A 57,671-nucleotide genomic window follows, 5' to 3' on the forward strand; every position below is an offset into this window, starting at 1 on the left:
CGGGCTGCAAGAATCCGGGCTGCAAGAATCCGCCGAACCGGGAAGCCTTGAGACCCTCAGAAATCTGCCCTCGCTGCTGAGTATGCTGATGTTTTTTATCTACACAGGAGTGGAACTGGGACTTGGACTGTGGAGTTTTACCCTTCTCACAGAGTCCCGGGCTGTGGACCCGGCGGTTGCGGGATTTATTACCGGCAGTTATTGGGCCATGTTTACCCTGGGCAGAATTCTCGGCGGATTGTACACCCGGAAACTCAGCACCGCCCTTCTACTTGTGAGTTCCATCTTGCTGGCAGGAGCAGGGGTGTTACTGCTCTGGCTGGATGTTTCCCCGGGAATGAGTGTGGCGGGTATAGGGATTACCGGTTTTGCCATTGCCCCGATTTTTCCCGGGCTGGTATCGGATACCCGAAAACGGGTGGGGCGGCGCTACGAAGCAAACACCATCGGGATGCAGATTGCCGCGGCGGGATTCGGGGGGGCAATTATGCCCTGGATTGCAGGCCTGGTTGCCGGCAACCTGGGGCTTGAAAGCATTCCCGCATACCTCTTTGCCTCCCTTGCGCTGTTGTTCGCCCTGTTTGTACTGACCCGTTTTCATCTTCACCGTGAGCCGGACGCCCGGGGGGAAACGGCGTGAACTGATTACTTCAGTGCTTCCGCGGCCTGGGTATCTCCCAGAGCCATGTAGAGTGCTGCAGCCCGCTTCCTGGCTTCTTCGGCCATCGGGCTCTCAGGGTAAAAGCGGAGCAGTTTGGCGTAGGCGGTGGCCGCATTCCTAATATCATCCTGGCCCGCCCATGCCCGGGCCATGGAGAACAGCACCAGATCTCCCTGCAGAGGTTTCTCTCCGCTTCCCAGATACCGGTTTGCCATGAGGAACATTTGGGAACGAAGTTCTGCATGCTCCAGTTCCGGGAGAAGGGATACCAGATCCGGGTAGCTGTAGCCCTCGTTTGCGGCCCTCCCTAGTTCTTCCCAAAGAAGTTCCCTGTCTTTTTCCCAGGCGAGAGCCTGACGGGAGGATAAAATATCCACAATAAGAGCGCCGATTTTCTGCTGCCACTGACTTTCTGTAACCGTATATGCACTGAGAAGCTGAAGAACCGCCCGTTCGCTTCTCCCTCTGCCGTATTCCATGACGCCATGATAGTAAAGCGCTTCCTGAAGATCTTCCTCGGGAAAATCGCCCCAACTGGAACTCATGGCAATTCTATGAAGCCGTGCTCTGAGATACTCCCGGACTGAGGTATCATCCTGCAGGAAGTAACTTCGCAGCTGCTCTATTTCATGTTCTCCCCTGCTTTCATGTTCCACCTTGAGTCCGTGGTGATAAATTACCCAGTTTTTTTCTTCAAGGGCCACGTGATATGCACCCAGCACATCAACACCCCATAAAACCATATTGAGAAATGCCCCGCTTCCGAATAAAAAGGCATTCACCTTCAAATTATCCCATTCCTCAGCGCTCAAATCCTGCCCATTCCAGACATCCCGGAAATCCTGCCACTGACGGATTACCCCTGCAGCCATCAGCCCGTACCCTAATGCCCGGCCTCCGGCCACTGCGGCTCCCGCATATGGCCGGTCCACACTGAAGAAGCCGTATCCCGGGGCAATCAGACTCATCCCCACAGTGAAAAAATCGATGTTCCGGTTTAATGAGCGGAACTCATTATAGGTCATGGTGGTGGGGATCCCCTGTTCCAGCTCCGGGGGAATGTCCCGGAAGATGAATGGCAGAAGATCCATCTGAGCATGGAGGGGAAGAATTCCTCCCACGAGAATAATGAGTACAATTACACTGATTTTTACTGCGAAACGGTTTCTGATCATACCTCCATTGTACCCCAACAGGAGCGGAGTGCAATATGTGAATGGGAGTGAATTTCCGGTTTTTCCCTTTACTTTTATCCTGAGCATAGTAATCTAACAATATGCCCTGAAGGGGGCGGGCTGCGGTACACACCCTGCATATGCATACTGCAGCTGTAGTAGTATGCAGTAAAAGTGCAGCCAAAGTAAGGAGGAATTATGCGACGTTCGTTCAGATGTGTTTTGGTCTTTGTTCTCATTGCAATGCTTACACTCAGCGCAACAACCGTGCTGTTTGCCGCCGGTGGAGCCGAAGAAGAAGGGCTCAAGGGGCCGGTCACAGTGGGTTCTAAAATTGATACCGAAGGGGCGCTTTTGGGGAATATGATTGTTGCCCTGCTGGAGGAAAACGGTTTTCAGGTCAACGATAGAACCCAAACCGGATCCACACCGGTGGTTCGGGAAGGTATTACCACCGGTGAGTTGGATATTTATCCGGAATACACCGGAAACGGTTTTTATCTGTTCAGCGGTGAGACGGAAGCCGATGTATGGAAAAATCCCGATACTGCATATGAAACGGTGAAACAACTGGACTATGAGGCTAACTCTATTGTTTGGCTTCAGCCTGCGCCTGCGAACAATACCTGGGCAATAGCCCTTCGGGAGGATCTGGCCCAGGCTGAAAACCTCTCCACCCTTGAGGATCTTGCCGAATATATCAACAACGGCGGAGAGTTCAAGATTGCCGGAAGTGAAGAGTTTATTTCCAGCGAAGCAGCCCTGCCCAGCTTCGAAGAAGGCTACGGCTTTTCCCTGGGCGAAGAACAGCTCTTGGTCTTTTCCAGCGGTAACACCGCCCTTACCGAACAGGCCGCAGCTGAAGGCACCGAAGGTGTGAACGCAGCCATGGCTTACGGAACCGACGGCCAGCTTGCCGCTCTGGGGCTGGTGGTTATGGAAGATACCCGTGGGGTTCAGCCGGTATATGAACCTGCACCAATTGTGAGGGAGGAAATCCTTCAGATGTACCCGGAAATTGAAGATATTCTCGAACCGGTGTTCCGCAGTCTGGATCTGAAAACTCTTCAGAGTCTGAACGCCCGGATTGCGGTAAACGGTGAAGATCCCCGTACAGTGGCAGAAGATTACCTGAGCACTAATGGCTTTCTCTAAACCGGACCAGCAATGAATGTCCGGGATCGGCAGCAATATAAATATTCAATACTGGCGGTGATTATTTTCACCGTCAGTTTTCTTTTCCCCTTTGCCGATATCCGGGAGAACCGGGTTGCCGGCAGCGTTCCGTTGTGGGCGGCGGATTTTCTGTTTCGCACCGGTCCCGGCGGTTTTCTCCTGCTGCTGGTTCCCCCTGGGCTGCTCATGCTGCGGATTATCGGGGGGAAGACCAAAGAAGTGAACCGGGAAGGGGCCTGGCTGGGGATTATCTCCGCTCTGCTGCCGGGCCTGAGCATCGTGGTCGCTTTTTGGGTGCTTTCGGGAATTCCCGGTGCCCACGAGGAATTTTTGGGTGAGTTTGGACGGGTGGGTCTGGGCTTCGGTTTTTACCTCTTCATCCTGGCGGGGATTATTCCGCTTCTTTCCGACCGTCCGCCCAAAGGGGGGGCATGGTTCGCTTTGGGGGTATTTCTTGTCAGCTCGCTGCTGCTATACCGCAGTTCGGCATTGGATGCTCTGGGTATCATCAAAGAAGCTTCCAACCAGCAGCGTCGCCTCCTGAAGGAAATCTGGAACCACATTAGTATTACCCTCACCAGCGTGGGAATCGCAGTAATTATCGGCGTACCCGGGGCGTTTTTTTCCTACCAGTTCAAGCGGATCAGGGATTCACTGTTTCCCGTACTGAACGTACTTCAGACCATTCCCAGTATTGCCCTATTCGGATTGATGATCGCGCCGCTGGCCGCCCTATCCCGAGCCGTTCCAATGCTCAGGCAGCTGGGGCTGCGGGGTATCGGCAATACACCGGCCATCATCGCATTGAGCATGTACGCCCTCTATCCGGTTCTCCGATACAGCTATACCGCGCTTTCGGAAGTGGATGGCAGGGTAATTGATGCCGCCAGAGGAATGGGGATGAACACCGCCCAGCTTTGGAGAATGGTGCGTCTTCCACTGGGCGTTCCGGTAATTCTCCACGGCATCCGGGTGGCTCTGATCCAGACCCTGGGCAATGCCACCCTGGCTAAATTGGTCGGGGGCGGCGGCTTGGGAGTGTTTGTTTTCGAAGGGCTGGGCCAGGCATCTTCCGATATGGTGCTTTTAGGGATGTTTCTCATTATTGCAATAACTCTGGTGGCGGATCAGCTGCTTTCCATTCTCATACGGCTGCTTACACCCAAAGCCTTACAAAAACAATACTCCGCACAAACGGGAGAACCCGAATGATAGATATTGAACAGTTCAGAAAATCAGTTCTCAATACGAAATCTGCAATCGAACTCACCGATGTGGGCGTGGATTACGGCAGTAAACAAGCCCTGAAGCGGATCTCCCTGAAGATTCCCCGCAACAGAGTAACGGTGCTTATCGGACCCAGCGGCTGCGGGAAATCCACCACCCTGAGAAGCATTAACGGCTTGGTTCCCGTATCCCGGGGAAGTATCAGTTATCCCGGCCTTGAATCGTCCCTGGATGATCTGGTAGAGCTGCGCAGAAACATGGGCTACGCCATTCAATCCGTGGGGCTCATACCCCATTTGACGGTGTGGGAAAATGTGAGTTTGGTCCCCAGACTGCTGGGCTGGGACAAGGCTCGACGTCGGGATCGCAGCAATGAACTTCTGAAACTGGTGAAGCTGGATCCGGATGAGTACATGGAAAAGTATCCCGCCCAGCTGTCCGGAGGAGAAGGCCAGCGGGTAGGAGTCGCCCGTGCTCTAGGTGCCGACCCCCATGTTCTGCTCATGGATGAACCTTTCGGTGCGGTGGACCCGTTGAACCGGGAAACCCTACAGGATGAATTCATCCGAATTCAGCGAAAACTGAAAAAGACGGTTATTTTCGTTACCCACGATTTGGAAGAGGCGGTGCGCCTTGCGGACTATTTGGTAATTATGAAGGATGGAGAAATCGTTCAGGCGGATCACCCCGAGGCAATTCTGGCCGAACCAGCGGATGAGTTTGTGGAACAGTTTCTGGGTCCAGACAGAGCCCTGAAGCGTCTTACCCTGTTCACCGCGGATCAGCTTTCACAGCCTCTCTACGAGCCCCGGGACGGCGAACCCCTTGCGGAGGGCCGCTGCACCTGGGAAACGGATCCAGACGGCATTCCAGTGGGTGTGAAGGCAATGGTACGGGGCAGGGAAGTCCGCCGAAGCATCGATCCGGGAAATCAGACCGTACGGGAATACTCGTCCCTGAAAGAATGCATGTCCCGTATTCTCAGCCTGGGTCTCCCGGCTGTTCCGGTGGTGGATGATGATCTGACTCTCAAGGCGGAGCTCAGGTATGAGCAAATTCAGGAAGTGAGTCTCCAATGAAGGAAGCATCAACGGGAAAACATGGTGGGGGCGGCCTTGGGGCCATTCGCGGCAATCTGCTCCGCACGGCCTTCATCTTACTGACACTGCTGTATATTCTTGCCCCGGGAATACAGGAAGGAATTCTCTCCCTGTTGTATCCCGGAGAAACACAGTTTCTCCATAGCAGGGTGAGTCTGGCCCGTATGACGCTCATTCATACAGGATTAACCCTGGGAGCAACGCTGTTATCGGTGGGGGTTGGGGTAGGCCTGGGGGTGGTGGTAACCCGGAGAGCGGGAAAGGATTTCCAGACCATGCTGAAACGGGTAAACGGGTTCATACAGACCTTCCCGCCGTCTGCTGTGATTATTCTCGCGTTCCCTTTTCTTGGATTCGGGTGGGAGCCCACCATGCTTGCCCTGTTTCTTTACTCCCTGTTTCCGGTGGTTGGAAATACCATTGTGGGATTTCAGAGCATCAGACCCGGGATCATCGATGCCGCCAGGGGAATGGGGATGAGCGAATTCCAGCGTCTGATGATTGTGGAAATGCCTCAGGCCCTGCCGTTAATTTTTACCGGCATTCGTCATGCGTTTATTCTGAATCTGGGGACGGCTGCAATCGGTGCGGTGATCGGTGCCGGAGGGCTCGGGACCATTATTATCAGCGGGTTAACCCTTCAAAACTCCGCGTTGGTCCTTTCCGGAACCATCGTAACCATAGCGCTGGCATTCAGTGGTGAAATGATCATCAACAAAGCCGAATCCCTCTTGTCCCGGGGTAAGATCCAAAAGGGGAGAATCTAAGCGGGCCGGCCCGGTCATACATCCGATCCAGTCATACATCCGGCCAGGGCAGGCATTGCTGCTGCGTCAAGATAAGCAAGTATAAGTGCGGGGCACCCACGGGGGCAGGTCAGGCTTACATTCGGGCACAAAAAAAGCCGTTCAGACCATTGGTCCGAACGGCTGCTTATTCGGTGGTGAACACCGAAGAATGCGGCTATTAGAGTTCCCGTACGGAAACTGCCCGGGGGCCTTTTTCGCTTTCTTCTACCTGAAACTCAACGGTTGCGCCCTCACGAAGAGTGCGGAATCCGTCTGCTACAATTCCAGTGTGATGTACGAAAATGTCATTTCCGCCTTCTCTGCTGATAAAACCGAAACCCTTTGTTTCGTTAAACCATTTTACGGTACCTTGTTCCATAAAATTGCTCCTTAAAAAAGTATTAATACTGCGATAGGACCACATGATATGCTGCTTGTTCATGTATGGCCGTGTTATCACATAAGGAACAACAGGGGGTCATAATGACATAAGTACAATCAATATCCTGATACCTACACTGCGTATCAAGGAAACAGTACTTCATGTTTACAGGGTTGTCAATCCAGAACATGAAAAAAGTGCCCTTTTTTTATGTTTTCTCGCAGGAAACATTGATTTTCGGCTTTCCAGCCATAAAAATACCAGTATGATCCAGCAACCAAGCCTCCTGTGCGTAGATGATGAAGAGCAAATACGAAAAGCCCTGAGACGGGAACTGGAATCCTGGCTGAACCGCCAGGGTTGGAACCTCCACTTGTGTTCAGGGGGTGAAGAAGCTCTTGAGTATCTCGCCGCCAACTCTCACACTGCAATTCTGATCAGCGATTTGAAAATGCCCAGGATGTCCGGAGCCACACTTGTGCAGATGGTGGCTGACCGGTATCCCGATGTGGTAACCATGCTGTTATCCGGATATTCGGATATTGAAGATATCAGTCACAGTATTCGGGCGGGAATTACCGCGTTTATTCAAAAACCCTGGGACAGCGCCGCCCTGAAAGCGGAAATCGGCCGGGCGATCACCCTGTACAACATAAAAAAGCAAAACCGTGAGTATAGAAATTATCTGGAAGATGAAATTCTGTGGACCAAACGGATTCAGAATATTCTTCTGGAAAACAGCGTGGATGAGGATATTCCGGAGCTGAAGTCTTTAACCTATCTTCCCATGAATTCCACCCGCTGCGGGGGGGACATGTACTGGGTCCGCCGCCTTGAAGATGACAAGTTCCTGGTGGCTCTGGCAGATGTTTCGGCCCAGGGGGTAAAAGGAACCTACTTCGCTGCCAGACTCAAGCAAATCGCCGATAGAATACAAAGCAGCAAGCCCAAGCTGCTTTTCAGTCCGGATCACTACCTCAGTGAGGTGAACAATCAGCTGTATGAAAAGCATCTAGAACTTCCGGATCTTCTGGTCACTATTCAGGTTCTGGTGATCGATACCCGCAGCTCAACCCTCCATTATGCCAATGCGGGGCATCTGCCGTTTTTCCATATCAGCGGGCAGGATATTCGCGCGGAGCATCTTACTTCTCCCGGGCTGGGATACAAGCCCGGGATTACCTACCGGGAACGGATTATCGGTATGAAGCCCGGGGACCGGATTATCATGGTAACCGATGGACTTTTGAAAGATAGAGACGGTTTAATGGCCGGAAATCCCCAGAGTCTTATTCAATCTGTACCCGATTCCCGCAGTGATGAGTGGGTGAATCTCTTTATTGAGACCGTGAAGGATGGCCGGGAACAGAGGCGTTTCTGGGATGATGTTACCATTATAGATATCGGTCTCTAATTTCTCACCCTCCCTTCTGTGCCGAAAGGCTCCGGCGTCGTCCGCCGCTCTTTTTCCACCCAAATCTGCCACAACAGTTTACGAATCTTCTGGTGCGTGCGGGGGGGGCGATATGTTGAGACGGTGGCGGGGCGATATGTATAGAGAGCAAATGAAATAACTGAATGCACATGCAGAAAATATTCGTGTACAAACATCTGGAAGGGAGTGCCGTATATATTATATGAATTGTACGCCATAAAAAAGTCGAAAAAAAACCTAATACATGCAAAATGAACCAGGACAGTTCACCAGCTCTGAAAAATAAACCGGTTTATCTACATACATGTAGGACATCCTACTTGAAATATTATTTAGGATACTATATATTAGGCCCCGATATATGGGGGGTACATGGTAGAATCATCTATAGTTGTTCGTGAGCCTGAGGCGACAGATGGCAGTCGAGTATATGACCTGGTTGCGGCCTCGCCGCCGCTGGATCAGAACTCTATGTATGCGAATCTTCTTCAATGCAGTCACTTCGTCGGTACATCCGCCGTGGCTGAATCGGGATCAAGACTGCTGGGGAGTCTCAGCGCGTATCTGATACCCGGCCGTGCCGATACCCTGTTTGTATGGCAGGTTGCGGTGCATGAAGATGCCCGGGGCATGGGCATGGCTTCCCGGATGATTGACCATATCCTATCCCGTGAATTGTGCTCTGGTGTACGGTTTATCGAAACTACTATCACTAAAGATAACAATGCATCGAGGAAATTATTCGCATCCATCGCCCGTCGGCGAGAATGCGAAATCACCGAAACAGAATTTTTCACCAAAGAACGTCATTTCGACGGAAGACATGATTCGGAGTTTCTTTTCCGGATCGGCCCTTTCGCGTAAAGCGGCGCTACATTTTAGGAGTTAATATGAAGATTTTTGACGAGATTGAATCGGAAGTTCAGTCATATGCCAGGTCGTTTCCCAGAGTATTCACCAAGGCTCAGGGAGAATATGTGTTCGACAATGAGGGAAAGCGGTATCTGGATTTTCTCGCCGGAGCCGGAACCCTGAACTACGGGCATAATAATCCTCTCTTTAAAAAAGAGCTGATGGAGTACATTCAGCAGGATGGAATTACCCATGGATTGGATCTCCATACCAAAGCCAAGGGCGAATTTATGGAAGCGTTCAACGAAATTATCCTGAAGCCCAGAGGTCTTGAATACATTCTTCAGTTTCCCGGGCCCACCGGCACCAATGCGGTGGAAGCTGCTTTAAAGCTGGCAAGAAACGTTACTGGACGGGAAAATATTATCTCCTTTACCAACGGATTCCATGGTGTGAGTCTGGGTTCATTGGCTACCACGGGGAATTCTCATCATCGGGGTGCCGCCGGGGTAAGTCTGAACGGCAGCTCACGGCTTCCCTATGACCGGTATCTCGGGGACGATATTGATACCACCCACTATCTGGACAAGGTCCTTTCCGATTCCAGCAGCGGTATAGATCTACCCGCGGCGGTAATTGTGGAGACCGTTCAGGGTGAGGGCGGAATTAACGCTGCAAGCGCCGAATGGCTGAGAAATCTGGAACTGGTATGCCGCAAGCATGATGTTCTTTTAATTGTGGATGATATTCAGTCGGGCTGCGGACGCACCGGCGATTACTTCAGTTTTGAAGATTCGGGCATCAAGCCGGATATTGTAACCCTCTCCAAGTCCCTGGGCGGATTCGGTCTTCCCTTTGCGATGGTGATGATCCGTCCCGATCTGGATCAGTGGAAGCCCGGAGAGCATAACGGTACCTTCCGGGGTAACAACCACGCGTTTGTAACCGCCAAAGCAGCAATTGAACACTACTGGAAAGACGATGCCTTCAGTAAAGAAATCAAACGCAAGGGGGATTATGTTGCCCAGCGTCTGGATGCAATTGTGGAAAAATACGGAGAAGGCAATTTTACATCCAAGGGACGGGGAATGTTCCGGGGGATTAATTGCATTAACGGTGAAATTGCCGGGAAAATTACCCACAAGGCGTTCAAGAAGGGTCTCATTATCGAAACCAGCGGTGCCGACGACCAGGTGGTGAAATTTCTCTGTCCCCTGGTAATTTCCGATGAAAATCTGAAAAAAGGTTTGGATATTGTTGAGGAAGCTGTGAAACAGGTATGCGCGGCTGAAGACAGCATTCCCGAAGAAACAGATTACTTTGATGATGAGAGGGCTATTTCATGATTGTACGGAATCTAAAAGAAGCGGAAGCTGGGGACAGGCGAATTGTATCTCCCGATGGCAACTGGGAAAGCACCCGAATGCTCCTGAAAGACGACAATATGGGATTCTCGTTTCATATTACCACAATATACAAAGATGCGGACTTTTACATGCATTATCAAAACCATCTTGAGTCGGTGTACTGCATGTCAGGCCGGGGGGAAGTGGAAACCCTGGATGACGGGAAACGCCATCCCATTGAAGCGGGTACTCTCTATATTCTGGATAAGCACGACAAACATATTCTCAGAGCCTTTGAAGAAATGAAAATGGCCTGTGTGTTTAATCCTCCTCTCACGGGAAAAGAGGTTCACAACAAGGAAGGCGCTTACGAGCTCGAAGCGGAAGGAATTACATCTTAGGAGGAGTTTTTATGGCATTACAGGATCCGTATCCCAGCAGGCTGCGCGATGAAGGGAAGATGCTTTCCCGAAAAGATCCTGTTATTCATCGGCCCGGGGGAAGCGACCGGGCCGGAGGTCCCCTGGAAATCGGTTTGCTGAAGCAATTTGAGACCGACGGGTTTCTGATCCTGGAAGACCTGTTCAGCTCTTCGGAGGTTGAATCCTTCAGGGAAGAGCTCATCAGGCTTTCCAGGGATCGGCAAATTCGGGAGTCGGGTGAGATCATCAGCGAGCCTGACAGCGGCGAGGTAAGGTCGGTATTCAGGATCCATGAAAACAGCCAGTTATTCAGTGATCTTTCAGCGGATCCACGGCTTGCGGGAATTGCCGAACAGATTCTTAACGATGAATTGTACATCCACCAGAGCAGAGTGAACTATAAACCCGGTTTCCGGGGGAAAGAGTTCTATTGGCATTCAGATTTTGAGACATGGCACAGTGAAGATGGTATGCCGCGGATGCGTGCTCTGAGTATGTCCATCGCCCTGACCGAAAACTTTGAATATAACGGTCCGCTCATGCTTATCCCCGGGTCCCATCAAACCTTCGTTGCAACAGAGGGTGAAACCCCTGAGCATAATTACAAATCCTCCCTGAAAAAGCAGGTTGTGGGCGTACCCTCCGATGACCAGGTACGCAGTCTTGCCCGGGAGGGTGGAATCGTAACAGCAACCGGCAAACCCGGATCGGTGATAATTTTTGACTGTAACGTGATGCACGGATCCAACGGGAATATCACACCGGAACCCAGATCGAATGTGTTTTTTGTGTACAACGCCATGAGCAATGCGCTGGTGGAACCCTTTAACGGCAAACAGCCGCGGCCTGAATATCTTGCAACCCGAAAACGGATCAAAGGCGTAAAACAGATCAAAGTCGTGAAACAGACCAGTCCCCAATTATCCTGGTAGCCCCAGGTGCGCGGGAGCCAAGGGTTCCCTGCGAAGGGCTGGGCAAACCGCCGGATTTCACGGGTGCAGATCCGGATAAAATACATGAGGATACAATACAAAGAGAGATGCTATGAAAGAGATACAGATTCAATCATTACAGGATGCCTCATCTGCAGAAGGCGATAATTCTTCCGGGAATCGGGGTGTGCACACGGTTGAAAAAATCGGCGGTACATCCATGAGTAATTATGCCGCCGTTCGGGATAATATCGTACAAAAGCCCGCTTCGGGCAATTCGCTGTACCAGAGGATTCTGGTGGTTTCCGCCTACGGAGGAATTACCGATAAACTCCTCGAGCATAAAAAGAACGGGAAGCCGGGGATTTTCAGCCTCTTCGCCAACAGCACAGGAGAAGACAGCTGGCACCAGGCATTTCATGAACTGAAAATACTCCTTTACCGGATTAACACCAATTTCTTCGGTGAAGGAGATCTTCTGGAAGAGGCAAACCGTTTCATCGACGCCCGTCTTGCATCCGCATCCGGCTGTCTCACCGATTTGGACCGTCTGTGTCGACACGGACATTTTTCCCTGGAAGAACATCTTTCCACGGTACGGGAGATGCTTGCCAGTATCGGTGAAGCCCACAGCGCCTGGAATATGGCCGCCCTCCTGCGCCGCGACGGGGTGAATGCCCGCTTTGTGGACCTCACCGGCTGGCAGACCAGCAGCCACATCCCCCTGGATGAGAGAATTGTTCAGGCGTTTGGTTCAGTGGATCTGGAGACTGAACTGCCTATTGCAACCGGATACGCCCACAGCGAGAACGGGCTTATGGCCACCTTCGACCGGGGATACAGCGAAATGACGTTCAGCCGAATCGCAGTGCTCACCGGGGCCCGGGAAGCGGTGATTCATAAAGAGTTCCACTTGAGCAGTGCCGATCCCAAATTGGTGGGCCAAGACAATGCGGTCCCCATTGGCAGGACAAACTACGATGTGGCGGATCATCTTGCCAATCTGGGAATGGAAGCGATCCATCCCAAGGCTGCTAAGGGACTGAGAAAGCAGAATATTCCCCTGCGGGTGAAGAATACCTTCGAACCGGAACACACAGGGACCTTAATTACAACCGATTACAGCAGCGATTCACCCATGGTTGAAATTATTGCCGGCAGAAGGGGAATCTACGCCCTGGAGGTTTTCGATCAGGAGATGGCCGGCAATGTGGGCAGATATGAACAGGAAATCCTCACCCTTATCAAAAAAATGAGGATTTATACCGTGGCGAAGGATATTAACGCCAACACGGTTACCCACTACCTTGCTGCAAGCCTGAAGGTGGTAAAAAGGATCCGCTCGGTTATTGAAGAGATGTTTCCTGAAGCGGAAGTGGATCAGCAGAAGGTTAGCATCGTGTCTGTAATCGGGACAGATATGAGCGAAGCGGGAATGCTTTCCCAGTCGGTCCGCAGTCTGGCGGAGAGCAATATCAATATTCTATCTGTGCATCAGAGCATGCGTCAGGTGGAAATGCGCTTTGTAATCGCCGAGGATGATTTTGATCAGGCGGTTAAGGCCCTGCATTCCCGGCTGGTTGAAGTGCATGACCATGGAAGGGCAATTACTCTGGCCCAATGAGCCCCAGCCACCGGGAGCAGCAGGCATCCCTGGAGGTTGGCATATTCGGGCGGCCAATGAGCCCCAGCCACCGGGTAGCAGCCACAGAGCCCCCAGCCACCAGGTAGCGGAATTTAGATCAAATTAGATTCTTTTTGAAAATGGAAATTTGAAAGATACTCCAGTATAGTGGAATTATCGGTATGGGAACCGGACTGATCCCTTCCCATGCCTCATATTTTCCCCGGAGGCTGATATGAAACAGCGGCCCTTTGAGATGTACTGGACCATTCCCCGTCTTGTGTACGGGTTGGTATCTCTGGTATCTGTGTTTACATTTTTTATTCTCGCAGCCATTCTCACCTTTATTGATCAGTTTACCCATGCCTACCGATTATCTGTCTCTTTCTTGTTCTCCCTCTTTCATCCGGGAGCAAGGAGAGATATCAGGAAAATGAATCGCCTCACATTAGGCCGCCGATCGGTGCTGAAAAAATATGAATGCAGTCTGCCCGGAAACTATGAGCCACTCATGCGCCAATTGTCTCAAGATGGCTTCAATCCGGAGCGCCTTCTGGCCGTGGAGGCAGACGGTCAACGGGGCTTTTCAATCCCCCACGGAAACAGCGAAAAATACCTCTATTACCTGGAAGGAACACCCGCCCAGGCGGGATTTCTTATGGGAATATTAGCTCCGGATAACATTCTTGCCATGAGCAGGGACTACAGCAACAATGTAATTTTTTCCACCTTCGGATTAAAGAAATGGCCGAGCTTCCGGAAGGTTATGGGAAACCTGCTTACCGAGCTGGTGTTCCTCCGTTCAGCGGTGAGTATGCATAATATTCCCCGGGGATTGAGCGAGGAGATGTACGGTATGTACCGAGGGGCACGGAAAAGTCGTCCTGTTCTGTTCCGGGATCTGGTTGCCCTGAATTATGGAGTGGATACAATTTTGTCCTACGTATATGACGTAGCGGGCTTTTTGGGGCTTCAGTACCGTATGGAGGAGTATCAGGATCCCCTGTCGTGCAATTCCTTCGCAGCACAGAGCACAATGACCGAGAACGGTCACACGCTGTTCGGCAGAGATTTCATGTTCAGCACCTGTGATGTATTCAACCGTACCGGGGCGTATATTCTGTACAATCCGGGAGATTCGGTCCCTTATCTGAGCTTTGGAGCTCCGGGTTTTGCAGGCTCTGTGGTGGGACTCAACCCCTTTGGAATGTCCATGGGAGTGCATCTTGCTGCGGGGGGAAATGTACGCCGGGGTGTCCCGGGGCTCAATTCCCTTCTGCTGGTCCGTCAGGCGCTGCAGGAAAACCGTACGCTTGAACAGTTGGTGGACTATGTAAGGCGGGATAACCGGGGGGTGAGTTATCTGTATCCTGCAGCCCAGGGCAAAGCACATGAGGATTTTGCCGAAACGGGAGAACCGGTGGATGCATCAGCTGCAGCGGGTCCCTCCGCCTGTGTTATGGAAACAGGAGATACCCTCCAGCACCGTGAGTTCTACGAAGATCTGCCGCCCCGCCTTAAAACGGAAGATAACTGCATTCCCAATCCCCTGGAACTTGATGCCTATGATGAAAAAAGACCGTTCAGTAAGGGGATGGTGGTGCGTTGGATGAACGATGAACCCCTTGAATTGGATCTGGAGGAGCAAAACCGGAATCTGTTCCGGCTTTTCGGGCTGGAGTACAATCCGGAGATGAATGAACCTGGAGAAATGTTTGTGAACTCACAGGATATCCGCCGTTTGTATCTATCTCCCGGCCATGGGAAGGATTATATCGTTCCGTCGGTCTTTTTCTTTCCCTGCGAACGGATTCTGCAGGATTGTGTGATGGTCAGTAACCATTTTGTCAGCCCCCAGATGCGGCTTTTTTCAATGAGCTCCTGGATTGGCGAGTTGCAGCACATCCAGAAAAATGATGCGGAGAGCCAATACCGCTACGATCTTCTGAATCTGAAAATGCTGGAGCACAAGGAGAAGTTCAAGGTTTTGGACTTTACTTCGGCCCGGAAGCTGATTGATTATCTCAACCCTTTTGAGAAAAACTATGCTTCCCGGCCGGATGAGGATACATATGTAGAGAATGCTGACGGAAGTTATGTGCCCTCAGAGAGTTACAATTTCTATGGTTCCAAATATGAAGCGAAAAACGGAACACCCCTCGAGAAGCCTTCACAGCTGGAGATTAACGGAAGCATCAGCATCCTGGATCTTACAGCCCTGAAATTCTCAACCATTTGGGGATTCTACGACCACAACTGGATACAGATAGATTTTGCCCGTGTTTTATCCGCCATGAAAGCAATTACTTGAAACTAATTACACAAAACCATTTACAAGAGGCCGGGCAGCTCCGTGAGCTCTTCACTCACATGCCAGAGTTTTTCCGCGGCGGCCATATCTTTGGCTCCTTTACTGGTCCGGGCAGGCTTGCACTTTACAAAGTATTCACCGGAATATTCCCCGGCTTCGGGTGATGATGCCAGCCATACACTGGTTTCCGCTCCCTTTTCAGCTGAGACTCCGAAGTTGGTGAACCATTCCAGAAACCCGTGAAGTTTTTCCGAGGAGCGGCTCTTCCCGAAGTTGGTATTCACAAAGCCGGGATGAACGCTGTTGGCCCGAATTCCTCTGTGTCCGAAATGATGTTTCAGTGAGCGGGTAAATAAAATATTGGCCAATTTGGATTGTCCATAAGCCTTGAATGGTTTGAAGCTGTTCTCCAGCATAAGATCATGGAAGTGAATTTTTCCCATGAAATGGGCACCAGAGGAAAGATTAATAATCCTGGCCTTGGAAGAAGGAATGATGATCGGCAGAAGCATGTTGGTGAGTAAAAAAGGACCCAAATGATTGGTGGCCAACTGTAACTCAAAGCCGTCTTCACTGAGCTCACGTTTCTGGGTAATTATGCCCGCATTGTTAATGAGTACGTCCAGCACTTTCACATCATCCAGGACCCGTGCGGCGGCATTCCGTACAGACTCAAGACTGCTCAAATCAATCTCCAGAAGGGAGACCTGTTCATTGCCGCTGAAATTGATAATCTCTTCAACCGCCTGTTTTCCTTTCTCCCTATTTCGGCAGGCCGCGATTATCCGGACACCTTTCAATGCCAGGGCTTTGGCCGTTTCAAATCCTACTCCGCTGTTCGCGCCGGTAATGAGTACGGTCTCATCTTTCATCGAATCCTGTTCTGGGCTCATTGCTGTTTCTCCAGTTCATCTAGTATTTCCCGCACAGTCTCAGCCCACATTCCCGAGCTGTACCATTCGCCCATCATATCAAGAAAATTCCGATACATCACGGCAAATTCCTTTTTTGCTTGAGGATCTTCCTTTTGAAGGGCATATGTGCGGGTGAATTCCGGATGTTCGGCCTTCCATTGATCTTTTTTCTTTGAGACAGCTTCCGGAGCTTCAATCCAGCGGAGAAGTTCTTCTCCTTCTTCATTCCAGATTGAGACGGCGGGTATGTGATCATCCCCATCCCGTTCATAGCGTTCCTTAAGCAGCGGAAATTCTGATCCCCGAAAAATCCGCATTTCAACCCCTGCAGATTTAAAAAGGGCCGAGAGAATGGGCGCGTTGCACGCCCAGTCACCGCACCAGTCCTCGGTGTTAACCGTTACCCTGAGTCTCCCAAGCCTCTTTTGCATCTCCTGGAGACGCTGAATCTGGCTGTCAGATACGTGGGCCTTTTCCGTCAGCTGCCGTACGAAGCTTCGGTAATTCCGCGCGCTGGATAGATATTCGTCCATGGTCATGCCGTTATTGAAATAATCATCGCTTAGGGATGTAAGGTAGTTCATTTGTGCACCTCGTATTCAGAGTGTAGAAACCGTGTTGTTCCAAGATAATGTACAACTGCTTCAGGAGCAATAACATATGCAGCAAGCAAGAAAAAGGCAAATTCTCCGAACATTCAAAGAGATGTCCAGTAGATAATAATGTGAAGTGAATCACAAAAAAATAGCTGCTGCCTATAATTATGGAAATATAAATCCATTAAAATATTATTTGCCGAAAAATTGTGAAATATAGCTTGCTAAAATAGCCGCTATGTCCTAATATACTTATATAGATATTTATTTATCTATATAAGTATATTACTCAGAAATTAGGAGAAGCTGATGAGAAAAGCATTCCTTTTGGCGCTACTGCTTGCAGCAGCTGCGGTACTCGTATCCTGTGGACCAGGAACTGATAATCAGTCAGCAGAAACCCAGGAAGCCGGCAGCGGCGGGGGAATTCTTGTTGAAAACGCATTTTACTACACCCATGTAAACGGACATCAGGAAGAGACTGAAATGGTTGCATTCGTACCCTTCGAGTACGAGCAGCTGGAGACTGTGAAGTATCAGGTTGTGTATATCGCATGTACCTGCCGGGGGCCCCAGGTGAATTATTGGTCTGTGGCCTACGTTGAGCTCAGCAAGGAAGACGGTTCGGTAAGCTTCATTTCCTGGGACGATGATTCTTCCGGACATTATACTGCGGGAATGTATGGTGACAGTTATGTGACATGGGAAGGTATACCCGCTCATGAACTGCTGATGCAGTACACCGAGGATAATCTGAGGGGCGGCACTCAGGAAGATATTAATGCCATAGAGCCCATGCACGGGGAAGTGGATGCCTATACAGGTGCAACCGTAACTCCCAATAACGCGGTGCGGATGCTCCAGGGATTGTTCGAATACCATAACGAACGATACATGTAACGTCTTTTGTACCACCAAGCAAATATACCAGATCATTTTGATGATACTACCGGAACCCGGCACGGGTTCCGGAAAAGAGGAGATTTATATGAAAAAACTCGCAATTGTACTTGCAGGTTTAATGATTGCCGTAAGCCTTATCAGCTGCGGAGGCTCAGCCGTTGAACTCAGCGGTAATGAAGACATCAGTATGGAAAACATCGATTCCTATCTGAATGCGGAAGCGCGCTTTATCGATCTTCGGAACTTCTCCGACATGTTCAGCGGCGGATATATCGAAGGCTTTGAAGTGGTTCCCTTCTTCGAATACCTGGAAGGTCGGGCGCTTGTTCGTAACAACGGCTGGGAATTTTCCTCGGCGGATGTTGAGAGCAGTGCAATCCTGGAAAATGTTTTCGGAGAAATGGATGAAGCGGTAGTTCTGATGTGCGGTTCCGGAACCCGGGCCGGCTATGTGAAAGCAGCTCTGGAAGATCTGGGATACAGCAAAGTCTACAATGCCGGTGGTATCCGCGACTACAACGGCGAGAACAAGGTATTGGGAGACGGAGAGTATGCGGGAGTTGCCGCACTTCCTGGTGAAGTGACCATGGACAATATCGATTCCAATCTCTACCGACCCGGGGCCAAGTATGTGGACCTGCGAAACGTGGCAGATAAGTACACCGCCGGCTATATTGACAGTTTTGAACTGGTATCTTTCTTCGAGTATCTGGATAATAACGCCCTGGTGCGCAACAACGGTTGGGAATTCTCCGCCGAGGACATTGAATCCCGTGCCAAGCTCCAGAATATTTTCGGTGCCCAGGACAGGGAAATCTTCCTCATGTGCGGATCCGGTACCCGTGCAGGATACGTAAAATCCGCACTTGAAGAGATTGGCTACACCAAAGTGTACAATGTTGGGGGTATTGCAAACTACAGCGGCGAAAACAAGATTCTTGGTGACGAGAACTTTGAGCTTACTCTGTTCTAATCGAACATACATTCAGCCCCATTCTGCCCGGCCGATTGAGAGCCGGGCAACTACACTGCCGACGGATTATTCCGCCGGCTTTTTTGTATACACCCGGCGAAGCGGAGGCGCAGCTGTGCGCTTTTAACAGTATGCTGCTGCAGCCCCTTTCCCTGCTCTGGCCTCAGTTTGAAAGATACTCCGGTTTATAATTCACTCAAACCGGAACCCCGGTGGAAGGGGGTCGCTGCTCTCGGTTGAGATCACCGGAGACCACCACTGGAAGTTTTGCGTGGTTCTGAACTTCGGAAAATACCCTGAGTTGGCTTCACGGTAGAAGAACGCCCCGGTACCCATTTCAACCGCATTGGGGCTGAGAAGGTTCTTCCTGTGCCCGAAGGAATCCATCCAGAGCCGCAGCGCCTTTTTTGCGAATCCGGCATATGAAAGAGGTTGAAGAGCGTGAGCAGGGTTATTGTCATAGCTGTAGATATCTACGTCGTGAACAAAAAACTTCCTGCCTTCCTCATAGTCTAATGCGAAATTGATGGCAATATTTTCAGTGACTTGGGGATTGGTAATCCCCGCCAGGCTGCCACGGTTATTGGGAGAGCGGCGCCTGGAATCTCCTGAATAATGAGCGAACTCAAAGCTCTCTACCATAAATAAAGAATGATTATATGCAGTTATTTCAAGATTGAAATTCCAGGGCAGGGCGTCCAGTCCCTCCATCACACGGGCACGGTTGGATTCATAAAAAAGCGCTGCATGGAGAAGAGGGTAGTCGATATCTGAAAAATCCAATGAATGGGCGAAGGGAGCGTACTCGCCATAGTTGTCATGGCTGTAAATTTCATACATCTCTGCAGACCACAGCGATTCACTGCGGGCATGATCCACCCGGTCCACGATAAAAGGCACTTCACCGTTTCCCCCGTACAGCTCCTGGGGCTGGGCGGGAAAAAGAAATATTATTAACATGAGTGAGCAACCCAGACAGGTAATCAGGAATCGTCCCATGCTTTAAACATAGGGAATTTCCTGCAGCTTGTCGATAAATCCCTGTGACTAAACTACAGAACTAAACTACAGGACTAATCTACAGAGGGTAGGCACCGTTTCAGCGAGGGAGCAACCCATGCCCGTCCTCCCGGATCTGGGGCCCTGAGGCGGGACTCTTGACACAGCGGAAAATTTTGAAGCCTTCAGTTACCTGTTCCACAACCACCCTGTCAAACAATGAGCGTAAAAATCTCCCATACCCAAGATGGGAGTTGGCGACCACCCAGAGTTCAGCACCAGGGCGAAGAGCCCGCCGTGCGTCCTGAAACATATGCCGGGCCACCTCCTGAGTCTGGATACTCTTATAGTGAAACGGTGGATTACAGAGCACAAGGTCAAGGGACTCTGCTGCGATCTGTTCAAGAGCCGGCATACAGTGGAATTGTGCGGCCGATGCCCCCGACGGGGCTGAAAGACGGTCCCAGTTCTGCCGGGCGGATTCCACCGCACAGTAGCTTTCATCACAGAAAATCATATTCCACCGGGGGTTGGTGAGCTGAAATTCGATTCCCAGAATGCCGTTACCACAGCCCAGATCCGCAGCCCGGGGCTGTTCAGCCAAGGACCTTCCAGCCCGGTCCCTGTACCCGCCGCCGGAGAGCAGCTGTGAGAGAAGAACCATCGTTCCCGTGTCCGCCGAGCCCGAGCTGTAGATCCCGGCAGTTTGTACATAGCGCCGGGAGTTGAACATGTATTCACGGGTCCACGAGCTTTCCGGCTGCGGGCTGTTTTCATTACTGCTGATGCTAGCCCCGGAATGGGGAGCGGTCCCGGAAGCTGCTATAGAATCGGCCCTGGAAGAGGGTATAGAGGTGGACCTGGAAGCGGCCCCGGAATGGGGAGCGGCCGGGGGATGATACACCCAGCGACCACGGCGGCGGAATTTTCCCGCATTTCCCGTACCAAAATAGATTTCTTCCATCCTGCGGAGAGCCGGAGACCAGCGTTTGGACATGCCGCCGATCCATATATCGGCCCGGGGGGCAAGGCGGAGAATGATGCGGCAGTAATTTTCAAACATCAGTGCGGATTTGGGCAGTTTCATCACTACGCCCTCATATCCAGGGGGATGAGGATGCGCTTTGGAAGGTTCGCTGAGGGTTTTGCCAAGCTTAATGGCTTCCCTCAGGGGCATCGGAGTAATGCGCTCAATTCTGCCGTCACCGGGAGCATTATGCTCAAGAGCCCGGTGGGTTAGGAGGGAATCGGAGACAAGATCTATTCGGCAGGAGGGCAGGTATCCGGCAAGAATAAGAGCCAGACTCCCGTGATCGTCATCGAACATGAGAATGTTCCTGCCGGACAGATGGGTGCCATTCGGGGCTTCTTGTGTACTCCAGTGGAGAAAAGACGGAGTATCAAAAAAAATCTCATCCGCCGCATCCCAGGCCCGGTGCTCCCGGGAACCGGGGTAGGGGAAGCGTTCAAGCTCCAGACTCTGCCCGGCAATGTTACAGATCACTCGTCCTGCTCGTGAGCCATGGTACGTCTGAGAGGCCGGAAGTAAGTTTTCGGGCTGTAGTCGAAGAGGTCGGAAATCCGGGTCATGTATACACAGGCGTAGCTGATAATCTGATCAGCATATCGGCTTTCCTCGTTTCCGGAGCGGAGCACCTCACCCCAGACGGGATTGAAGTTGCTGCGGTATTCTCCCAGAAGTACGGAGATACGGTTGTTAATTTCTTCGATGTTTTCAAACAGCCGATCAAGCTCACCGGGTTCGGGATCGGTTCCGTCATAGCGGGCGATATCAAGCCGGTTGATTTCCCGTTCCAGACGGGATTTTTTCCTGCTCAGTTCATCGATCTGGGACTGAATGGGTTTAGCCCTGTGTATCCCTTCAAGCTCCCGTTCCAAATCCCCCAGCACCAGGCCGGTGCGCCAGTCACACAGTTTTTTAATGGCCACAACATCCCCGTAAATATGGTCTCCCATATAGAGGATTTCGTTTCCCGCCAGACCCATATCATTCTGAATTTTTTTAAACCATCCGCCCTGATAAATACCTTCGGTAACCGGCCCTTCATGGTTTCGCATGCAGCCGCTGTCCGGATCGATTGCCAGAAACCGGCGGTTTTCCTGGAAAAAGAGGGGCTTTTCCGCCAATGTAACTACCAGGTCGAACACTTCGCTCCAGTGCTTGTGGGATTTCAGATGAGGGGTGATACTGTAATCCAGAATTTTTCGGGTATAGGCAAAATCGCTGTTGGTGATGATCATTAGCTTCTTCCCGTAGTCCGCATAACGTTCCAATAGTTGGGGAATTTTGGGATCGCTGATTACAAAACGATCCAGGTCGTCCAGAACGGTATCTTTAATAGAACCGTCCTGATGGGCCGTATTGATGGCAGCATGGATATCCTGGGCGAGCCGGCGGAAATCCGGGAGTTTCATTTCCCTGGATTTCTCATCAACCAGCTGGGAATAGAGCACCCCGTAGGAAATGGCAAAACTAGTATCCAGCGGGATGAAATCCGGATGGCTCAGATCTATGGCCACACTCTGATACAGGTCGCGCACCTTCCGGTAGTGAATATGTTCCAAACCGTGGCAGGCACTTTTCACCTTCCCGAAGCGGCTGAGTTTCAACAGATTGCCGTTGCGGGTATCTATTACCAGCCCCACGATGGCCCGGTCTTTGTCGAAGGGAAGTGAGAGGATTTCTTCAGGATAGTTGAAATCCTCCACCAGTATTCGTACTGCCTGTTCATGGGCCAAACGCTCAAATATTTCCGTATTATACCGTACAAGGGTATAATCCATATCGAAGCCGATCAATTTGATCTTCTTCAGGTTCAGTGTCCGGTTGACATATACGGGCATTATTCTTCCTCTTGGGGAAATAGGATGATTTCCCCGTAACTGGCCTGATCTCCCAGCCAGCGTTCCGCTCCGGCAACAATATCATCGCTGTTCAGCCGGTCATACCATTCATTTTTATTCAGGGCATAGTTCCATTCCAGATCGTGTTCCAGAAGGAACTGCATCTGATTCACCCACCATCCGTTTCGCTGAAGGCTGTCGGCGTAATTTACTCTCTGAGATTCCTGAACCTTGTCCACATAGTCCGAATCCAGATTTCCCGAGATGATTGCCTGAATTTCAGCGTTCACTATGGAGATCAGCTCATCCACCCGGGACGGTTCGCAGCTGAACTGAATGACGAATCGGTAGTCTTCCTTTGGTTGTTGGGACATGGCGAAGCTGGATGAAATACTGTAGGTTCCGCCGGCGGCTTCCCGCACCTTTTCCACCAAAATGATATCCAGGGCAGAGCTCAATGAGGCCATATCATAAAAGTTTTCGTAGCTCCAATCTATTTCGCCGGTCCATACCTGGGTAACGATTGATAGGGGTTCTATTCCGGCGGATAGTTCGCTTCGGATATTCTCATCAAAATAGTTCATGCCACGGTCGATGATGGGGTCCCGGGTATCCTGAGAGGGAATGGAGGCTATCCATTGTTCAACACCCTCTTCAAGTTTTTCAATGTCTATATTGCCCACAAAGATAAAGGTGAAATCCCCGGGGTTGGAAAAACGTCGGGAGAAAAACTGTTCGGCGGTACTGAAATCCACCCGGGACACATCTTCCGCACTGAGGTTTTCCGCCCGGGGGTGGGAATCGTAGACCACTTCGCTGATTCTATTCTGATACTGGAATCGGGGATCCCGTTCCTGCTCTTCCAGATAGGAGCTGAGACGGCCGGCGTAGGTGTTCCATGCTTCAATGTCCGCCCTGGGGTTTGTAAAATTGAGATATGCCATCTGGAGCATGGTCTCCAGGTCTTCGGGACTTGCAGATCCCTGAAGTCCCTCCTGAATGTCTCCAATATAGGGACTCAGCGAAGCATTAATACCGGATAGATACTTGTTCAATTCCACCGCCGTGTACTCCCCAAGCCCGCTTACCTGGGAAATGGTGGATGCCAGGCTTGCAGAAAGATATTCATCATCCTCGGCCATATTCAGACCGCCGGGACTGAAAGCTGAGAAAAGCAGCTCATCGGATTTAAAATCTGTGGGTTTCACGTAGACCGTTGCTCCGTTGGACAGCTCCCAACGGTGAATTCCGCTTTCATTGTCCAGCTCTTTGGAGCTAATCTCTCCGGGCTCGGGAATTTCCTCCACAAGTTCGCCGCCGGTTTCCCCATCGTCCCAGGGTTCCACGGCGGCTGAGTTCCATGAATCCAGCAGCTTGTACGCTTCTTCCTGATCCAGACGGTATTGTTCAATGGAATCCGGGCCGCTGATCAGAAGAAGCCGGTTGCCCGGATCCAGGCGACGCTCAATAATTGGCGTCAAATCCTCGATGCTGATTTCCGGCAGCCTCTGTTGAATCTGCTCCCAGAGCCATGGGGGGGAGAGTACCGGGCTGTCCTTCAGGAAATGCCCTTGTATTTCCCCCATGAGCTGGCTGTGTTCCCGGTTGTCCCGTTCCCGGTAATAGTTCTCATAGGAGCGGAGCAGATTTCCCTTTGCCCGTTCAAGTTCACCGGGAAGAAATCCGTGCCGGCGCAGTCGCTCGCTTTCCAGCCCCAGGTTTCTTAACGCCCGGGGAATTGCATCCGGGGCGGACAGTACGGTAATTCCACTGTGGCCGCTCCAGCGTGTATACTGGGTGGAATAGGACTGGGCGGTAATAAACGGCGTACCGGAGGTTTGGACAATCTCCGAGAACCTGGAATTGATCATTGCGTAAAACAGCCTTTCCGCAAGCACATCATCCAGCTGATCGGGACGTCTGAGCAGCGAGGGCTCATACTGGTTCATAACCTCAATGGAGGTCACTGTTGCTTCCGGATCGGTCACAAACATATACTTGTCTTCCTCGGAGATGGGCACGTCGTAGCGGGGGCGTTCCCTGGGATCTTCCGGTGTGCCGTATTCAGAGAATGTGCTCTGAATTTTTGCCTCTATTTCATCGGCCTGAAAATCCCCAACGGCGATTATTGCCATGAGACCAGGCCTGTACCAATCTTCATAAAAGCGCCGGAGGGTCGGGGCATCTGCAGTCCTGATAATCTCTTCGCTTCCAATGGGCAGACGCCGGGCATAGCGGGAATTCTGGAAAAGAACAGGGAGGATTTCCTCAAGAATTCTCTGGTTGGCCCCCCGGCCCAGTCTCCACTCTTCAAGAATGACACCCCGCTCTTCTTCTACGTCCTCCGGCCGGATACTCATATTAAACGCCCATTCTTCCAGTACTTCAAAGCCCCTGTCCAGAAGCTCTTGGTCACCCAGGGGAATGGAGAGCATATACACGGTTTCATCAAAGCTGGTGTAGGCGTTAATATCCGGGCCGAATTCCATCCCGATTTCCTGCAGAAAGGAAACAATTTCGTTTTTCGGATACTTTTCCGTTCCGTTGAATGCCATGTGTTCCAGGAAATGAGCAAGACCGAGCTGGTCTTCGTCCTCCAGGATCGAGCCTGCATTCACAACCAAGCGGAGTTCCGCCTTGTTTTCCGGACGGTCATTCTCCCGGATATAAAATTTCATTCCGTTTTCCAGTTCACCGCTTCGAAGCCCGCTGTCCTGGGGAATAAATTCAGTGGACCCGCCGTCTCCGGCTACCGGTGAATCGGAGGGAGTTGTACAGGATATAAGGAACATTGCGGCGATGGTTAAAACGGTCAGTGCCATGTTCATAACGTGTCTGCTTCTGCTTGAAGGCGCGGAAAACCTGTGGCTATGCATGTGCATCCTCCTGGATGAAATGGTATGTGGGTTTCAGATTCTCTCCCGAATTACCGGGGTTGAATCATTAGTATCAACAAAACTTCCGGGCCATGTCAAACCATTCACCGGAAAATCACTGCGATTCGCAGGATCACCGCCTATTTGTGTCCTTATGACTCAGTTGGAGGTCCGTCGGCAGTACCAGTGTGTAATTTCACCATAGTTGTGGGGTTCAGAGACCGCAAAATATATTTTGAACATTCATCTCCCGTTGAAATACGGAAAAACAGTCCAGAAGTAAGCGCAAAAAAAGGTGATATATACGATTACTCCATCTTCTTCGGTGAAAATCTCTGCATATCTGCCCTGCGCTAGAAAATATTCAATCGTTGGTACGGATCTTGCATGATAATTCCCTGGAGGTTAGTGCACACATGTACATTAAGGAATCGAAGGAACGACCTTCCCAAACATCCGATCTAACGCGCATTCTCTACAGCAAGCATGGTATGAATGTTCTCAGTGCCCTGCTCACCGCCGCCTTTTTTCTGGTGCCGGTCATGCTTCTGGGAATTGAATTCACCCTGTTCATGCTGGTCCTTATGGCTGTGAGCGGGATGCTGTTTGGAGGACTGCGGATAGATCCCCGGAACCTCCAGGGAGTAGTGCCGGTTAGGGAGGGAAGCAACCCGGAGCTGCAGCACATTATCGACGGGCTGAGTCGGCGGGCGGGACTTGAAAAGACCCCGGATCTGTATATAAGCAATTCCCCCATAGCCAATGCGGCTGCGGTGGAAACCACTCTGGGGCCGGGAATTATTGTCAGTTCCAGCCTTTTCAGCTCCCTTCCCCGGGAAGAGATAGAGGCGGTGTTAGCCCATGAGTTCATGCATATCAAAAACCGGGATCTCCTCCTTTTGAATTTTCTGGCCAGATTCAGAATGATTTACACCCGCATCCCCAGCATGCTGGGACTTCTGATTCTCTTTGCACCTCTCTTGCTGTTTTTCCTTCCCCTGCTGTCGGCATTGCTGATTCTCTCCATCGGCGGTTTCGCAGCGGTTATTCTGGAGCGGGGAGTCATGCGTCTCAGGGAGTACGGCGCAGATTACGGTGCGGTGAAAATCAGCACCAATCCCGGCGCCCTGGCCTCTGCTCTCACCCGGCTGGACTGGATGCAGCAGCGGATGAACTGGAGTATGTTGGGAGGCAGGACAGGGGCATCGGGGAACGCAAGCGCCCTCGAGCGTCTGCTGAGATCCCACCCTGAAACCGCCAAACGGGTGGAGAAAATTCAGTCCTGGCTTGAAGGGTAATCTTTCTCCAGTTCTGCGTACAATAGGTTGAGTTTCCGGGTATCAGGATGATCTGATGTGAAAAACCACAGCAGTTCCATGGCCCGGGTGGAAGCCACATAGAGTAGGTTCTGCTTGAGTTTCGGATCATCCTCCTTCCCGGTCCAAATGCCTGTGGGAATAAACACCAGAACGCCGGCAAAATCCAGACCCTTAATAGAATGAAGGGTGGACAGCCTGATGCCTCCACTCTGGGCGAAGGAGAAGTTCCTGTCCTTTATGGAAACCGAGTCAATTCCCCGTTGCTGCAACATTTGCTGAACGGCCTTCAAATCCCGGGAAGAAGGTGCTGCCACGCAGAGATTCTCGGGGCTGTAACTGAGATAATCCATTGCAAAGGAGCAGCGTTCCCCCAGCCGGGAGAGCAGGGTCTGGTAGTCGCCATTACTAAACAGCTCCACAGGTGGGCCATGACGGAGCACCACTGCCTGTTCATCGGTATTGGGATCATCCCGCAGCAAAGAAGCTATCCGGTGAATTTCCCGGCTGTTGCGGAAGTTTTGTTTCAGAATTGCGCTGCCCCCGCGCTGCACCGAAACGCCGCTGGCTTTGAAGGAAAACCCTCCGAGGAAAATACTTTGTTCCCTGTCCCCGGCCATGACAATCCCTCCCGGGGAGAGAAGTTTTAAGGCCTGAAGGTCCACCCGGTTGAGATCCTGTATCTCATCCACGAAGATTCTTCCCCCTTCGTCTGTACTGAGTCCCCGTTCCCTTGCTCCTTCCAGCTGTTCAACCAGACGGACCCGGGCGTAATTTCTGGTATACATTCTCTCGTCTTCCATGAGGGAGGCGAAGCCGTCCCGGATGGTCCAAATTGCACGGCGCTGCTCTTCGCTCAGGCTGAACTCCCGGCCTTTCCGGACTATTCCCTCATCGATATAAATTTCTCTGCTGATGTTATGGGCGAAGATGTATTGTTCAATTTCGTCCAAACATCTCTCCGGCTCCACGGCACAGGCAGGATTGTAGACCCTTCTGAACAGGGCACCGTATTCCCGGCTGTTGTACACAATATTTCTGCCCGGCAGCCATTGCTCCACCTCCCGGTTTAAGAAACTGTCCACAGTCCGGATAAACAGCTGGAGCCGGGGGTATTTCAGAAGTGATGCCAGATACTTGTTATATTTTGCCAGGGTGGATGTGTAGGTGAGAAGAGTTACCGGCAGCGGGCCCCCGTTGAACTGTCCCAGATCAAGTTCGCCGCTGAGGGAGCGGACGTACTGTTCCACGGCCATAATGAGTACCAGAGTTTTTCCCGTACCTGCGGCTCCGGTAATGAGAAAATCACGGTCATTCCTGATCCGGGTAAGAACCTGTTCCTGCTCCGGACTGGGCTCGATCAGCCGGCGCTCAAAGGCACGGCGGCTGCGGCTGTAGGAGCTGATGCGCTGCATGGCATGCACGTATTCCAGACTCTCCGCCGAGAGACTCTGACGCTCCAGCTGTTTTTCCAGTTCACGGGTTTTCTGCATGCTCCTGGCAAGACGGAAGCCGGTTTCCAGGAGTTCGGAAAAATCATCATAATGACTTCTGTGCCCTTTCCACACTTTCAGCGAGTCTTCCAGACGTTTCAGCCGCTTTTTCACCGATTCATCTTGGATCTTCAGACCGTCGAGAAAATCAAAGAGTCGGTATAGGGCTCCCTGAAATTCCTCTTGGGTAATTTCACTGAAATGGTGTCTCACCGTATTTGCCAGTTTCTGATAATGAAGAAGCTCCCGGGCAAAGCCGTCCTGCTGAAGGCGGTAATTCCTTTCCCCGTTGCGCATTTTTCCGAAGCGTTCCAGGAGATCGGGCATGCTCTGAGCTGAGGAAAATTCCTCCAACGCTTCCCGGATAAATGCCTCAATGAAGGACAGCACCGCAAGAAGGGCAAAGCCCGGGTCCGAACCCTGCATTTTTTCGATCCGCTCAAGACGTGTATGAATAGTATCCGCATTCAGACGCATTGGATGTATAATGACTGCTAATGAGTAATGAATCAATACGGCCCTATACACATCTGAGCAGCTACTACCGGCATCATTGGCAGGAATACTCCCTTGATTATCTCCAGCTCATAGACAACTGGTATGCCGAAGCTTCCCGAAGCTCCCGACGTGAGGGGGTGGGGGATCTGGGCTGCGGTACCGGTTTCATGAGCATCGAACTTGCCAGCAGGGGCTATCCTGTATTCGGCGTAGATCTCAGCGCTGAGATGCTCCGACAGGCACGGGATGCGGCCTCCGGTATGTCCGATCCCCCGGGCTTCATCCAGGGTGATATAGTCCGAACTGATTTCCCCGTTCCCTGCGCCCTGGCGTTCATGGCATATGATGTGATCAATTATCTTCTTGAAAAAAAGGATGTACAGGCGCTCTTTTCCCATTTGGGCAGCCAGCTGCCTCCCGGAGGGATTCTGATGTTCGACATGAATACACCGGAGATTTACCGGGTCTACCACGGCGTACGGGAAACCATAGATATTCCCGGGGGCTACATTACCCAGGATACCAGATTTGACCGACGCAGGGGGCTTGGGAAGACCCGCTTCACAATCCATAACGGCGGAAAGCGGCTTAGTGAGGTGCATGTGCAGCGGGTGTACAAGATTGAAGAAATTTCAGCATGGCTTGTGGACAGCGGGTTTGAAATTCGGGAAATTTATGATGATTTTGACGGCTCGCCGGCCCATGCCGCAAGTCAAAAGCCCATCTTTATCGCACAAAACGTTGGGACGGAAAACTGACAGAGACCTCCAAACCACTCTCAAGGGCCCGGTATTCTACGCTGCCCTCCAGCTGGGCCGAGTAATTTTCAATGAGCATGGTGCCCATCCGCTGATCAGCAGGTACACCTTCCTCAAGCCGGCAGGATTCTCCTGTCTGACGGAATATCAGGCGGTATGTTTGTTCATCGGCTTGGCATATAATATGGAGAGAAAAAGAGCCGCCGTCGCCGGAGGGAATTCCATGGCAGACAGCGTTGAGCAACAGCTCGTTAATAATAATGGCCATTGCCACCGCATCATGGCTTTCAAGCAGAGCCGGAATACTCTCCACCGTTATGCTATTCCCCGGAAGCCCCAGCTCATACACCCCGGAGATAAAATGAATGCTTTTTTCCAGCAATTCGGGGAAGTACATATACTGTCTGCCGTCCTGAAGGTTGCGGGGGAGGAAGTCTGGAGAGCTTTGGTAGCTGTACACTAATTCTTGAATCGAAGCCACTGCATGCACCCTGCTGAGCAGCCTGTTGCTGCTCTCTTCCCGGCTCAGCTCTTTGCCAAAATCATTCTGTAAATTCACCAGGCTGAGAATCAGTTGAAAATTATTTTTCACCCGATGAAGAAGTTCAGACATGATCTGTTGGTGATTTTCAAGACTGATATGTTCCATATCTATTCTCCCCGATCAGTTTTGCTTCATTCTTTCAGTAACGCCCGGGGCTTCCCGATTGCATAGCCCTGGCCGTAATGTACCCCGATTTCGGTGAGAATTCGCAGGATTTGGGCATTACTCACAAATTCCGCGATTGTCTTCATGTGCACCGCCTGGGAAAGGCTGTTGATCGCCTCCACCATGGCCCTGCTGATGGGGTTTGTATCCATGTTTCGAACGAAGCTCCCGTCAATTTTCAAATAATCTACTTCCAGGTAGCGTAGATAATTAAAGTTGGAAAAACCGTTGCCGAAATCGTCCAGGGCGAACAGACAGCCGTAGCTTCTCAGACTGGTGATAAGAGTGGTTGCCATGGACATGTTGGAAATGGCCGATGTCTCGGTAATTTCAAAGCAGATACGCTTGGGGTCAATATCGTAACGCTCAATTTCGGAGCTGATAAACATATCTAGATCGCTTGTGAGCATGGAGGCACCTGAAAGATTAATGCAGAAAATGGGAGAATCCACCTCCACTGACCGTTCCGCCTCGTTGAAGTTGCTCAACAGCCGGTGAATTACCCAGCGGTCTATGAGATGCATGAGATTATATCGTTCAGCCGCAGGGATGAATTCGACCGGTGGAATAATTTCATTGTTTTCATCCAGCATTCGTACAAGGATTTCCACCTTATTGCCCAGTCCCTGTTCCTGCTGAAGGGGAATTATGGATTGAAAATAGAGCACAAACCGATTCTGCTCCAGGGAATCGGTGATGGTTGAAATCCAGCGCAGTTCACCCCTGCGTTTCATGAGAACCTCGTCCTCAAGGGAAAGAACCTTAAATGTGGTACACTGTTCATCTTTTGCAAGGATATTTGCGTCGATGGCAATACTGAGCAGCAAATGGGAATTGAGCAGCTCCCGGGAAAAATGGCACATTCCCGCGGTGATGCTCAGAGGAAACTGGGAATCCTGAAAGCTGAACTTTTCCCGGTTAATCTCTTTCAGGAAGCTCGTAACCTGCTTTTCCAGGTTGTCAGAACTGTCACCCTGCAGAATTACCGCGAACTCGTCATCTCCCAGTCTGGAAATTGCAGGTGAGCTGTCGAAGAATACTTCAAGACGCTTTGAAATTTGTTTGAGCAGTTCGTCCCCCGCCAGGTGGCCGCTTATTTCGTTTATCAATGTAAATTGATCAATATCAAAAAACACCAGACTGCGTTGACGGGAATCTTCCAGACCGTATTCCAGCTCCTGTTCCAGGACAGCCTGAAATTCACTCCGGTTCAGAAGACCGGTGAGGCGGTCATGGGATTCATGGTAGGCAACCTGGGCTTCCATGGTCTTCAATTGGGTTTTATCGTGGAGCACCACCAGAAATCCCCGGGCTGATTCCCGGTCGGCTTCCGGCGGCAGATGAATTCTGGTAATGGAAATATCAACTATGCGCACACCCCTGGGTAAATTGAGCAGATGGTTGTTCCAGGTCTTGGTATAGCCCTCTTCATTACCTTCCATGTGCTGACAAAAACTTTTCAGTTCATCGGAATACTCTCCCAATTTTTTTTCACTGCCGTAATTGTCAACGGCCAGCATATTTGCGGATTTGGGATTGGTAAATCGGATCTGATACTCCGAGTCAACGGTAATAATTCCGTCCTGTATGTGATTAAGGATTTCACCCTGCATTTCCTGCTGGGAACGCAGTCGAGCTTCCATTTGATTCCTGTAGATTGATATGGTGATGGTGGCATAGATCTCATGCTCTTTGAATGGTTTAAGAATATATCCGGCAGGTTCGGCAAGCCGGGCCCGATTCAAGGTTTTTTCATCCGCGAAACCGGTGACGAAAACAACCGGGATATGATGCTGTTGCCGGATAATGGAGGCAGCGTCTACACCGTCCATTTCCCCCGGGAGGCCGATATCCATGAGAACCAGATCGCATCGTTCTTTTCGCACATGCTGAAGCGCTTTTTGTGCATTGGCATAAATCTGAACCGACAAAATCCCCATCTTGTTCAGGCGTCGTTTCAGGTCCATGCCGATTATGGCGTCGTCTTCGATGATGATTAGCGATAGGTTTTCCATGTACATCTCCAAGAATATTTTAGTACAAGTGGACCTTGATTTGTGACCCATTTTTGCCGAAGTTTATCACGAGTAGCCAGGAGGACTTTACATGCCCCAAAACCTTGGTACGGCAGCCTTACTGCTGAGTTTGATGCTTCTTTCTTCTTCCGCGGTAGTGGGGGAGGAAATCGAATATACGGTGAAGTCCGGTGACACCCTGTATTCCATTTCCCGAAGTTATAATATAGAGCTCGAAACCCTCATGCGCGTCAACGGCATTGAGGATGTGCGCAGCCTGAAGGTGGGCCAGGCACTGGAAATTCCTGGAGAGTCTTTGCCCGCTTACCGTTTAAGCGATTACGAAATTCTTGTGGGAGATACCCTGTTCAGTATCTCACGGAGAACAGGGATGAGTATGGACGAGCTTCTGCGGGTGAACAATATTCAGGAAGACAGCATTATCAAGCCGGGACAGATTATCAAGGTACGCGCCCTTGCGGCAGCTCCTGCGGCGGATGAGACTCCGGCTGACAGAGAAAACGGCAGCGTAGGACCGGATCAGAACCCGGAATCTGCCGTGGAACCGCAACCTGCCCGTGAAGGAACCATTCTCACCAGCGAACCCAGCAGCGGCGGAGACGACTTGTACTGGCCCCATGATGGAGAACGCTACAGCTTTGCCGGGAAATTTCCGGGGATTGTCATTAAAGGAAACCCCGGGGACGCCATTAATTCGGTAGGGCCGGGACGGGTGGTATACAGCGGCCCCCATTCAACCCTGGGAAATGTTGTTTTCGTACAGAATCCCCGGGGGTACATTTATATCTATGGTGGGAATCGCCGGCTCTTCGTGGATCAGGGGGATGATTTAACAAGCGGTCAATTGATCGGTGAGCTGGGCGCCAGTCCGCTGCTTCCCGATGTTCAGGTCTATTTCAGCGTGTGGAAAGAGGGAAGATATCTGGATCCCAACACCGCACCCCGCTGATTGGTGCATAAATTGTGAAAAACCTGTTATTTTACGGAAAAAAACTGTGATTTTTCTGGACATTGAAATTATTTGAATTAGACTTAGCCTTACGGTACTTGTCCCCTTGGAACAAGGATGTTTCAGACCTCTCGAGAGAATGGAAGGTACAATATGAATAATGCACTTGCACACGCTGCTCCCTCCTCCAGACTGAATCAGGATGAACAGGCAAAACCGGGTGGTTACGATACCGATCTGCTGGCTCTTTATTTGAAGCAGATCGCCCATTACCCCCTGCTTACCGTTCATGAGGAACGAGATCTTGGAGAAAAAATCGCACGGAAGCGGGAAGAGATGGCTGTGCTCAGAGAAGCACTACAGAACCAGGATGATTCAGTTGATCAGCACATGCTTGATGAGACGGAAGAAATGTTTCGTCTCTATAAGAATAAAATGATCAATGCCAATCTTCGCCTGGTTGTTTCAATCGCGAAGAAATTTCAGCATCGGGGTCTCTCCCTGCTGGACCTTATCGATGAAGGAAACATCGGGCTGATTGAAGCGGTGGAGCGATTCGATTACACCAAAGGTTGCAGGTTTTCCACATACGGCACATGGTGGATCCGGCAGGCGATTATTAAGAGTCTGGCAGATAAGGGCCGGGTAATCCGAATTCCCATACATATGTTGAATACCATTAAAAAATGTTACTTTGTTGCCAAACATCTTACCCAGGAATTGGGCCGTGATCCCGATGTGCACGAGCTTTCCGAATATCTTGAGTTCCCGCCGGATAAGATCCGGGACATAATGAAGCTTAGTCAGGAGACGGCTTCTCTGGACACCACCGTTGACGACGACAACATGACAACCCTTGCGGACCTGATCATGGACAATAATTCCGAGGAACCCTTCGACCGGGTGTTTCATCTCACCCTCCAGGATACCCTTGACGAGGTGTTGCGTCAGCTTTCCGAGCGGGAAATGAAAATTATCCAGCTCCGTTTCGGTCTGGCAGGTGAAGGCCCCTTCACCCTGGAAGAAACCGGAAAGAATCTGGGGATAACCCGTGAGCGGGTGCGTCAGATCCAGGAAAAAGCCATGAAAAAGCTCCGCACCATGTCGAAAATACAGGACTATCAGGGAAATCACGTATAAGTGTTTCCCACCAAGACCCCTGCATTCTTGGGTGCTCACGAGTACTCCATGTGATAAAACACCGCTGATTCATCAGACGGTGTTTTTTTTATTCCCCCTTGCTTTATCTGCTCAGCTGGGTATATTGCTCCAATACACATTTGGTCTTTCTTCGGGAGGACTTCAAGGAGGGATGTGTGGCAATAGATTTTTCAATGATTACCACCCGGGGCGGCGATACCGGGAAGAGCAGCCTCTTCGGGGGAGAGCGAAGGTTCAAATCCGAACCGGTTTTCGCCGTACTTGGAGATATAGATGAACTGGTTTCGGTTATCGGATTGGCACGGGCATCTTTGACCGCTTCGGCGGAACAGGAATCCGGGGATCGGGGCCTCCGGGGAAGTGAACGGAATATCCGGCATCTGCACCATGATATGAAAGACCGCATCCGGGAAATCCAGAAAGAGCTGCAGAATATATCCGCTCTCATCGCCACCCCCCTTAGCGGCCTGAATAAAATCCGGCCGCTGGGAAAAGATGAGTCAGCCTGGGTTGAATATCTGAATGAGATCCTTGACGGGCTTGAAACCAGCGAAGAGCAGTATATGGCGCACATTCGTCTGGACGGTTTTATTATCCCCGGCGACGAAGAGCAAAGCGCACGGCTGGATGTGGCCCGAACCGTGTGCCGCAGGGTTGAGCGTCAATTTATCTCGTTTATGCAGAGCCTTTCCACCGAGTATTACCGTCTGGTACAGAATTACATTAACCGACTCTCAGATCTTCTGTTCATTCTCGGCAGGTTCATAGAGCAGAACCCCCTCCCTTCAGGGCATGGCGGGGAGGCCTGAGCGGAAATCCATATCCATCCGGGAGCTGATAAGAGTATCACCGTCAAAATAGAAGGCCGCTGAGAAAAGGTGTCCCAGAAGAGCCTGGGGCATCCACAGCCTGTCATCCGCCCACATATTTTGGTAGGGAAGGGCGGCGGCACTCTGCCAAAACGGTCGGGCTTCTTCTGTTTCCACCTCTTCTCCCGACCATTCATATGACCAGAACACCTCACCGTACATACGGTATCCGTCGCTGAAGGTGAAAAACAGTCTGCCACGGAGTTCCGGATTGACAGGGGTAAGCCCCACTTCTTCCCGGCATTCACGGATTGCCGCCTGGCGATAGCTTTCTCCTTCCTCCAGTTTCCCCCCGGGACCGTTATATTTTCCCGCACCCAGACCCCGTTTTTTTTCTATGAGCAGCAGTTCGCCCTCAGTACCCCGTCCTCTGCGCTGAATAAACATCAGGACCGCCCGGTCGTGGGGGGTGAAATTCTCCAGCTTGTTGTGGAAATCATTCAGTTCATCCAGCAGCGGAGACCCGCTGGGAGAGATATCATTTCGTATCCGTATATCCTGCATGATGATATATCCTTTTTTAAAAGCCGTCCCTTGCATGGAAAAACATTGCAAGGGGATTGAGGCAATGCTATCATTTTACCCAGTGTTCGGCAATTTGCTCTTCGGGGTGATGTACCTGAGCCCCGGATACAACAGAAGGTCAGTCATCAGCCGGAAAATCTCGATGCGAAGGGGACCGCGATGTTTGGACTGGTAATTGTTGGAATTGTTGCAGCGTTGAGCTTTGCTGCCATCAATTATTACGGTGTACGGCGGATGGACGCCGGTACGGAAGCAATGAAGGAGATCGCCGCAGCCATCCAGGATGGTGCTGATGCATTTATCCGTCACGAATACAAGGTGATATTTTCCATTGCCATCTTCATTGCCATCGCCCTGGGCCTTCTGGTCAGCTGGTATACCGGGGTTGCATTCATACTCGGAGCCCTCATGTCCGCCACTGCGGGCTGGATCGGGATGAAAATCGCCACACTGTCAAATGTAAGAGTCTCTAATAAAGCCCGGCTCACAGAAAAACTCGGGGAAACGCTGAAAGTAGCCTTCCGGGGAGGCAGCGTTATGGGTCTGAGCGTGGGAGGCTTCTCATTGCTGGGACTTCTTGTGTTGTATCTCGTCTTTGGACGGGTTATGGGACAAACCGACCCTGCCAACATGAAAATTATTCAGAATATGCTGGGAGTGAATTTCATTCCCTTCACCATGACCGTATCCGGCTATGCCCTGGGCTGCTCGGTAATTGCCATGTTCGACCGTGTGGGAGGCGGCATTTACACCAAGGCTGCCGACATGGGAGCGGACCTTGTGGGAAAAACCGAAGCCCATATCCCGGAAGACGATCCGCGAAATCCCGCAACCATCGCAGACAATGTGGGTGATAATGTGGGTGATGTTGCCGGTTTGGGAGCTGACCTGCTGGAAAGCTATGTGGGTGCAATCATCTCAAGCGTCGTTCTCACCGCATACATGTACTATACGAACATTTCCCAGGGAGTTGAGTTCAGTAATGACCTCATGTCAAACATGCTGAATTACCCCCTGTTTTTCGCCGCTCTGGGCATTCTGGGAAGCATCTTGGGTATTCTGTTTCTAATTGTGAAGAAAACCGGAGAAAACCCCCACAGAGAATTGAATTTTTCTGTTTTTACTTCCGCAACTATCACTCTCATCTCCACGGCAGCACTCACATGGTACATTTTCGGAGATTCCGCTCCAGCCCAGCTTGATGTGATCGGGTTCGCAGCCGGCTGGATCAGCCCATGGCTTGCTGCAGTCCTGGGCATTGCCACAGGAATTCTTATCGGACAGCTTGCAGAGCATTTCACCAGTTATCATTTCAAACCCACCAAGAAAATATCCCAGGCCAGCCGGGAAGGCACCGCTTTGAATATTACCCAAGGTCTGGCGGCAGGAATGCGTTCAACCTTCTGGCCGCTGCTTGTACTCAGCATTGCGGTTATCGGTGCACATTCCCTTGCGGGACTCTACGGTGTGGCCATGGCGGCCATCGGCATGTTGAGCTTTGTTGTCTCCACCGTCAGCGTGGACACCTACGGACCCATCGCCGATAATGCCGGCGGGATTAGTGAAATGGCAAAACTCGCGCCTCGGGTTCGGGAAATTACCGATGAGCTGGATTCAGTTGGCAACACTACTGCGGCAATCGGGAAAGGCTTTGCCATAGGATCGGCGGCATTGGCGGCGCTGAGCCTCTTTGCAAGCTTCCTTTACAGTCAGGTGGGACCCCAGACAGCAGGGGAATTTACCGGCCTGGTACTGAACATGATGAATCCTCTCATTCTTGCCGGTGCGCTTGTGGGGGCTGCACTTCCCTATCTTTTCAGCGGTATTCTCATCGATGCGGTTGCCAATGCCGCCAGAAAAATGGTTCAGGAAGTGCGCAAACAGTTCAAGGAAAATCCCCTCATCCTCACCGGAGAAGAAAAACCCAACTACCGTGAATGTATTGAAATCAGCTCCGCAGGGGCTATATCTGAAATGAAGGTTCCGGCCCTTATCGCAGTTCTCACCCCAATTGTAACCGGTTTTCTCCTGGGACCGGACTTTGTGGGCGGGCTGCTCATTGGAACTACACTCAGCGCAATTATGCTTGCCCTCTTCACCGCAAACTCCGGGGGAGCATGGGACAATGCGAAAAAGTACATTGAACAGGGACATCATGGGGGAAAAGGATCCGAAGCTCACTCAGCGGCGGTTATTGGCGACACCGTCGGAGATCCCCTCAAGGACACCGTGGGGCCCTCCCTGGACATCCTCATAAAGATCATGGCCGTTGTATCTCTGATCACCGTATCAATATTCCAGAAATACAATCTGCTGGATTTTATTTTGAAATAGACTCCTCAACCACATTTCACACCCTCTGGATAGAAATATCCGGAGGGTGTATGATTATTTTCAATGGAAACCACAATCCGCCCGGAAGAATTAATTGCAGAAATATATCGGCAGTTGCATAAAGCACAGTCCGAAGGAAAAAATCCCGCCACCGTGCTCATGAACCTGGAACAGTACCGCCTTCTGGACTGGTATAGAAATTTTCTGGGCGACACTCCCGAAGGGGGGGCGGAGTACCTGGAAAAATACGCCGTGTTCGGTCTTGAGATTCTCATAGAACAGGTTGAAAGTCCACGAGTGCAGTAGCACGGATGCGCGCTCACAGTGTTCGCGCCACTCCTCCGGTTCGAGTCCATTTTGTGAGAAAATAAAAAAAGCTGTCCGAGAAAGACTCGAACAGCTTTTTTTAGCTCCCCCGGTTGGACTCGGTCTCTGGTCGGCACCATCCTGTTGCCTCCCTGCGACCCGCCTTCGTCGTTAAACAGCCATCCCGGCTGTTTGCGCTCACAGTGTTCGCGCCACTCCTCCGGTTCGAGTCCTTTTGTGAGAAAATAAAAAAATCCCACATGCCTATTCGGCACATGGGATTTTTTTAGCTCCCCCGGTTGGACTCGCCTTCCGGTCGCAGGCGTCGTGCCTGCTTCCTCCAGGCCGTCCCATTTCCTCTCGCGCCATCCAGGCGCTCGGCGCTCCACGTTTTCGCGCCCGGAAATGGGCTTCGTGTCCATCAGCTGAGAAAATAAAAAAAGCTGTCCGAGAAAGACTCGAACAGCTTTTTTTAGCTCCCCCGGTTGGACTCGAACCAACGACCCAATGATTAACAGTCATTTGCTCTACCAGCTGAGCTACAGGGGACCGTCTTGACGACGAAGGTGAATGTACAGGATAGAAAAAAAACTGTCAATATGCTTTTTGCAAAATTTAATGTACTTCCAGGGGGGTCAGCTGAAAGGCCTGGGAGCCTTTTCGCACCCATATTCTCAGCAGCCGAATAGACTCACCTTCAAAACTTACTACGTTTTCCAGCTCTTCAATGTGGAGAACATCGTTCAGTGAAAAATCATAACAAACCTGATGATCCTTCTCCAATAGGTTCGCAAGGAGAAGAATCCGCTGAGAATCATAGGGATGCTTGCGGGGGGAACCCTGATATTCGATTCCTTTGTTTTCGTAGTCGGGTACACTGCTGATTTGAGGCAGCTGTGGTTCTACCGGGAACCAGGTTAAGTAACGCATAAACATCCTCCCTTCTGAGAATATTGTAATATATCTTCGCCGGGGGAACAAATAGCGCTGATGGGGATAGGCGGTACTGAGCGATCAGGCAGGCACATGAAGCAGTTGATGTAAGACCTGCAGGTACTCTCCGCCGGGTTCGATGATTATCATTTCGGTTTGGGTTCCGGTCTCTCCGAGTTTTAGATCCAGGGTTATGCGGTAGTCCCGTATTTTCAGACGGCAGCTTTGAAAAATGCTTCCCTCCGGCAAACCCCCGATTTCTTTCTCGGACAGTCCACGTACACAGAGGTAATCGGGACTGAGCTCCTCAACCCGGGCTTTCAGGAGTTTCAGGCTGAGAGGGTGGGTTAACAGCAGTGTGATGGGTTCATCTTCTGAGGGGGAATACTCACCCGGGAAGCCGGCAGCTGGTGGTTCGTCGCCAGGCTCGGTATAGGGGAGATCCAGTCCGGTTGCCGGTGCTTCACGGATGCGTCTGGGCAGAATTTCAGTGAGCACATCCGGGGTTTCCGGTCCGTCCAGGCCTTGCTGGATTACGGCGATAACCGCCAGAGCGGCAGCCTTATCCAATTCCTTGGAATCAATTTTCTGTCCCGAATAGAGAATCATTCCAGCATGTTCCAGAGCCGGGGTTTCCCGGCAGATGGGTATGCAGGTTTTCCAGTGGAGGGGAAAATCGGTGATGCTCCAGAATATGTAGTCCGGGGCGATTTCATCCAGGTTGTCGATGGCCTTCAGAGGATGAAAATACTGGAAGAGATGAACATCATCCCGGTCGAAATCACGGAGAAGATTCTGAAGTTTTTCCCTATCTGAGGGCTCGGGGCTTACCATAAGAATGTTCATATTATTCTGTTCCCAAATTTATAACCTGATACCGTACAATATACCAAATTCCGTCCCGACGTTCGAGTTCATAGGTGAATCTTTTGATTTCTATATATTCCCCCTGATCATAACGTTGTTCAACGGTGACGCTGCCCCGGTTGGGATTGTAGCTGGTCTGCAGAATCTCATAATTCATGGGGATCAGGCTGATGCCTTCACCGGTTTGAGCGTTCCAGAGTTCATCCCGGTATTCCTGGAGGACATTTCGCCTCTCGAAGGCAGACATGCGGGTATATTCCCGTTCTCTTCGGGCTTCATCGGTGTACAGACGTTCAATATCCAGATACTGAAGAAATTGATCTTTTCGTGAGTGCATTCGCGCTTCAAGGGTATATGCCACCACTTCATCCGGGGCAAGAGCTGCGGTCTGAAGTTCTTCCTCCACCGCTTCCTCAACTCGGATCATTCCCGCTTCTTCTCTTCGGAAACCTTCCCGTACAGAGAGGGTGAGACTGTTGGAGCGAATAGTATGTTGTGTGCTGCTGCCGCCCCGTAGTTCAGGATAAAAGAGTGCCCGTACCATGTAGATTCCGTGGGAGATACTGCGATAGTCGTTCAGGGTTTCGATGAATGAAAATTCTTCCCCGGGGAGCAGGTCAATATCCCGGTAAAATACCCTTTGCGCCCCGGCGTTCACTCTGATAAAATTATCGCTTGGCGGAGTGTTCATGTTGTCCATATCCCGGACATCAAAATCGATATTGTGAAGCCGATCATCTGCGAGTCTGAAGCGGTAGGCGTCGCTGCCGTTGTTGCGGATGGTGACCCGGATTTCTATAGGATCTTCGGGAAAGTATATGTGTTGATTATACAGCCGAATGTTCAGCTCAACGCCATTGGCTGCCCAGAGGGATGAGCTTACGGCAAAGGCTATGGCCACAAGTACGAAGCGCGAAATCTGTTTTATCAGCATGATATTCCCCTATATAAACTACTACCATTATCGGATGGATTGATGAAATCATTATTGTATTCCAGTTTTTCACCCCTGTTAAAGGGATACCGGCCGTATAAGGAACTTTTTGCGGCCATGCAGAAGAATTTGTACCCCCTCCATCTGTATGGGGTACACGGCGGTCTTCTGAGCATGATATTTGCTAAAGCACGGGAACGGCTGAATGCACCTCTTCTGATTGTGCTGCCCACGGAAAAGGAAGCTGAAACCCTTTCCGATGATCTAGAGCGTTTCGGGTTGAATACTGCCATTCTTCCATGGTGGGGCACGGTACCTTACCGCAGCGTTCCCGCCAATTCTCCCATGTTCGGCAGGAGACTCAGGGTTCTGGACGGAATTCTTGATGGCAGCATAGATGTGGTGTTTTGCGGACTTCGCAGTTTCCTGTCGCCCCTTCCTCCCCCTGCGTATTTGAGGGCGGGCTATATTGAGATTTCCCGGGGGATGAGCTTCGATCCCGGTGAGTTCGCCCGGGCCCTGGAAAAGCTGGGCTATATGAGGGTGCAGAGGGTTTCGGTCCCCGGTGAGTTCGCCCTGAGAGGGGAGGTGTGCGATGTGTACATGGCCGGAGATGATAACCCGGTACGGATTGTGTTCGGATGGGATGAAATTGAACAGATCCGGCGTTTTGATGCGGGAAGCCAGAGCTCAATAGATGAAATGACGCAGATTTCCATACGCCCCAGCAGCGAGATTATCTGGGATGAGGAGCGCATTGGGGTGCTGAGTACGCGGCTTGAGCAATTACCTGAGCTGAGGCACCAGAGGGATGAGATAATCGATCAGTGGATTATTCCCCGGAAGGAAGGACATGAGCGTTTTTTCCCCCTGGCGTTTCCGGAAGATGAACAGGCGAGCATTCTGGATTATATGGGGGAAAAAAGTATCGGGTTCATAGCCGAGTATGAACGCTGCTACAGCGCAGAGGAAAGTCTTCACCGGGAATACGGGGGAATGTACCGCAAGCTGAGACACAGCGAACCCCTGCCCAGGCCTGAGCGGCTGTTGTTTGAACTTGAAACCCTGGAAAATGCCATTCAACGGCCGGTACGCATGCCTCTGCTCAAATCAGCCCAGCCGGAGAAGCATGTAAGCAGCGATGTGGGAAGCGATGAGGAAAATCCCCTCCTTCAGGAGGTGGCCCCCATAGACCGGAGCCGCCGTGCTGAATTGGGGCCCGCAGCATCTCAAATCCAGTTTGACTCCGCAGGAGCACGAAGCTACTTCGGCAACATCAGTTTTTTCAAGGAGGAGCTGGAGAATATGCTCCAGGCGGGCTACAGCATCTACCTCCTGGCCGACTCGGACGTGCAGCGTTCACGCCTTGAGCATCTTCTGAAGGATTACAACATCACCATTCTGGCCGAAAGCATTTCATCGGGGTTCAGTATTCAGGATCTTTCGGTGATGGTGATTCACGAAAATGAGGTGTTCGGCCGAAAACGCCGGGTTCCCAAATCTGTGAAGAAGGTGAAGAGCGAAGCCATCGACAGCTTTGTGGAGTTGGATGAAGGTGATCATGTGGTTCATGTGAACCATGGTATCGGACGCTTCCGGGGCATTCAGCGCATCATTGCAGGGGGTAACGAACGGGACTATATCAAACTTGAATATGCCAAGGAAGAGTATATTTTCGTTCCCATTGAACAGGTAAACCTGATTCAGCGCTATATCGGCAGTCAGGGATCGGATCCCAAGCTGGATACCATAGGGGGCAAGAGCTGGGAGAAGCGAAAATCCAAGGTATCCAAACATGTGGAGGACCTTGCCGAGAGGCTTCTCACCCTCTACAGCCGTCGGAAAAAAGCGTCTGGCTATGCATTCCCACCGGATAACGAGTGGCAGATTGAGTTCGAGGCCGCTTTTCCCTTCGAAGAGACGGAGGATCAGGTCCGCTGTATAGATGAGGTGAAGGCGGATATGGAACGGCCCGTACCCATGGATCGGCTGGTATGCGGTGATGTGGGCTACGGGAAAACCGAGATTGCCATGCGGGCGGCCTTTAAAGCGGTGAGCTCCGGACGGCAGGTGGCATTTCTTGCCCCAACCACTATTCTGGCGGAACAGCATTATGAAAGCCTTCTGGAGCGGTCGTCCGAGTTTCCCATTAAAATCCGGATGATGAGCCGTCTCGTAGGCCGGAAAGACCAGCGCCAAACCTTGGAGGGACTATCCTCCGGTGAAATCGATATGGTGGTGGGGACCCACAGAATTATTCAGAAAGACATGAATTTCAAGAATCTGGGTCTGTTGGTGATCGATGAAGAGCAGCGGTTCGGGGTGAAGGATAAGGAGCGATTGAAGGAGCTGAAGGCAAGCATCGACTGCCTCACCATGTCTGCAACACCTATTCCCCGTACCCTGCATATGAGTCTGCTGAAAATCCGGGATATGAGCCTGTTGAAAACTGCCCCCTATAACCGAAGACCCATTGAGACTCATGTTGAGGCTTTTAACGAGGAGCTGGTAGCCAAAGCGATCCGAAAAGAGGTGGAGCGTGGCGGACAGGTATTTTATCTGCATAATCGGGTTGAGACCCTGGAAAACGTCCAGCTTTTCCTCCAAAACGCGGTTCCCGAGGTAATGGTTGACGTAGCTCACGGACAGATGAGCCCACACGAGCTTGAGGATATTATGCATCGCTTTGTTCACGGAGGTTTTCAGGTGCTGGTAGCCACCACCATTATCGAAAACGGTATTAATATTCCGAATGTAAACACCATCATTATTGATCGGGCGGATATGTACGGCATCAGCCAGCTGTATCAGCTTCGGGGCCGGGTGGGGAGAAGCGGCCGTTTGGCATATGCGTACCTGCTGTATCCAGATCAGAGGGCATTGAGCGAGTTGGCCATGAAGCGCCTTCAGATCATCAGCGATCATACGGAGCTGGGCTCGGGGTTCAAGATTGCCATGAAGGATTTGGAAGTCCGGGGTGCGGGAAATCTGCTGGGGAGTCAACAGAGCGGCGATATCTACAGCATCGGGTTTGACCTGTATCTGAAGCTTTTGGATCAGGCAATCCGACGGCTCAGCGATCTGGGGGAAGAGGATCTTCAGGAGGTGTATCTGGAGATGGAGTACACGGGGTTCATCCCAGACAGTTATATTTCCGACACTATGGAAAAGATGGAGGTGTACAAGCGAATTGCCGCGGTGAACACCCAGGAGCTGCTTGATGCCGTGCACTCGGAAATCGCAGATCGTTTCGGCCCCATCCCCGAGGAGGTTGCCAGCCTGCTCAGTCTGGCGGAGATCAGGGTGCTGTGCCGGGATCTGAATATTTCCATGCTGAGAGAACGGAAAGGGACTGCGGAGGTACATTTTGCCAAAGTGGCCAAGCTGAATATCAATAAAATTATGGAGCTGATCCGTACCAGCGGTGGAGCGGTGAAAATCGATCCCAAGCGCCCGGAAGTTCTTCTGGTTGATACCAGCAAGGTTGGCCTGAAGGAAAAAAGCGAGTACCTGCGGGATCGTCTGTCCACAATAGCCGGCTGACCAAACGGCTCCTGACCCGGGCCGTGGTCGGAGAAACATGCCCGAAGCCGGGGGGGGGTGCCAAAAAATGCCCGAAGCCGGGGAGGCGCGGCGCAAAAAATGCCCCAAGCCGGGCGCGGGAAAAGGATCAGATCAACAGGAGCAGGTCAAACTGTAACAGCGACTACTCAAATTGACGTTTTTCCTCTATGATTATGAATTAGGTGAGGATGAAACAGGGGGAGATGTCAGGCGGCATATATCCGCTGATACGATTACGAGAACGAATGGTGCGAACTTAATGATACAGAAATCAAGCAAAACATCAAAATCCAGAGATGACAGAAGTTTTGATCTTCTCTGCAATATGGCCGAACTCACGGCAATTTTCGAAAAGAAAGGCTCCATTCAGGAATTTCTTGTGGATGTGGTGGAGATGGTCTCCCAGCATATGCGAAGTGATGTGTGTTCGGTGTATCTCTACGACAGCCATAAGGACAGCCTGGTTCTCCGGGCCACCAAGGGGCTGAACAGCGAGTTGATCGATTCCCTTGAGCTTTCCATCGGTGAAGGTATTACCGGCATATCCTATAAGGAAATCCGGCCCATCCGGGAGGGCAAGGCCAGCCAGAGCCCGTTTTTCAAGGCTGTGCCCGGAAGTGCGGAAGAGAACTATGAAGCTTTTCTGGCAGTTCCCATCCGAAGAGGGGTGAATAAGATCGGGGTAATTACCCTTCAGCATAAAGAACCCAACTATTTCACACGCCAGGATACACGTGCTCTCAGGGCCATTGCCTCTCAGCTCGCTTCCGTTCTTGAAAATGCCGAAGTGCTCATGGAGCTTTATCAGGAGCGCGGGCTGCAGGATACGGTAAAACTGCCGCCTGTCATTCAAGGGGTGGGTGCAGGAAGTGGTTTATGCATTGGGGAGAGCTTTGTTCTGAGACGTAAGGCCCAGAGTTTCCGGAAGATGAAGGCCCCGGAAGGAAGTCTTCAGATTGATGATGTCTTGTTGTCCGGGGAAAACCAGCTGAAACATGAAGACGGGGAGAGCCGGCAAAGTCAGGAAAACGGGGAACAAGATCGGGAAGCCGTTACCGGAGAGCTCACTCGCTTTGCAATGAGCCTCAGCGCCACCAAGGAACAGCTTGAAGATATCCAGCGAAGCCTGGGGGATTCCATTGCTGAGGTCGCAGATATTATTTTTTCCGCCCACATGCTCATGCTCAGGGATGAAAACTTTTCCGGAGCGATGCAGACCCAGATCGAAGAGGGGGGAAGCTCGGAAGAGGCAATTCAGAATGTGGTGAACGATTATGTTGAATTGTTCGCCTCCCAGTCCAATCCGAGGGTACAGGAGAAGACCCAGGATGTCTTGGATCTGGGACATAGACTGGTGCGAAACCTCAATTACCAGGGGCACCATATTCGCCGGGATTTTTCCGGCCAGATTATTGTGGCAGCAGATATTTTTCCGTCGGAGGTGGTAAAATTTGCCGCCGAGAAAGCGGAAGGACTGGTAATGCTCGGAGGCGGTGAAACCGCTCATGTAGCCCTTCTTGCCCGAAGCCTGAATTTACCGGCCATTTTCGTAAAAGAACTTGGCATTCTGGAGCTGGAGGATGAAGTTCCTTTGGTGATTGATGTGGAAGGGGGCAAGCTCTTTGTGAACCCCCGGCAGGCCGCCCTGGATGAGTTTCGTCAGCTGAAAGCTGATGAACTCCCAGAACCTGCAGTCCGCATCGACATTCCTGAACGGAGCAAGACCATCGACCATGTTTCTGTGGAAATACACGCAAATGTAAACCTGGTACAGGATGTGAAGTATGCGGTTGAGCAGAAAGCCGAGGGGATCGGACTCTACCGCAGCGAATTCCCCTTCCTGGTGCGAAACGATTTTCCATCGGAAGAGGAACAGACGGGCATTTACCGCAGGGTGCTTGAGCCCATGGGAAACAAACCGGTGCTCTTCCGGACCCTCGATGTGGGCGGAGATAAGCTTATCGGCTACAATCCCGAGCACCGGGAGGCCAACCCCTTTCTGGGATACCGGGGCATCCGGTTTTCCCTGGGAAACGAGGACATTTTTAGCGAACAGATCCGTGCGATTCTCCGCGCGGGCTGTGGCCACAATGTGGGAATTATGTTTCCCATGATCAGCAGCGTGGAAGAGTATCTGGCAGCCAGGGACCTGGTATACCGCTCCATGGAAGATCTGAAAAAGGACAAGATGGATTTCTGCGAAGACCCTCGTCTGGGCGCGATGATTGAGCTTCCCGCCGCTGCGGAAATCGCCGGGGACCTGGCGGAAATCAGCGATTTTCTCTCCATCGGAACCAACGACCTGATAATGTATCTTCTGGCGGTTGACCGTACCAATGAACGGGTGGAACAGATGTATAAACCCTACCACCCTGCGGTGCTCCGGGTGATCCAGCGTATCAGTGATTCTGTGGGAGACAAAATCTCCAGCCTCTCGGTATGCGGTGAGGCTGGCAGCGATCCGGCCCTGCTACCATTCTTTATCGGTTCGGGTATCCGGAAATTTTCCGTTGATCCGAAACGGATTCTGAAACTGAAAGAAGGGGTTGCCGGGCTTAGTGCGGAAAAATGTGAAGGAATGGCCAAATCTATGCGGGAAATGAAGCGGTTGGATGAGGTACAGTCCTACATCCGGGAACATATTATGACCGGGTATGATACGGAGTAATTTCAGATGAGTTCAAAACATCAGCCGGTATACGACGGCGGCGGTAGACGTCAGGTACGAAGCTTTGTCCGCCGGAAAGGACGCATGAGCGATACGCGGGAAGATGCGTACCGGCGGCTCATGCCGGTACACGGCATCTCTTTCAGACCTGAACAGACCGATCCCGCACGGCTGTTTCCCCACCCCGGCGAGGTGGTGCTGGAGATCGGCTTCGGCATGGGGCATGCCACCCTTGAACTGGCTATAAACAACCCTGGAACTAATTATCTGGGAATCGAAGTTCACGTACCGGGTGTGGCCTCGGTACTTTCAAAGATCGAAAGCCTGGGGCTGAACAACCTGAAACTAATTGAGCATGATGCGGTGGAAGTGCTGAAATATATGATTCCCCCGGAGAGCTTTTCCGGTGTACATATTTTCTTCCCCGATCCATGGCCGAAAAAGCGCCATTTCAAACGGCGGCTGATTCAGCAGGATTTTCTCAAGCTCCTGGTACCTCGGGTGAAACTGGACGGATACATCTATATGGTGACCGACTGGGAAGATTATGCCCGTTGGATGAAGGAGCATCTGGACGCCCACCCGGGTCTGGAAAACCAGTACGGCGGCTATGCAGATGCTCTTCAGTGGCGGCCTTCAACGGCATTTGAACAAAAAGGGCTGAACAAGAAGCATATTATCAGAGAACTGTTTTACCGCCGTACATTTTGAGCAAAACGACCTGTATATACATGCAATAATCCCTGTGGTATACTTATAAATATCCCAAAATGAAGGAATCTCAATATGAATGAAGCCCAATTTCTCGATGACCATGCGGTACTCATCGAGACCCCCCAGGTGATTGATGCATCTGAGTATCAAAAATATAGCGTGAAGAGGGGACTCCGGAATGAAGACGGTACCGGGGTGCTTGTGGGTCTGACTGAAATCGGTGACGTCCACGGCTACATTTTGGATGAAAACGAAAAGATTCCCGTGGAAGGACGGCTCCGGTACCGGGGCATCAACATTAAAGACATTGTTAACAACTTTCAAAGCGAGGGACGTTTCGGTTTTGAGGAAGTGATCTATCTGCTGCTTTTCGGCCGCCTTCCCTCCAGGACAGAACACGAAGACTTTATCAAACTGATAGGAGGGCGCAGAACCATGCCCCCGGGCTATTGGGAGGATATCATTCTTCGAAGCCCCAGTCCCGATATTATGAACAAACTGGGAATGGCAACCCTGGGCACCTACAGCTACGACGACAACCCGGAAGAAAACAGTATCCGCAACGTACTTCGACAGAGTATCGAGCTGATTGCCCGATTTCCCGCAATGGTGGCATACAGCTACCAGGCCAAGCGACGCTTCTACGACAATGAAAGTCTGATTATTCATGCTCAGAACCCGGGATTTTCCACCGCCCAAAATTTTCTCCATATGATCCGACCAACCGGCGAATACACCCACCTTGAGGCGGAGCTTCTGGATCTTGCCTTGGTGCTCCATGCCGAACACGGAGGGGGGAACAATTCGGCGTTCACCGTACATGTGGTCACATCGGCCTATACCGACACTTACTCGGCAATTGCAGCAGCTGTGGGGAGTCTGAAAGGATCCCGGCACGGGGGAGCAAGCAACCGGGTGCGTGAGATGATGAACAACATCAAAGACAACGTCCAGGACTGGTCCAACCGGAAAGAGGTGCTGGGCTATCTGAAAAAGATCCTTCAAGGCAAAGCCCATGACGGTTCCGGTTTAATCTACGGAATGGGACACGCCATCTACACTGCAAGTGATCCCCGCGCCGTGCTGCTCAAAGAAAAGGCGAAAAGCCTTGCGGAAAATGTGGGTGGGAGAATACAGGAAGAGTACGGCCTCTATGAGCTGATTCAGGAATTGAGCCCCAAAGCATTTGCGGAGGTTAAACATAACGAGAAGGTGATCAGTCCCAACGTGGATTTCTACTCAGGCTTTGTGTACAGCATGCTCGGCATTCCCGAGGAGCTGTTCACTCCCATTTTCGCCGTAAGCCGGATAGCAGGGTGGTGCGCCCACCGGCTGGAGGAACTTTCTTTGGGAAGCAGAATCTACCGGCCGGCATATAAAAATGTGCTGGGCGCACGCCCGTTTATTCCCATGGGCGAACGTGAGTAAATGCTGGGTAAGCGAGCGTAGGTGAAAAATCAACCATAGAAGTGAAGAGCAGATAACTGCATGCGATAAAAACGCCCCCTGAGGCCGTGGCCTCGGGGGCGTTGCACGTAAAAGCTGCCGCTTAAACTTCTTCTTCACTGAGGGCCTTAGCCTCAGCAATAATATTCTCTGCAATTTTACCGGTAACCGGTTCATAATGTGAGAACTCCAGTTCGAAACCTCCGGTTCCGCTGGTAATGGATCGCAGGTCTATGGAATAGCGCATCAGTTCCCCCTGGGGTACTTCGGCAACTATCTCCATAATTCCTCCCCCCAGATCATTCTGAGCATGGACCCGTCCACGTTTGGAGCTGAGATCGCTGAGCACATCTCCCATATACTGATCTTCCACGAACACATGCAGTTCCACGAATGGTTCCAGAAGTTTCGCAGCCGCCTTCTCAAAGGCCTCCTTCAATGCGCCTTTGGCCGCCATCTTGAAGGCCATTTCCGATGAATCCACCGGATGCTCCTTTCCGTCATACACCTCGGCCTCAAGATCCACCACGGGATAGCCTGCAAGAGGTCCCTCTTCCATTGCCTCTAGCAAACCTTTTTCAATTCCCGGCATGTACCCCTTGCTGATGGATCCCCCGCGAATCACGTTCTTGAATACGAAACCCTCACCCCGTTCCAGGGGACGAAACCTCATGTTCACCCTGGCATACTGACCATGTCCGCCGGTCTGCTTCTTGTGGGTGAACTCGGTTTCCGCCGGTCGTGTAATGGTTTCCCGGTAGGCTATACGGGGTGTTTTGGTAATAACTTCGATTTTGGTGGCCGTTTTGATTTTTTCGAAAATCAGATTCAGATGAAGCTCTCCCATTCCGGCAAAAACGGTCTCTTTGGTTTCTGTATCGAAATCCAGAGATATGGTCTTGTCCTCTTCCGCCGCGCGTTGGAGCTGCTCACCCAGCTTATCCTGATCTTTCTTGCTTCCCGCACTGATGGCAACCTTGTGAACCGGCTGGGGCAGCTGGAGGGGTTTATAGATCAGTTCGTGATCTTCAGTACTGAATGTATCGTTGGTGTGCGCAGTGGGTATTTTGGAAATGATGCCCAAATCGCCGGCGCATAAGCTGTCCACTTCATCCAGCTTTTTTCCCAGACTCATGTAAATTTTGCTGATGCGTTCCTTCTTTCGTTCCCTAATATTGTAGACTTCCTGGTCCGGGGAAAGGCAGCCGGTAACCGCCTTAATAAAGCTGAGCTTACCTGCATACTGATCGATACTGGTTTTAAAGCAGAAGCCGCTGAATTCCCCTTTCTGGGAGATGGGGGTGTGATGCTCTTTTTTTTCAAGGTCGAATCGCACTTCATCAATTCCGGTGGGTGCCGGAGCGGCGATATTCAAAAAATCCAGGACTGCTGCGATGCCGCTGTTAAGAAGTGCAGATCCGCAGAATACCGGGACGACTTTGCCTTCCACCAGGTCTTCTGTCAGTCCTTTGATTGCATCTTCCACGGTTAAATCCATTTCTTCCAGATACTTCTCTGTGAGGTCGTCATCTCCCAATGCCGCGGCTTCAACCATCTTCTCATGATACTCGGCAGCCATTTCCTGTAGATCGGCTGGGATATCTGAAGGTTTGGATTTTTTTCCGGTCCCGGGGCTAAGATATGCTTTCATGTGAATAAGATCGATAATCCCTTTATAGTCGCTTCCACTACCAATGGGAATGGTTACAGGAACAAATTGCTTGCCGAACTTCTGTTCCAGATCTTCAATGCAGCGGTTAAAATCTGCACGATCCTTATCCATCTTATTAATAAAAACGATTCTGGGTTCATCCCTGGCTTCAAGACGTCTCCACAGCTTAATGGTTTCAATCTGGACACCGCTTTCTGCATCGACCATGATTACTGCGCTTTCGGCAGTTCTGAAGGCTGCAACGACTTCACCTACAAAATCCGCAGAACCTGGAGTATCCAAAATGTTAATTTTATGATCCTTCCAGAAAATATGGGACAGGGAGGTGTGGATAGACATGTTGTGAGAAATCTCTTCATCGGTGAAATCGCTTACGGATTTTCCCGACTCCACTGTCTCCGGTTTGTCTATGGCTCCGCCGTCAAAAAGCAGGTTCTCAACAAATGTCGTCTTCCCCGTACCGCCGTGGCCAGCGACCGCGATATTTCTGATGTCTTCGGTCCTGAAACTCATAATCCCTTCCTTTTCTGCACTCCGCTGAAGGCGGGGTGAACCAGAAAAGAGGGATAAAAACTCAACCCGCCGGCGTACCCCACCAGCAGGTCTCATAGAGATGCACAAGACCCGCATTCCGCAGGTGCAAAGTCACATGGTGTTACATAAATCTTCCACCCGTTTCATACTGCTGTCAAATAAAAAATCCGGGAATGTGAGATTTTGATGAGACGCCCCGGAGAAATCCGGGGCACTCAGCAATATATGGAAGGCAGAAATATGAGGAAGTCTTCCGGGATTATTCGATCCGCTTATTCGATTCGTTGGAGGAGAACACCCCAGGAAGGATGAACCTCCAGCTCCAGGACCCTTCTTCCGTCTTCGCCGGTGAACACGCCGAACTCATCGCCTCCGTTGAGAAGGTCCCGGTACCGGTTTCCATTGAGCAATTCTGCGGGTATGGACACCCTTCGGCTTTGATCATCCGAGTTCACCGCCGCAATGCATTCGTCCTGAACACCCCGTTCCCCGTCATTGGTCAGAACCCGGGAAAAGGCAAACACATGGTGATCCACCGACAATTCCCGGTAGTCACCCTCCCTGAGAGCGGGGGCCTGAGCCCTGATCTCCCGCAGTCTGGTAATCTCATACAGAAGGTCTCCATGACTTCCCTGGAGCTTAAGGCCTGAGTGGTCAAGGAAAGGCCGCAGTTCCCAATCGTCGCTGCCCTTGCGGCCCGGAACGCCGGTTTCGCTGCCGTAGTAGAGGGAGGGCAGGCCGGGAACGGTGAACAGAAGAATATGCAGGGGGTAGATATGTTCCGGGCGCTCCAGGATGCTTGCGATGCGGCTCACATCGTGGTTGTCGGCGAAGGTGTAGAGGTTAAGATCCCGGTAGATGCCCTGTTCGCCAAACTGACGCTTCAACGTCCAGGCGAGCTCGAAATAATTCCCGTCATTGTGGCTGCTGTGAAGCCCCTTATACAACTCATAGTTGGTAATGCTGTCAAGCAGTCCCGGTGCACAGATATCGGCATAATTACCGAACACCATTTCACCCATAATCCAGAACCCCCCTTGGGTGAAGGGAGGCCTTCCCACATTATCGGTACGTGCTTTGTACATTTCATCGGCTCTGTTCCTCAGTAGCGGCCATAGCTGAGGGGCAATGACATCCGCCGCATCCATCCGTAAGCCATCGATCCCCAACTCCATAATCCAAAACTCCAGAGCGGACCAGAGGTATTTCTGTACCTCCGGGTTGAGAACATTGAGCTTCACAAGCGAGGCATGACCGTCCCATGTGGCGTAGGAAAATCCGTCGGAGAACGGGGAGTCCTCCCCGAAGTTTACCCCCTCGAACCAGTTTACATAAGGCGAGTCTTCCCGGTGTTGCTTTAGATCCTGAAAGGCGAAAAAGTCCCGGCCAACGTGGTTAAACACCGCATCAAGAACTACGGCTATGCCCGATTCGTGCAGGCGGTCAATGAGCCATTTTACATCTTCCCGTGTACCCAGACGGGGGTCGATAGCAAGAAGGTCCACCGTGTCATATCCGTGGCTGTTAGAATGGGTGAGGGGACCAAACAGCACGGCATTCACTCCCATATCTTTCAAATGGGGAATCCAACCGGCAAATTCCCGGATGCTCCTGGCGGAACTGAAGGCCTCCCGGTTGCTCTTTGCCGCTCCGGTCTGCCCCAGGGGAAATACATGATAAATCAGCCCTTCATGCCGGGCCAGCGCATGTTGTGTCATCTGCATAGTCTCTCCTATTTTTCGATGGCCTGTAAAGACCGGTAAAACTGCGCACATCCATAAGGATCCCGTCGCAGCCTCATCAACAAAAATATATACCGAACGGTAGGTAAGGTCAATAGCCTTAGCTAATCATCACTTTTCCAGCATACCGAGCAATTTAGGCCACAGGTAGGTAAGCAGTCCCGTTCCCCCGATTCCCGGCGGCACGAGTGTAGTCAGGAAATCAGCCTGAACCGGGATTGGTATCATGTTCAAGACGGGTAAGAAAAGTAAGAGCCTGATCCCGATGCGATCCACACATATCACGCCGGGGTGTGAACTTCCTGCAAACTTCAGGATATTCCGAGGACCCGTGAATCCGGCAGTCCAGGTGTTCATTCAGGTTGACGCAGGGTACACCTGCGGGCTTTCCATGGGGCATACCGGGAACTGGTGATGAAATGGAAATGGCTATGCAGCATGCGGCACAGCCCCGGCGGCAGATCACGAGAACACTCCATGCAGAAATGTTTTAGCCGCAAGCTGCAGCTCCGTCTCTCCGGCTTCCGGGGCCGACAGCCGGGTGAACGCCCACACGGTACCCAAAAAGTTCACCGGCAGGATGCTCAGCTTATTGTTGAGGTTCCCGTGCCCACCGGCGGCTGAATGGAAAAACAGGTCAATGGCATTTTGTACTGCTTCGGCCGTTTCTCCCCCCAGCCTCCTTTCATGGCTGTGAGGATCGGAAAACAGAAGGGCGAATAGCAGGCGGTGAGCTTCGGGAAAATCAATACTGAAACGGTGGAAGGCGGAAAAAAGCCGCTCAACATCCAAAATAATGTCCCCGCGGTAGGTGAATGTATCTCCATGGGCGTTCATGAGAAGCTTCCGAGCATGGTTACATGCGGCTTGAAAAAGCCCCTGCTTGCCCTGATAATGGTAGTATAAGCTGGGTTTGGTAATGCCGCAGCTTTCACAAATTTCGCTTATTGAAACGGCCGCATACCCCCTGTCGGCAAACAAGCTGATAGACGTGTTAAGAATACGGGCTCTGGTGCCACCTTCCCCGTCGGCTCCGGTTTCTCCCATGGCATGTTCCTCTTCCTCCGGCATTTTTTTCTTCCGGCATGTTCATCTGCCTACATATCAGCTGCGGGGCTGGAAATGGCTGAATTCCATGGCAAAGGTACCCCGTCCCTGGGTAATGCTACGAAGGCCGGTGGAATATCCGAACATCTTCTCCAGGGGTGCCTGGGCATGAATATGCTCAACGCTTGCACGGCTCTCTATTTCTTGTACTATCCCGCCCCGTTTAGTCATGCTGGAGACCACATCTCCGATAAACTCCTTAGGAGCGATAATATCGATCTTCATCACCGGCTCGAGCATTACCGGCGAGGCATCGCCGGTGGCCTTGTCAAACGCCATGCTGGCTGCAGCCTCAAAGGCGAATTCAGTGGACGTCTCAGGATCGAAATTCATGCCAATCAGTTTTACATTGATATCTATGCAGGGGTAACCGAACTGGATACCTCCCCCAAGGCTGGTCTCCAGCCCACGCATGGCAGCGGCTTTCATTTCACCGGGAATTGAGTCATCGCTGAGCATGGATGTTACAGAGTTGCCTCCCCCTCGGCCTGCGGGGCTTACTTGGATGGTAACGCCCGCCGTTTGTTCCTTACCGGCTACAAGTTTAGAGAAGCTCTCGCTGTGTGTTACTTCGGCAGTAATGCTCTCCCGATAGGTTACCTGGGGTTTCCCCATCTTGGCATCCACCTTGTAATCGTCCTTGATCCGTGTGGTCATCACCTCAAGATGCAATTCACCCATCCCGCGGATGATCAGTTCTCCGGTATCATCATCCTCTTTCCAGAAAAATGTTGGATCCTCCCGGGCCAGAAGATCCAGGGTATTCTTTAGCTTATCTCTGTCGCTGAGGGTTCGGGGTTCAATGGCGGAAGATATTACCGGTTCGGGGAAATGCATCTGTTCCAGCAGAATCTGATGCCCCTCGCTGCCGATGGTGTCACCGGTTTGGGCAAGCTTGAAGCCTACAATCACCCCGATATCTCCGGCATTGATGCTGTCCACCTGGTCGATACTATTGGCATGCATTCGATAAATCCTGTTGATCCGTTCCCGCTTGCCCTTGCTGATATTGTAGACCGCTTTTCCCGATGTGAACTCGCCGGAGTACACCCGGAAAAAGCACATTGCCCCGGCATTGGGGTCAAATTGAATTTTGAAAATCAGCGCCAGCGGATCTCCATCATTGCTTCGCTCAACCAATACCTGCTCGTTCTTTTTGACATGACGGCCTGGTATGGGGGGGAGGTCGGTGGGCTCGGGCAGATACGAGATGATATTATCCATGAGGGGTTGTACGCCGATGTTTCTCAGGGAAGCGCCGCAGGTTACGGGAATGAGCGTCTGGGCAAGGGTCTGATCTCTCAGCGATGAATGGATCAGCTCCTCTGGAATATCCTCACCTTCGAGAAACAGCTCGGTAAGCTGATCCGAATGCTGGCTCAGCTCATCCAGGAGCTTTTCCCGATACTCTGCGGCCTGCCCGGCCATGGATTCCCGGATCGGTTTTTCATCGATGGTTCGCCCTTCGGGTCCGGAAAAATGCAGTTCCCTCATGCGGATTAGATCGATAACACCCTCAAACTCATTCTCCGCTCCGATGGGGATCTGTAACGCCACAGGATTACATTTGAACTTGCTGCGCATCTCATCTATCACCGCATAAAAATCGGCTCCGATCCTATCCATCTTGTTTACATGGGCAATCCGGGGCACCTCGTAGCTGTCAGCTTGGTGCCACACCGTCTCACTCTGGGGCTCAACACCACCCACAGCGCAAAACACCGCCACAGCACCGTCAAGCACACGGAGGGAACGCTCCACCTCGGCGGTAAAATCCACATGTCCCGGAGTATCGATAATATTAATCTGATAATCCTTCCAAAAGCATGTCGTTGCTGCAGATGTGATGGTGATACCCCGGTTCTGTTCCTGAGCCATCCAGTCCATGGTGGCAGAACCCTGGTCAACTTCACCGATACGGTGACTCTTTCCCGTATAAAAAAGAATTCGCTCTGTGGTGGTTGTCTTGCCCGCATCAATATGGGCCATAATTCCGATATTTCTGATATGTTCTGAACTCATAATCTGTACAACTCCAGGATGAAAAGTAATATGTACATGCTGCCCTCAACCCCATTCGGGGGAAGCAGATGGGGGCTGAAATAATCCGGCACAATCGTCGCAATTTCCTCAGGATACTACCACGTGAGCCCGGGCAAACACAATGTAATAAACTTCAAAAAAATTGTAAAAGAGCGTTGACAATACTTACCCGCCTCTGGTATGTTCTTCCTCGTCGCTAAGACAGCTGGCTCAGAGGAACCAGAGATCAGCACTTCGATAGCCGGCATAAGCACGGGCGAATAGCTCAGCTGGGAGAGCGCCTGCCTTACAAGCAGGATGTCGGGGGTTCAAGTCCCTCTTCGCCCATCAAAAAACCCTCTGTGATCCGAAGGATCGCGGAGGGTTTTTTTTTGTGGGTACACCGGGAGGGACTTGAAGCGCAGGTCCTGGCCCGACCGAATAGGGAGTGCAAATCACCAGGGATGGTGATTTAGCGACGCAGGCGGCATGGAAGGAGCCGACAGGATGTCTGAAGTTGGGAAGCAGCGGAAGACAGCTGGCGGGCCTGCCCGATGCCCCGTTTTCCAAAAATGCGGAGCTATTTTGGAAAACGGATATGTATACGAAAATACTATCTCAAAGGGTTAAACAATAACCTGCACAAAGACGGGTGGAGTTGTTTAACTGTCTTGAATGGGGACTTCAAACTCCCAGAACCGCGGACCGCCTGCATGGGGAGATAATTCCCATCTTTAGTTTACGTGATTTTCCCAGTACAATTGATGCCAAGCAGTAGATTAAATGTCTTTCAGAATAGTACGAGTGCTGCATGTTTACAGGAGGTGTGTATATGTTGAATGTCAATATATGGGTGATATTTATTGCCGGCGCTCTAAATATGGTGCTTGGTATGCTTTGGTACGGACCGCTCTTCGGAAAAGCCTGGATGGTCGGTATGGGTATTGCCCCCGATGA

General features: G+C 51.3%; 46 protein-coding genes and 2 tRNA genes (1 of these 48 running past the window's edge). 27 read left to right on the plus strand and 21 right to left on the minus strand.

Annotation, left to right across the window (positions count from 1 at the left end):
* Window positions 1-640 (plus strand): MFS transporter (locus AC52PS_RS07610; protein ID WP_495562454.1); only part of this gene is annotated, 640 nt, incomplete at its 5' end.
* 5 nt (window positions 641-645) lie between these two features.
* On the opposite strand, the gene AC52PS_RS07615 is transcribed toward AC52PS_RS07610, so the two are convergent.
* Entirely contained in the window at window positions 646-1,836 is a 1,191-nt protein-coding gene (locus tag AC52PS_RS07615; RefSeq protein WP_495562455.1) for a tetratricopeptide repeat protein, read from the minus strand.
* Between the two features lie 198 nt (window positions 1,837-2,034).
* Here AC52PS_RS07615 and osmF point away from each other — a divergent pair, with 198 nt between their 5' ends.
* The 4 genes from osmF to AC52PS_RS07635 are packed head-to-tail and all read left to right on the plus strand — an operon-like array spanning window position 2,035 to window position 6,106.
* Window positions 2,035-2,991 (plus strand): glycine betaine ABC transporter substrate-binding protein OsmF, encoded by a 957-nt coding sequence (gene osmF / locus AC52PS_RS07620; RefSeq protein ID WP_495562456.1) that lies wholly within the window; start codon window positions 2,035-2,037, stop codon window positions 2,989-2,991.
* A 12-nt stretch (window positions 2,992-3,003) separates the two neighbouring features.
* Window positions 3,004-4,224, plus strand: coding sequence for an ABC transporter permease (locus AC52PS_RS07625; protein WP_495562457.1), 1,221 nt, complete (start codon window positions 3,004-3,006; stop codon window positions 4,222-4,224).
* On the plus strand, window positions 4,221-5,318 hold the full coding sequence (locus AC52PS_RS07630) for an ABC transporter ATP-binding protein (RefSeq protein WP_495562458.1): 1,098 nt from the start codon (window positions 4,221-4,223) through the stop codon (window positions 5,316-5,318). Before AC52PS_RS07625 ends, AC52PS_RS07630 begins: the two co-directional genes overlap by 4 nt.
* On the plus strand, window positions 5,315-6,106 hold the full coding sequence (locus tag AC52PS_RS07635; RefSeq protein ID WP_495562459.1) for an ABC transporter permease: 792 nt from the start codon (window positions 5,315-5,317) through the stop codon (window positions 6,104-6,106). The genes AC52PS_RS07630 and AC52PS_RS07635 overlap by 4 nt, the downstream gene beginning before the upstream one ends.
* A gap of 199 nt (window positions 6,107-6,305) precedes the next feature.
* Here the strand turns inward: AC52PS_RS07635 and AC52PS_RS07640 are convergent, their stop codons facing one another.
* On the minus strand, window positions 6,306-6,506 hold the full coding sequence (locus AC52PS_RS07640) for a cold-shock protein (protein WP_024268414.1): 201 nt from the start codon (window positions 6,504-6,506) through the stop codon (window positions 6,306-6,308).
* A gap of 268 nt (window positions 6,507-6,774) precedes the next feature.
* Here AC52PS_RS07640 and AC52PS_RS07645 point away from each other — a divergent pair, with 268 nt between their 5' ends.
* The 7 genes from AC52PS_RS07645 (at window position 6,775) to AC52PS_RS07675 (ending at window position 15,431) form a co-directional block, all read left to right on the plus strand.
* Complete coding sequence (locus AC52PS_RS07645) at window positions 6,775-7,923, plus strand: PP2C family protein-serine/threonine phosphatase (RefSeq protein ID WP_495562460.1); 1,149 nt, start codon at window positions 6,775-6,777, stop codon at window positions 7,921-7,923.
* A 393-nt stretch (window positions 7,924-8,316) separates the two neighbouring features.
* Window positions 8,317-8,808 carry a diaminobutyrate acetyltransferase gene (ectA, locus tag AC52PS_RS07650; protein WP_495562461.1) on the plus strand — a complete coding sequence of 164 codons (492 nt, stop codon included), beginning with the start codon at window positions 8,317-8,319 and terminating at the stop codon, window positions 8,806-8,808.
* Window positions 8,809-8,834: 26 nt separating this feature from the next.
* Window positions 8,835-10,142, plus strand: a complete 1,308-nt coding sequence (ectB, locus tag AC52PS_RS07655) for a diaminobutyrate--2-oxoglutarate transaminase (protein WP_495562462.1) — start codon at window positions 8,835-8,837, stop codon at window positions 10,140-10,142.
* Window positions 10,139-10,543, plus strand: a complete 405-nt coding sequence (locus tag AC52PS_RS07660) for an ectoine synthase (protein ID WP_495562463.1) — start codon at window positions 10,139-10,141, stop codon at window positions 10,541-10,543. Before ectB ends, AC52PS_RS07660 begins: the two co-directional genes overlap by 4 nt.
* An 11-nt stretch (window positions 10,544-10,554) precedes the next feature.
* Window positions 10,555-11,496 carry an ectoine hydroxylase gene (gene thpD / locus AC52PS_RS07665; RefSeq protein ID WP_495562464.1) on the plus strand — a complete coding sequence of 314 codons (942 nt, stop codon included), beginning with the start codon at window positions 10,555-10,557 and terminating at the stop codon, window positions 11,494-11,496.
* 112 nt (window positions 11,497-11,608) lie between these two features.
* The gene (locus AC52PS_RS07670; protein WP_495562465.1) at window positions 11,609-13,120 is read left to right on the plus strand and encodes an aspartate kinase; all 1,512 of its coding nucleotides are present in this window, start codon (window positions 11,609-11,611) and stop codon (window positions 13,118-13,120) included.
* A 235-nt stretch (window positions 13,121-13,355) separates the two neighbouring features.
* Window positions 13,356-15,431: a C45 family peptidase gene (locus AC52PS_RS07675; protein WP_495562466.1), complete on the plus strand. Its 2,076-nt coding sequence runs from the start codon at window positions 13,356-13,358 to the stop codon at window positions 15,429-15,431.
* A 20-nt stretch (window positions 15,432-15,451) separates the two neighbouring features.
* Here AC52PS_RS07675 and AC52PS_RS07680 read toward each other — a convergent pair whose 3' ends face one another.
* The gene (locus AC52PS_RS07680) at window positions 15,452-16,324 is read right to left on the minus strand and encodes an SDR family oxidoreductase (protein ID WP_495562467.1); all 873 of its coding nucleotides are present in this window, start codon (window positions 16,322-16,324) and stop codon (window positions 15,452-15,454) included.
* Window positions 16,321-16,929, minus strand: coding sequence for a thioredoxin family protein (locus tag AC52PS_RS07685; protein WP_495562468.1), 609 nt, complete (start codon window positions 16,927-16,929; stop codon window positions 16,321-16,323). Before AC52PS_RS07685 ends, AC52PS_RS07680 begins: the two co-directional genes overlap by 4 nt.
* A gap of 321 nt (window positions 16,930-17,250) precedes the next feature.
* Here AC52PS_RS07685 and AC52PS_RS07690 point away from each other — a divergent pair, with 321 nt between their 5' ends.
* Window positions 17,251-17,841 carry a hypothetical protein gene (locus tag AC52PS_RS07690; protein ID WP_495562469.1) on the plus strand — a complete coding sequence of 197 codons (591 nt, stop codon included), beginning with the start codon at window positions 17,251-17,253 and terminating at the stop codon, window positions 17,839-17,841.
* Between the two features lie 88 nt (window positions 17,842-17,929).
* Complete coding sequence (locus tag AC52PS_RS07695; RefSeq protein WP_495562470.1) at window positions 17,930-18,817, plus strand: rhodanese-like domain-containing protein; 888 nt, start codon at window positions 17,930-17,932, stop codon at window positions 18,815-18,817.
* 192 nt (window positions 18,818-19,009) lie between these two features.
* Here AC52PS_RS07695 and AC52PS_RS07700 read toward each other — a convergent pair whose 3' ends face one another.
* The 4 genes from AC52PS_RS07700 to AC52PS_RS07715 all read right to left on the minus strand — a co-directional run bounded on the left by AC52PS_RS07700 (window position 19,010) and on the right by AC52PS_RS07715 (window position 25,557).
* A complete protein-coding gene (locus AC52PS_RS07700; protein ID WP_495562471.1) occupies window positions 19,010-19,777 on the minus strand; it encodes a CAP domain-containing protein in 768 nt (255 codons plus the stop codon).
* 139 nt (window positions 19,778-19,916) lie between these two features.
* Window positions 19,917-21,320 (minus strand): class I SAM-dependent methyltransferase, encoded by a 1,404-nt coding sequence (locus AC52PS_RS07705; protein ID WP_495562472.1) that lies wholly within the window; start codon window positions 21,318-21,320, stop codon window positions 19,917-19,919.
* A complete protein-coding gene (locus AC52PS_RS07710; protein WP_495562473.1) occupies window positions 21,317-22,681 on the minus strand; it encodes an HAD-IG family 5'-nucleotidase in 1,365 nt (454 codons plus the stop codon). The genes AC52PS_RS07705 and AC52PS_RS07710 overlap by 4 nt, the downstream gene beginning before the upstream one ends.
* Complete coding sequence (locus AC52PS_RS07715) at window positions 22,681-25,557, minus strand: M16 family metallopeptidase (RefSeq protein WP_495562474.1); 2,877 nt, start codon at window positions 25,555-25,557, stop codon at window positions 22,681-22,683. Before AC52PS_RS07715 ends, AC52PS_RS07710 begins: the two co-directional genes overlap by 1 nt.
* A 416-nt stretch (window positions 25,558-25,973) precedes the next feature.
* Between AC52PS_RS07715 and AC52PS_RS07720 the strand changes: the two genes are divergently transcribed.
* Window positions 25,974-26,855 (plus strand): M48 family metallopeptidase, encoded by an 882-nt coding sequence (locus AC52PS_RS07720; RefSeq protein ID WP_495562475.1) that lies wholly within the window; start codon window positions 25,974-25,976, stop codon window positions 26,853-26,855.
* Here AC52PS_RS07720 and AC52PS_RS07725 read toward each other — a convergent pair.
* The gene (locus tag AC52PS_RS07725) at window positions 26,834-28,843 is read right to left on the minus strand and encodes an AAA family ATPase (RefSeq protein ID WP_495562476.1); all 2,010 of its coding nucleotides are present in this window, start codon (window positions 28,841-28,843) and stop codon (window positions 26,834-26,836) included. The two genes, AC52PS_RS07720 and AC52PS_RS07725, sit on opposite strands and share 22 nt — an antisense overlap.
* 20 nt (window positions 28,844-28,863) lie before the next feature.
* Here AC52PS_RS07725 and AC52PS_RS07730 point away from each other — a divergent pair, with 20 nt between their 5' ends.
* Window positions 28,864-29,622 carry a class I SAM-dependent methyltransferase gene (locus tag AC52PS_RS07730; protein ID WP_495562477.1) on the plus strand — a complete coding sequence of 253 codons (759 nt, stop codon included), beginning with the start codon at window positions 28,864-28,866 and terminating at the stop codon, window positions 29,620-29,622.
* On the opposite strand, the gene AC52PS_RS07735 is transcribed toward AC52PS_RS07730, so the two are convergent.
* Both AC52PS_RS07735 and AC52PS_RS07740 read right to left on the minus strand, forming a co-directional pair.
* On the minus strand, window positions 29,591-30,271 hold the full coding sequence (locus tag AC52PS_RS07735) for a sensor histidine kinase (protein WP_495562478.1): 681 nt from the start codon (window positions 30,269-30,271) through the stop codon (window positions 29,591-29,593). The two genes, AC52PS_RS07730 and AC52PS_RS07735, sit on opposite strands and share 32 nt — an antisense overlap.
* Before the next feature lie 26 nt (window positions 30,272-30,297).
* Window positions 30,298-32,346, minus strand: coding sequence for a two-component system response regulator (locus AC52PS_RS07740; RefSeq protein ID WP_495562479.1), 2,049 nt, complete (start codon window positions 32,344-32,346; stop codon window positions 30,298-30,300).
* A gap of 91 nt (window positions 32,347-32,437) precedes the next feature.
* On the opposite strand from AC52PS_RS07740, the gene AC52PS_RS07745 reads away from it, so the two are divergent.
* The 3 genes from AC52PS_RS07745 to AC52PS_RS07755 all read left to right on the plus strand — a co-directional run bounded on the left by AC52PS_RS07745 (window position 32,438) and on the right by AC52PS_RS07755 (window position 35,286).
* Window positions 32,438-33,316 carry a murein hydrolase activator EnvC family protein gene (locus AC52PS_RS07745; RefSeq protein ID WP_495562480.1) on the plus strand — a complete coding sequence of 293 codons (879 nt, stop codon included), beginning with the start codon at window positions 32,438-32,440 and terminating at the stop codon, window positions 33,314-33,316.
* A 153-nt stretch (window positions 33,317-33,469) separates the two neighbouring features.
* On the plus strand, window positions 33,470-34,456 hold the full coding sequence (locus tag AC52PS_RS07750) for a sigma-70 family RNA polymerase sigma factor (protein WP_495562481.1): 987 nt from the start codon (window positions 33,470-33,472) through the stop codon (window positions 34,454-34,456).
* A 176-nt stretch (window positions 34,457-34,632) separates the two neighbouring features.
* Window positions 34,633-35,286 carry an ATP:cob(I)alamin adenosyltransferase gene (locus AC52PS_RS07755; RefSeq protein WP_495562482.1) on the plus strand — a complete coding sequence of 218 codons (654 nt, stop codon included), beginning with the start codon at window positions 34,633-34,635 and terminating at the stop codon, window positions 35,284-35,286.
* Here the strand turns inward: AC52PS_RS07755 and AC52PS_RS07760 are convergent.
* Complete coding sequence (locus tag AC52PS_RS07760) at window positions 35,263-35,850, minus strand: 8-oxo-dGTP diphosphatase (RefSeq protein ID WP_495562483.1); 588 nt, start codon at window positions 35,848-35,850, stop codon at window positions 35,263-35,265. The two genes, AC52PS_RS07755 and AC52PS_RS07760, sit on opposite strands and share 24 nt — an antisense overlap.
* A 180-nt stretch (window positions 35,851-36,030) precedes the next feature.
* Between AC52PS_RS07760 and AC52PS_RS07765 the strand changes: the two genes are divergently transcribed.
* Entirely contained in the window at window positions 36,031-38,205 is a 2,175-nt protein-coding gene (locus tag AC52PS_RS07765; protein WP_495562484.1) for a sodium-translocating pyrophosphatase, read from the plus strand.
* A gap of 63 nt (window positions 38,206-38,268) precedes the next feature.
* A complete protein-coding gene (locus AC52PS_RS07770) occupies window positions 38,269-38,511 on the plus strand; it encodes a hypothetical protein (RefSeq protein ID WP_495562485.1) in 243 nt (80 codons plus the stop codon).
* A 476-nt stretch (window positions 38,512-38,987) separates the two neighbouring features.
* Here the strand turns inward: AC52PS_RS07770 and AC52PS_RS07775 are convergent.
* The 4 genes from AC52PS_RS07775 to AC52PS_RS07790 all read right to left on the minus strand — a co-directional run bounded on the left by AC52PS_RS07775 (window position 38,988) and on the right by AC52PS_RS07790 (window position 41,245).
* Window positions 38,988-39,060, minus strand: a tRNA-Asn gene (locus tag AC52PS_RS07775).
* Window positions 39,061-39,126: 66 nt separating this feature from the next.
* On the minus strand, window positions 39,127-39,441 hold the full coding sequence (locus tag AC52PS_RS07780; protein WP_495562486.1) for a hypothetical protein: 315 nt from the start codon (window positions 39,439-39,441) through the stop codon (window positions 39,127-39,129).
* A gap of 84 nt (window positions 39,442-39,525) precedes the next feature.
* Window positions 39,526-40,290 (minus strand): hypothetical protein, encoded by a 765-nt coding sequence (locus AC52PS_RS07785; RefSeq protein ID WP_495562487.1) that lies wholly within the window; start codon window positions 40,288-40,290, stop codon window positions 39,526-39,528.
* Window position 40,291: 1 nt separating this feature from the next.
* Window positions 40,292-41,245 carry a hypothetical protein gene (locus AC52PS_RS07790; protein WP_495562488.1) on the minus strand — a complete coding sequence of 318 codons (954 nt, stop codon included), beginning with the start codon at window positions 41,243-41,245 and terminating at the stop codon, window positions 40,292-40,294.
* Window positions 41,246-41,287: 42 nt separating this feature from the next.
* On the opposite strand from AC52PS_RS07790, the gene mfd reads away from it, so the two are divergent.
* From mfd to AC52PS_RS07810, 4 genes are all read left to right on the plus strand, one after another.
* The gene (gene mfd / locus AC52PS_RS07795) at window positions 41,288-44,788 is read left to right on the plus strand and encodes a transcription-repair coupling factor (protein ID WP_495562489.1); all 3,501 of its coding nucleotides are present in this window, start codon (window positions 41,288-41,290) and stop codon (window positions 44,786-44,788) included.
* A 280-nt stretch (window positions 44,789-45,068) separates the two neighbouring features.
* Window positions 45,069-47,477: a phosphoenolpyruvate--protein phosphotransferase gene (gene ptsP, locus AC52PS_RS07800; RefSeq protein ID WP_495562490.1), complete on the plus strand. Its 2,409-nt coding sequence runs from the start codon at window positions 45,069-45,071 to the stop codon at window positions 47,475-47,477.
* A gap of 6 nt (window positions 47,478-47,483) precedes the next feature.
* Window positions 47,484-48,188 carry a tRNA (guanosine(46)-N7)-methyltransferase TrmB gene (trmB, locus tag AC52PS_RS07805; protein WP_495562491.1) on the plus strand — a complete coding sequence of 235 codons (705 nt, stop codon included), beginning with the start codon at window positions 47,484-47,486 and terminating at the stop codon, window positions 48,186-48,188.
* 75 nt (window positions 48,189-48,263) lie between these two features.
* Window positions 48,264-49,619, plus strand: a complete 1,356-nt coding sequence (locus AC52PS_RS07810; protein ID WP_495562492.1) for a citrate synthase — start codon at window positions 48,264-48,266, stop codon at window positions 49,617-49,619.
* 121 nt (window positions 49,620-49,740) lie between these two features.
* Here AC52PS_RS07810 and fusA (AC52PS_RS07815) read toward each other — a convergent pair whose 3' ends face one another.
* The 5 genes from fusA (AC52PS_RS07815) to fusA (AC52PS_RS07835) form a co-directional block, all read right to left on the minus strand.
* Window positions 49,741-51,822 (minus strand): elongation factor G, encoded by a 2,082-nt coding sequence (gene fusA, locus AC52PS_RS07815; RefSeq protein ID WP_495562493.1) that lies wholly within the window; start codon window positions 51,820-51,822, stop codon window positions 49,741-49,743.
* 293 nt (window positions 51,823-52,115) lie between these two features.
* Window positions 52,116-53,567, minus strand: coding sequence for an alpha-amylase family glycosyl hydrolase (locus AC52PS_RS07820; RefSeq protein WP_495562494.1), 1,452 nt, complete (start codon window positions 53,565-53,567; stop codon window positions 52,116-52,118).
* Window positions 53,568-53,787: 220 nt separating this feature from the next.
* Window positions 53,788-54,051, minus strand: coding sequence for a YkgJ family cysteine cluster protein (locus tag AC52PS_RS07825; RefSeq protein ID WP_495562495.1), 264 nt, complete (start codon window positions 54,049-54,051; stop codon window positions 53,788-53,790).
* A complete protein-coding gene (locus tag AC52PS_RS07830) occupies window positions 54,048-54,656 on the minus strand; it encodes a TetR/AcrR family transcriptional regulator (RefSeq protein WP_495562496.1) in 609 nt (202 codons plus the stop codon). The genes AC52PS_RS07825 and AC52PS_RS07830 overlap by 4 nt, the downstream gene beginning before the upstream one ends.
* A 33-nt stretch (window positions 54,657-54,689) precedes the next feature.
* Window positions 54,690-56,714 (minus strand): elongation factor G, encoded by a 2,025-nt coding sequence (gene fusA / locus AC52PS_RS07835; protein ID WP_495562497.1) that lies wholly within the window; start codon window positions 56,712-56,714, stop codon window positions 54,690-54,692.
* A gap of 275 nt (window positions 56,715-56,989) precedes the next feature.
* On the opposite strand from fusA (AC52PS_RS07835), the gene AC52PS_RS07840 reads away from it, so the two are divergent.
* Both AC52PS_RS07840 and AC52PS_RS07845 read left to right on the plus strand, forming a co-directional pair.
* Window positions 56,990-57,062 (plus strand) — tRNA-Val (locus AC52PS_RS07840).
* Between the two features lie 484 nt (window positions 57,063-57,546).
* Window positions 57,547-57,671: the 5' portion of a DUF1761 domain-containing protein gene (locus AC52PS_RS07845; RefSeq protein ID WP_495562498.1), read on the plus strand. Its footprint extends 289 nt past the window's final position; only the first 125 of its 414 coding nucleotides appear in the window; it begins with the start codon at window positions 57,547-57,549; the stop codon falls past the right edge of the window.

The organism is Salinispira sp., from assembly GCF_059431795.1.

Coding starts and splice junctions, on each gene's coding strand:
- AC52PS_RS07690 (WP_495562469.1), top strand. CDS start 17,251: ATGAGAAAAGCATTCCTTTTGGCGCTACTGCTTGCAGCAGCTGCGGTA.
- AC52PS_RS07675 (WP_495562466.1), top strand. CDS start 13,356: ATGAAACAGCGGCCCTTTGAGATGTACTGGACCATTCCCCGTCTTGTG.
- ectA (WP_495562461.1), top strand. CDS start 8,317: ATGGTAGAATCATCTATAGTTGTTCGTGAGCCTGAGGCGACAGATGGC.
- ectB (WP_495562462.1), top strand. CDS start 8,835: ATGAAGATTTTTGACGAGATTGAATCGGAAGTTCAGTCATATGCCAGG.
- AC52PS_RS07730 (WP_495562477.1), top strand. CDS start 28,864: ATGAGTAATGAATCAATACGGCCCTATACACATCTGAGCAGCTACTAC.
- AC52PS_RS07710 (WP_495562473.1), bottom strand. CDS start 22,681: ATGCCCGTATATGTCAACCGGACACTGAACCTGAAGAAGATCAAATTG.
- AC52PS_RS07790 (WP_495562488.1), bottom strand. CDS start 41,245: ATGCTGATAAAACAGATTTCGCGCTTCGTACTTGTGGCCATAGCCTTT.
- thpD (WP_495562464.1), top strand. CDS start 10,555: ATGGCATTACAGGATCCGTATCCCAGCAGGCTGCGCGATGAAGGGAAG.
- AC52PS_RS07635 (WP_495562459.1), top strand. CDS start 5,315: ATGAAGGAAGCATCAACGGGAAAACATGGTGGGGGCGGCCTTGGGGCC.
- AC52PS_RS07615 (WP_495562455.1), bottom strand. CDS start 1,836: ATGATCAGAAACCGTTTCGCAGTAAAAATCAGTGTAATTGTACTCATT.
- AC52PS_RS07765 (WP_495562484.1), top strand. CDS start 36,031: ATGTTTGGACTGGTAATTGTTGGAATTGTTGCAGCGTTGAGCTTTGCT.
- AC52PS_RS07740 (WP_495562479.1), bottom strand. CDS start 32,346: ATGGAAAACCTATCGCTAATCATCATCGAAGACGACGCCATAATCGGC.
- fusA (WP_495562493.1), bottom strand. CDS start 51,822: ATGAGTTTCAGGACCGAAGACATCAGAAATATCGCGGTCGCTGGCCAC.
- AC52PS_RS07830 (WP_495562496.1), bottom strand. CDS start 54,656: ATGCCGGAGGAAGAGGAACATGCCATGGGAGAAACCGGAGCCGACGGG.
- AC52PS_RS07720 (WP_495562475.1), top strand. CDS start 25,974: ATGTACATTAAGGAATCGAAGGAACGACCTTCCCAAACATCCGATCTA.
- AC52PS_RS07725 (WP_495562476.1), bottom strand. CDS start 28,843: ATGCGTCTGAATGCGGATACTATTCATACACGTCTTGAGCGGATCGAA.
- osmF (WP_495562456.1), top strand. CDS start 2,035: ATGCGACGTTCGTTCAGATGTGTTTTGGTCTTTGTTCTCATTGCAATG.
- AC52PS_RS07700 (WP_495562471.1), bottom strand. CDS start 19,777: ATGTTAATAATATTTCTTTTTCCCGCCCAGCCCCAGGAGCTGTACGGG.
- AC52PS_RS07735 (WP_495562478.1), bottom strand. CDS start 30,271: ATGGAACATATCAGTCTTGAAAATCACCAACAGATCATGTCTGAACTT.
- AC52PS_RS07685 (WP_495562468.1), bottom strand. CDS start 16,929: ATGAACTACCTTACATCCCTAAGCGATGATTATTTCAATAACGGCATG.
- AC52PS_RS07760 (WP_495562483.1), bottom strand. CDS start 35,850: ATGCAGGATATACGGATACGAAATGATATCTCTCCCAGCGGGTCTCCG.
- AC52PS_RS07670 (WP_495562465.1), top strand. CDS start 11,609: ATGAAAGAGATACAGATTCAATCATTACAGGATGCCTCATCTGCAGAA.
- AC52PS_RS07745 (WP_495562480.1), top strand. CDS start 32,438: ATGCCCCAAAACCTTGGTACGGCAGCCTTACTGCTGAGTTTGATGCTT.
- AC52PS_RS07770 (WP_495562485.1), top strand. CDS start 38,269: ATGGAAACCACAATCCGCCCGGAAGAATTAATTGCAGAAATATATCGG.
- AC52PS_RS07645 (WP_495562460.1), top strand. CDS start 6,775: ATGATCCAGCAACCAAGCCTCCTGTGCGTAGATGATGAAGAGCAAATA.
- AC52PS_RS07640 (WP_024268414.1), bottom strand. CDS start 6,506: ATGGAACAAGGTACCGTAAAATGGTTTAACGAAACAAAGGGTTTCGGT.
- AC52PS_RS07780 (WP_495562486.1), bottom strand. CDS start 39,441: ATGCGTTACTTAACCTGGTTCCCGGTAGAACCACAGCTGCCTCAAATC.
- AC52PS_RS07810 (WP_495562492.1), top strand. CDS start 48,264: ATGAATGAAGCCCAATTTCTCGATGACCATGCGGTACTCATCGAGACC.
- AC52PS_RS07660 (WP_495562463.1), top strand. CDS start 10,139: ATGATTGTACGGAATCTAAAAGAAGCGGAAGCTGGGGACAGGCGAATT.
- AC52PS_RS07630 (WP_495562458.1), top strand. CDS start 4,221: ATGATAGATATTGAACAGTTCAGAAAATCAGTTCTCAATACGAAATCT.
- mfd (WP_495562489.1), top strand. CDS start 41,288: ATGAAATCATTATTGTATTCCAGTTTTTCACCCCTGTTAAAGGGATAC.
- AC52PS_RS07695 (WP_495562470.1), top strand. CDS start 17,930: ATGAAAAAACTCGCAATTGTACTTGCAGGTTTAATGATTGCCGTAAGC.
- AC52PS_RS07750 (WP_495562481.1), top strand. CDS start 33,470: ATGAATAATGCACTTGCACACGCTGCTCCCTCCTCCAGACTGAATCAG.
- AC52PS_RS07820 (WP_495562494.1), bottom strand. CDS start 53,567: ATGCAGATGACACAACATGCGCTGGCCCGGCATGAAGGGCTGATTTAT.
- fusA (WP_495562497.1), bottom strand. CDS start 56,714: ATGAGTTCAGAACATATCAGAAATATCGGAATTATGGCCCATATTGAT.
- AC52PS_RS07785 (WP_495562487.1), bottom strand. CDS start 40,290: ATGAACATTCTTATGGTAAGCCCCGAGCCCTCAGATAGGGAAAAACTT.
- ptsP (WP_495562490.1), top strand. CDS start 45,069: ATGATACAGAAATCAAGCAAAACATCAAAATCCAGAGATGACAGAAGT.
- AC52PS_RS07625 (WP_495562457.1), top strand. CDS start 3,004: ATGAATGTCCGGGATCGGCAGCAATATAAATATTCAATACTGGCGGTG.
- trmB (WP_495562491.1), top strand. CDS start 47,484: ATGAGTTCAAAACATCAGCCGGTATACGACGGCGGCGGTAGACGTCAG.
- AC52PS_RS07715 (WP_495562474.1), bottom strand. CDS start 25,557: ATGCATAGCCACAGGTTTTCCGCGCCTTCAAGCAGAAGCAGACACGTT.
- AC52PS_RS07680 (WP_495562467.1), bottom strand. CDS start 16,324: ATGAGCCCAGAACAGGATTCGATGAAAGATGAGACCGTACTCATTACC.